A 55,847-nucleotide genomic window follows, 5' to 3' on the forward strand; every position below is an offset into this window, starting at 1 on the left:
GATGACCTTGGGGTTCACGAAGCCCTTGCGGTTATGAACCTTGCGGATGAAGTGCTTGATCATCTCCTCGGCGACTTCGAAGTCGGCGATGACCCCGTCGCGCATGGGACGGATGGCTTCCATATGGCCCGGGGTGCGGCCCAGCATCTGCTTGGCCTCTATGCCGACGGCGTGGACGATCTTCCGACCACCGACGTTGCGCAGGGCGACCACCGACGGTTCGTTCAGCACGATGCCCTTGCCCTTCATATAGATCAGGGTGTTGGCGGTGCCGAGGTCGATGGCGATGTCGTTGGAGATTGCGCCGAAAATGCTGGAGAACATGGGTCCGGAATACCGTTCGTTCGGGCCTGAATAGGGCGTTCGCTGTCTCGATCCGCTTCGGCGACGCCCCGGCCGCGCTCATCCCCATGAGCGCCGCCTCCTGATCGTTATCGCCTGACCGACCTTATGGCCCGTTTGCCCGTGTGCGGGGGGGAATACAAGCCCCATGAGCCCCCCCGGAGCCTGCCGCCGCCGCTATCTTCGGACTCACGGTTCACGATCCCGTCAGCCAAGCTTTCTAGTCCGGCGACCCGGCCGCGCGCTCACGCCGTTTGACCAGTTCGCGCACGCCCAGCATCAGGCCGAGCCAGACCACCGCCACGCCCGCGAGGATCAGCGAGGTCCAGACGCCGTCGCCGCTGACCGCCGAGACCACCGCCCCGCCGAAGAAGGCCACCAACGCGGTCTTGGGCAGGACCCCGAGGGCGCAGCCGAGCAGATAGGCCGGAAAGGCGGCGCGGGTTGCGCCGAAGGCCATGTTGACGACGATGAACGGCGCCGACGGCACATTGCGGATCATGAAGCTCGCGTAGAAGGCGTTTTTGCCGACGAAGCCCTTGAGCCGGCCCAGGGTCCGTCCGCCATAGCGATCCAGCAGCCGTGCGGTCGGCCCCCGCCCGAGCCAGTAGGTCACCCCGGCCGAGGCGACGGTCGCAGCCCAGCTGTAGAAAAAGCCCAGCGACGGCCCGAAAGCGACCACGCAGGCGGCGATCAGGATGAACTGCGGCGCGCCGATGAAGGCGGCGGCGACGAACAGGACCGCGGTGGCGGCGAAGGCCCACGGACTGCCGGCGTAGCCCTGAAGCCAGGCCTCGAGATTCTCCTCGGCCTCCAGCCCCAGCTGGCTCTTGCCGATCATCAGCAGGGCGACCGTGGCCCCGAGCAGCAGCGCCGTCGCCAGCAGCGCCCGCCAGCGGCGGCCTTCCATGTTGAGGATGAAATCGAGCAGACGGCGCATGACCGGCGATTAGCATTCCGCGGAACCGGCGGCGAGAGCGCCCTCCCCGCGCCGCGGACCGACGTGATCCGGTCGGGCCGCCCGGGCGTATGGGGTGCGACTCAACCGGAGACGACCATGACCCAAGCTCTCGCCTTCGTGACGGTGCTCATCATCTTCGGGGTGATCGACACCCTGTGGCTCGGCTTCATGGGCGACCGGGTCTACCGGCCGTTGATCGGCGAGGTGCTGGCGGACAAGTTCCGGCTCGTCCCCGCTATCGCCTTTTACACTCTGTACGCTGCGGGTTTGACCCTGTTCGCCGTGCTGCCGGGGCTGAAGACGGGAGACTGGAAGACGGCGCTGGTCTGGGGCGCCCTGTTCGGCCTGTTCGCCTACGGCACCTACGACCTGACCAACTACGCCACGCTGAAGACCTGGGGCCTGAAGATCACCTTGCTGGACATGACCTGGGGCGTTGTCGTCAGCGGCGTCTCGTCGGCGGCTGCCTGCGCCGTGGCGCTGCGCCTGATGAAGGCGCTGAACCTGGCGATCTAGCCCCTGGGCGGGCGCGGGAAGAAGACGGGGGTGCGGGCCGCGTAGCGGGCGAACGCTTCAGGCCGGCTGCGCCGCATATGGGCCTCCAGCGGCGGGATGCCCGAAACCCGCGTCAGCAGCCAGTAGATGTAGGCCGGTCCTACCAGCGCCAGCCAGCCCCACGGGCGGTCGCCGCCGAGGTCGACGGCCAGCACCGGCCATGCGCACCAGCCCAGCCATTCGAAGAAGTAGTTGGGGTGCCGCGACCAGGCCCAGAGGCCGCGATCCATCACCTGATCCCGCGTAGTCGAAGGATCGGCGCGAAAGGCGGCCAGCTGGCGGTCGGCGATTCCCGCCCCGACGACGCCGACGACCAGCAGGGCGGCGCCGAGCGCGTCCTGCAGCCCCAGCGGTCCCTGACGATTGTGGGCCGCCAGCAGGATCGGGAGAACCAGAACCGCCGCCGCCCCCGCCTGCAACTGCAGGAAGGCGAACAGCCGCATCTGGAAATTGGCGCCCCACTCCTGCCGCAGCCGGGCGTAACGGGCGTCCTCCGGGCCAGACAGCGAACGGCCGGCGATGTGTGCGCCCAGCCGGACGCCCCACAGGGCCGCCAGCCCCGCCGCCAGCCACTGGCGGGCGTCGGGCGGTCCGTCGACCGGATACAGGGCCGCGCCTGCCCCGGCCGCGCACAGGCCGAACGACCAGAAGACGTCGGCCCAGCCGCCCTGCCCCGTCGCCCGCTGCACGCCCCACGCCACCGCCATGACGGCGCAGAGGAAGAGGGTCGCGAGACCCCAGGGCGCCAGCAGGGCGATCACAGCCGCACGAAGGGCTGCAGCAGTCGGCCGATCCAGCCGTCGAGGCGAATCTGGCCGTCGAGGGCCACGACGCACAGGCACGGCTCGGCCGAGACGGTGCGGGGTCGGTGATGGACTTCGCCGTCCGCCTCCTCGAAATCGCCGGGGCCGAAGCGGGCCTCGTCAGTCTCATAGGCCCCGGAGATGACGCAGGTCAGTTCGACCCCGGCGTGGGTGTGAACCGGGGTGGTGCGGCCCGAGCCGATCCTGAGCAGGATCACCCGGCATTCTCCGTCGCGGGGCGCATGGACCTCACGGACATGCATGTCCGGGCCGATCCAGCGCCACGGCCCGAGCGCGTACCGGCGCAACGGCGCGGGAAGCTCGGTCATGTCGTTGGCGGGTTCAGGCGGAAGCGTATCGTCCGCCGCGGTCAGGCTGGCCAGGGTCCGCGCCAGCAGGTCGTCGGCGACGGCCGCGGGCTCGATGGTCTCCAGAACCTCGCCGCCGACCGCCTGCAGGTTCTCGACCCAGCGCGCGGTTGCGGGGCGCAGGGCGAGATGGGTCGCCACCACCACGGACTCGGGGGGGCTGAGCGTCCCTGCGGCATAGGCCAGCAGGCGTTCCTCGGACGGTTGAAGGCGGGCGGTCATGACTGTTCCCCGACAGGCTGATCGAGCAGATCCCTGAGCTTGATCATCGCGTTGCGTATCCTCGACTTTACGGTTCCGAGAGGCAGCGCCAGCGACTGCGCCACCTCGGCGTGGGTGAGATCCTGAAAGAAGGCCATCTGGATGACCTCGATCTGGTCCGGTTTCAGACTGCGCAGGGCGGCGCGGACGCGGCCCTCGTCCTGACGGGCCTGAAGCAGGTCGTCCGGCCGCTCGGGATCGGGCGAATCCAGACTGATCTCCGGGACCGGCAGGGGCCGGCTCTCCCGCCGCAGGGCGTCGATCCGGCGGTTGCGGGCGATGGTGAAGATCCACGTCGCCGCCCGCGCCCGGGACGGATCGAACTGCTCGGCCTTGCGCCAGACCGTCAGCATGGCGTCCTGGGCGAAGTCGTCGGCCGCCGCCGGCGCCGCGCCCGACCGCATCAGATAGGCTTTCAGCCGCGGCGCGAAGTGATCGAACAGGGCCGCGAAGGCGTCGCGGTCACGGTCCCGCGCCACCGCCTGGATGAGCCGGTCGTACTCAGTGTCGCCGCTCACGGCGCCGGCGCGCGCAAGGCCGATATCCGAAACCATTCCATGCATTGGCCCTCATACGCGGGGAATCCCCGACCGGATCATACCTCATCCAGAACGGGGCGCCCGACGTAACAGCGACCGTCGCCCGTCGAGGGCCGAGCGGAGTTCGCATGAGCCTCACACCAGTTTCGAACGACGGGCCGTCCGGCGGCCCCCGGCTGCGGATCGCGGTCATCGGGTCGGGGATATCCGGCCTGTCCTGCGCCTGGCTGTTGAGCCAACAGCATGAGGTGGTCGTCTACGAGCGCGCCGACCGTCTCGGGGGCCACACCAACACCGTGACGGCCAATACGGCGACGGGGCCGGTCGCGGTGGATACAGGCTTCATCGTCTTCAACGAGGCGACCTATCCCAATCTGATCGCCCTGTTCGACCATCTGGGCGTCGCCAGCCGGGCCACCGACATGTCGTTCTCGGTGTCGCTGGAGGAAGGCGGGTTCGAATACGCCGCTCCGGCCCTGTTCGCCCAGCGCCGCAACGTGCTGCGGCCGCGGTTCTGGTCGATGCTGTCCGAGGTGCTGCGGTTCTACCGCGAGGCGCCGGCGGCGCTGGCGACGCTGGAGGATCCGAACCTGTCGCTGGGGGCTTTCCTGCAGCAGGGTCGGTTCAGCGCGGCCTTCCGCGACGACCATCTGTTGCCGATGGCGGCGGCGATCTGGTCGTCGCCGACCGAGGCCCTGCTCGACTACCCGGCCGCGTCCTTCCTGCGCTTCTGTGACAATCACGGCCTGCTGAAGCTGGCGGGACGGCCGCTGTGGCGCACCGTGATCGATGGCAGCCGCACCTATGTCGAGCGGATGGCCGCGGCGCTGGGCTCAGGCATCCGCCTCGGCCGGGACGTGGTCGAAATCCGTCGTACCGGCGATGGCGTGATCGTGGGGGAACGCAACGGCCGCCGCGAACGCTTCGATCATGTGGTCATCGCGACCCACGCCGATCAGGCCCTGGCCATGCTCGACGCCCCTACCGAAGCCGAACGCCGGACGCTGGGCGCCTTCCGCTACAGCCGCAACCTGGCGGTGCTGCACACCGATCCCGCCCTGATGCCCAAACGCCGCCGCGCCTGGGCGAGCTGGAACTACATCGGTTCGGAGGGCGGGCTGTGCGTCAGCTACTGGATGAACAAGCTTCAGGGCCTGCCGGGGCAGGACCTGTTCGTCACCCTGAATCCGCCGCAACCGCCCCGCCCCGACGCCCTGCTGCGCAGCGAACTGTACGAGCACCCGATCTTCGACGCCGCGGCGCTGCGGGCCCAAGGGGCGCTGTGGGATCTGCAGGGCGAGGGCGGAGTCTGGTTCTGCGGGGCCCATTTCGGCGCGGGGTTCCATGAAGACGGGCTGCAATCCGGCCTGGCCGTGGCCGAACAGCTGGGCGGGGTTCGCCGGCCGTGGGCCGTCGCCGACGAAAGCGGGCGCATCCAGATCGGTGCGGACCGGGACCGGCGCATGGAGACTGCAGCGTGAGCGACGCGTCCGCCCTCTACCTTGGCGGGGTGATGCACCAGCGCCTGCGGCCGCGCCGCCACCGGCTCGAGCGTCGGGTCTTCTGGCTGCTGCTCGACCTGTCCGAACTGGACGGGCTGGACCGGCGATTGCGGCTGTTCTCGCGCAATCGCTGGAACCTGTTCTCCTTCTTCGACCGCGACCACGGGGACGGATCGGGGCGGCCGCTGCGCGCGCAGGTCGAGGCCCGGCTGGCCGCCATCGGCGTGGATCTGGCCGGCGGCGCGGTCCGGCTCCTGACGATGCCGCGGGTGCTGGGCTTCGTGTTCAATCCGATCAGCGTCTACTACTGCCACGCGGCCGACGGTCGACTGGCCGCGCTCAGCTATGAGGTGACCAGCACCTTCGGCGAACGGCACTGCTACGATCTGGCCGTTGCGGACGCCGGGGCGGATGCAGAGCCGTTCCGCCAGAGCTGCGCCAAGGCGCTTTATGTGTCGCCCTTTCTCGATATGGACATGACCTACCGGTTCCGCGGCCGGGCGCCGGGGGAGCGGGTCGGGCTGACCGTGGGCTGCGCCGACGCCAGGGGCCCGCTGCTGACGGCGACGCTGTGGGGCCGGCGTCGCCCGCTCGCCGACCGGGCCCTGGTCGGGGCTGCCCTCGCCTTTCCGCTGATGACGCTGAAGGTCGCCGCCGCCATTCACTGGGAGGCGCTCATTCTGTGGCTGAAGGGCGTGCCCGTGACGCTGGGGCGGCGGCCGGCGCCCGCGATGGCGACGGGAGCGGGCTCGTGACCGCGGTTTCCCCGATCGCGTCACAGGGCGGAAGGATCGCCTGGGGCGCGGGCCTGTTCATGCGGCTGCTGTCCTCCGGCTGGACCATCGGCCGCCTGACCGTGACGCTTCCCGACGGCACGAGGCATCATCTGGAGGGGCGGGAGCCGGGCCGCACCGCCGTTCTGCAGATCAGCGACTGGCGCTGCATCCGCCGCACCATAGCCGGCGGCGATATCGGATTCGCCGAAGGCTATATGGCGGGAGAGTGGGACAGCCCGCACCTCGCTGCCCTGCTCGAGGCGTTCGCGGCCAACTACGATCAGTTGAGCCGGCTGGTCGACGGCAACCCGATCCTCAACGCGGCAAACCGTCTTGGCCACCGGCTGAACCGCAACAGCCGGAGCGGCTCGCGGCGCAACATCCACGCCCACTACGACCTCGGCAACGCTTTCTACGCCAGCTGGCTGGATCCCTCGATGACCTATTCGGCCGCGCGGTTCAGCGGGCCGGATCAGGGTCTGGAGGAAGGGCAGCGGGCCAAATATGCCCGGCTGGCCTCGCTGATGGACCTCCGCCGCGACCATTCGGTGCTGGAAATCGGCTGCGGCTGGGGCGGTTTCGCCGAATACGCCGCCCGTGAGATCGGCGCCCGGGTGACCGCGATCACCATCTCGCGCGAGCAGCACGCCTTTGCGCGCCAGCGAATCCACGAAGCCGGTCTGGACGAGCGGGTCGACATCCGCCTGGTCGACTATCGCGATGTGGAAGGCCGGTTCGACCGGGTCGCCTCGATCGAGATGTTCGAAGCGGTGGGCGAGGAATACTGGGCCGACTATTTCGGAGCCCTGCGGCGCGTGTTGGCGCCGGGCGGACGGGCCGGTCTGCAGATCATCACCATCCGGGACGACCTGTTCGAGGGCTACCGGCGGCGGCCGGATTTCATCCAGAAGTACGTCTTCCCGGGCGGCATGCTGCCGTCCGAGCCGCGGCTGGCCCCGGTCATCAACGCCGCCGGACTGGACTGGGAGACGACCGAGCGGTTTGGCCAGGACTATGCGACCACCCTCGATCTGTGGGGCCGCCGCTTCGACAAGGCCTGGGACGGCATTGCGGCCGCCGGCCGGTTCGACGAACGGTTCCGCAGGCTGTGGCGGTTCTACCTCGCCTATTGCGAGGCCGGTTTCCGCTCGGGACGGACGGATGTCGTCCAGATCGCCCTCACGGCCAGGGACGGTTGAGGCGCGGCGAAGGCAGGGAGGCCGAATCCGCCTTGCCCCGGGCGAACTCCCGCCCCTACTCTCCCGCCCGTCAACAGCAAGGCTGGCCGGAGCATAGAGATTGAGCCTGACGCCCGCGGTGATTCTCGCACTTCTCATCGGCGGGCCGACCGGCCCGCAGACGCCGCCGATCTTCAACCCCGGCGCGCCGGGAGCGCCATCGCGGGTGATCAGCGCGGCCGAGGCGGTGGAGCTGAGCCGGACGGGCTATGTCGAGGCTGATGTGCGCTTCATGCGCCACATGATCGTCCACCACGCCCAGGCCGTGGAGATGGTCGCGCTGCTGCAGAGCCGCGCCGCCTCGCCGACCGTGCGGCGGCTGGGCGACCGGATTGCGCAGAGCCAGACCGCCGAGATGGCGCAGATGGAAGAGTGGCTGGCGGCGCGGGCCCTGGCCACGACGGACCCCGACCTCCACGCCGGCCATCACGGACACGCGGCCGGTGCGGCCGCGTCCGATACGCCGTTGATGCCGGGTATGCTGTCGCCCGCGCAGATGGCGGCGCTGGCCGCGGCGACAGGACCAGAATTCGACCAACTGTTCCTCGAAGGGATGATCCGGCATCACCAGGGGGCGCTGGCCATGGTAGAGGCCCTGCTGGACAATCCCGAGGCGGCCGAGGATCCCACCCTGTCCGACTTCGCCAGTTCCGTCACCGCCGATCAGGCGGCCGAAATCCTGCGCATGCAGACCATTCTGTCCGAGCTCTAGAACCATTCATCCGCAAGGGGCGTCCATGATCATCCGCAGTCTTCTGTTAGGCTCCGCCGCCGCGGCGAGCCTGTTGCTCGGGGCCGCCACGGCCGAGGCCCAGGCCCCGGCTCCCGGCCAGATCCCGCCCGTCGGGACGGATGTCCGCTCGACGCTGACGCCGGGCCTGCACGACGCCGGTCAGGCGATCTCGAACCTGACGCTCGAGCATTCGGTGCAGCCCGCGCCGGGCTTCTTCGATCCGGAGGCCCTGTTCGCGCCGCCGACGCGCGAAGAGGCGCTGGCTGCCCGGGCCCGGGCGGCGGCGGTCGAGGCCGGCACGGCCGAGCCCCTGCCCCGCCCGCGCTACAGCCCGCTGGCCCTCGCCAACAGCGACATGGCCATGTCGAACGGGCGCCTATTCGTCGGCAATTTCAACGGCTTCAACGCCTATGACGTGAGTGGCGAAGGCGCGCCCGAACTGGTGCTGTCGGTGGTCTGCCCCGGCGGTCAGGGCGACGTCTCGGTGCACGGGAACCTGCTGTTCATGTCGGTCGAGCAGAACCGCGCCCGGCTGGACTGCGGAGTCAGGGACGCCGAGGGCGAGGTCAACGCCGAACGCTTCCGCGGCATCCGCATCTTCGACATCAGCGACCTGTCCGCGCCCCGCCAGATCGCGGCGGTGCAAACCTGCCGGGGATCGCACACCCACACCCTGGTCCCGCATCCGACCGATCCGAAGGTCCTCTACATCTACAACTCCGCCACCTCGGGGGTGCGCAAGAGCGAGGAGCTGTCGATCTGCCAGGACGGCCAGCCTGCCGACAATCCCGAGACGGCGCTGTATTCGATCGACGTGATCAAGGTGCCCCTGGACGCGCCGGAGCAGGCCGCCATCGTCAACCGCCCGCGCATCTTCGCCGACCGCGAGACCGGCGCCGTCGCCGGCCTGTGGAAGGGCGGCCGCCTCGGCGTCGCGGGCCAGGAAAGCGGCCCGACCAACCACTGCCACGACATCACCGTCTACCCCGAGATCGGTCTGGCGGCCGGCGCGTGCAGCGGCAACGGCATCCTGCTGGACATCTCGGATCCGGAGAACCCGTCGCGGGTGTCCGAGCTGTTCGATCCGGACATGGCCTACTGGCACTCCGCCACCTTCAACACGACCGGGGACAAGGTGCTGTTCACGGACGAATGGGGCGGCGGCACCTCGGCGCGCTGCCGGGCCGAGGACCCGGCCGCCTGGGGCGCCGACCTGATCGCCGCGATCGAGGACGGCCGCCTCGTCGGCAAGAGCTTCTTCAAGCTGCCGGCCGCCCAGTCCGGGTCTGAGAACTGCGTGGCCCACAACGGCAATCTGGTCCCGGTGCCCGGCCGCGATCTGATGGTCCAGGCCTGGTACCAGGGCGGCGTGTCGATCGTGGACTTCACCGATCCCGCGCGGCCGCAGGAAATCGCCTATTTCGACCGCGGGCCCGTGGATGGAGACCGGCTCTATGTGGGCGGCCACTGGTCGGCCTACTGGCTCAACGGCCGCATCTACGCCAGCGAGATCGCGCGCGGCTTCGATGTGCTGCGCCTGAAGCCCAGCGAACACCTGTCCGCGGCCGAGATTGCGGTCGCCGAGCGGGTGATGGCGGAGACGATCAATCCGCAGACCCAGACCCGCCCGGTCTGGGAGGATCACCCGGATGTGGCGACCGCCTATCTGGACCAGCTGGCGCGGTCACAGGGTCTTGAGGCCGGCCTTGCCGGGAAGGCGCGGGCGGCGGTCGAACAATGGCGCGGCGGAGGCGTCGACCGGGCGCAGGCGTCGGCGCTGTCCCGGGAGATCGCCATCGTTCCGGAGAATATGCCCGCGGCCGATGCGGCGCGGCGCAAGGCGCTGTCGGAGCTGTTCGGCCGGCTCGGCGCGCGGTCCTGAAAGGGGAATCCTGATGCGCCTTTCACTCTTCGCCGCCGCGCTGGCGCTGACGTTCGCCGGCCCGGCCGCCGCCCAGACCCCCGCTCCGGCTCCGGCGCCGGCGACACAGGCCGCGGCCGCCCTCCCCGCCGACGTGGCCTCGCCGGAGGCCATCGTCACGGCGCTGTATGACGTCATCTCTGGCGATGCAGGGGTCGAGCGGGACTGGGATCGATTCCGGTCGCTGTTCCACCCGACCGCGCGGCTGATGCCTTCGGGCGTCAATGCCCAGGGGGTGGGCGTGGCCCGCTCGATCACGCCGGAAGACTATATCGAGCGGAGCGGCCCGGTCCTGACCCGCGACGGTTTCCACGAGCGTGAGATCGCCCGGCGGGCCGAGCGGTTCGGCCACATGGTCCATGTCTGGTCGACCTACGACAGCGTGCGCAGCCTCTCCGACCCGGCGCCGTTCATGCGCGGGATCAACAGCATCCAGCTGTTCCATGACGGCTCGCGCTGGTGGGTGATGAGCGTCTACTGGCTGGCGGAGAGCCCGGACACGCCCATTCCACCCGAATATCTGCCCGCGCCATGACCGACGGCGGTCCGCCGCCATTTGATCGCTGTTTCGCAACTGCGTAAGGAATGGGCGCCGTTCCCCGGGAGTCGCCATGTCCAGCCTGCAGTCCGCCGCCCTCTCCCGCGTCAAGCCGTCGGCCACCCTGGCGGTCACCGCTCGCGCGCGCGAGCTGAAGCGCGAGGGGCGCGACGTCATCGGTCTCGGCGCCGGCGAGCCCGACTTCGATACGCCCGAGAACATCAAGGAAGCCGCCATCGCGGCCATCCGGCGCGGCGAGACCAAATACACCGACGTCGACGGCCTGCCCGAGCTGAAGGCGGCCGTGGCGGCCAAGTTCGCCCGCGAGAATGGCCTCACCTATGCGACGAACCAGATCCACGTCGCCCCGGGCGGCAAGACGGTGATTTACAACGCCCTCGTCGCCACCCTGTCGCCCGGCGACGAAGTGATCGTGCCGGCGCCCTACTGGGTGTCCTACCCTGACATGGTCCTTCTGGCCGGCGGCGAGCCGGTGTCGGTGGTCGGGCACGAGGCCGACGGCTTCAAGCTGAAGCCCGAGGCCCTGGAGGCCGCGATCACCCCGCGGACCAAATGGCTGATCCTCAACTCGCCGTCGAACCCCACCGGCGCCGCCTACACCGGCGAGGAGCTGGAGGCGCTGGCGGCCGTGCTGCGCCGCCACCCGCAGGTCTGGGTGATGACCGACGACATGTACGAGCACCTGATCTACGGCGACTTCGACTACCGGACGATCGCCCAGGTCGCGCCGGACCTGTACGAGCGGACCCTGACGGTGAACGGGGTCAGCAAGGCCTACGCCATGACCGGCTGGCGCATCGGCTACGCCGGCGGCCCCAAGCCGCTGATCGACCTGATGCGCAAGGTCGCCGGCCAGACCACCTCCAACCCGTCCTCGATCAGCCAGTGGGCGGCGGTCGAGGCGCTGAACGGGCCGCAGGACTTCATCGCCGAACGGGCGAAGCATTTCGAGGCGCGCCGCGACCTTGTCGTGTCGATGCTGAATCAGGCGACGGGCATCCGCTGCGCCACGCCGGAAGGGGCCTTCTACGTCTATCCGTCGATCGAGGGGCTGATCGGCAAGACAACCGAGGGCGGGACCGTGATCGACAGCGACGACACGTTCGCGACCGCCCTCCTCGACGCCGAGGGCGTGGCCGTGGTGCAGGGCTCGGCCTTCGGTCTGAGCCCCTATTTCCGCATCAGCTACGCGACCTCGGAGACCGTGCTGGAGGAAGCCTGCCGGCGCATCCAGCGATTCTGCGCCAGTTTGCGCTGAGCCGAATATGAAGCCGAGTTAATCAGGCTGACGTAGCGGTGAAACCTCCGTCGGGCGTATAGGGGAACGTTGTTCTTCTAACCCTGTTGGAACGCCCCATGCTCCGCCTGACCTGCACCACCGCCCTTGTGGCCGTTTTCGCCCTGTCCGCCGGTCAGGCGCCGGCCCAGAGTCAGCGGACCACCGGCCCGGTCGCCACCTACTGGGTCACCGCGCGGACGACTGCCGGACTGCCCACCGGCGGCGCGGGGTTCGATCCGATGGCCATGATGTCCGGCGGCGGCGTTCAGAAATCCCTCTCCCTGCAGCTGCAGGCCGACCGCACGGCTCCCGCGCCCGAGGCCCGGCATCAGCCGCCCGCGGGCCTGAATACGGGCGACCTGCCGCTGGTTACGCCCGTGCGCCAGCCGGCTTCGCCGACCCCGGATTTCATGCCGCAAGCCCGGGGCGAAGGCGGTCGCATGCGGATGTTGATCTATCACGGCTGCGGAGAGCCGACCGGTTCGGGCCAGCCGCTGGTGATCGAGATCTCCACCGACGACCCGGCCCGCGGCGCCAGCCAGATGACCGCCCTGATGGAGGCTGTGCGAGTCTCGCCGGAGACGCCGCCCTCGCCGGGATCGGGCCGCACCTATGGCGAATGGCCGAACGACCGGTCGAGCCAGCGGATACCGGCGAACGGCTCGCTGGTGGGCGATCACCTGGTTGACGGCAACTACACCCCCGACATCCGCTTCAGCCTCGGCGCCGATCAGGACTTCATGGAGCCGGTCCAGCTGACCGGCGTGGCGGACGGCGGATCGCTGGGCTGGAACGCCGTCGGCGGCGCCCGCGGCTACTTCGCCATGACCATGGGAGCCAATGAGGCCGGGGATATGGTGGCCTGGACCTCCAGCAACATTCCGATCTCGTTCGGCCAGATCCCGGACATCCTTTCGCCCGCCGACCTGGAGCGGCTGATCCGCCAGGGCGTGGTCCTGCCGGCGTCGACCACCGGCTGCCCGATCCCGAGCGCCGTGCAGATGGCGGCGCCCCAGTCGATGGTCCGGGTGATCGCGTTCGGCGGCGAAGCCAATTTCAGCTATCCGGCCAGGCCGGCCAACCCCCGCGAGACCTGGAACATCGAGCATGTGGTCAAGGTCCGCTACACCTCCAGCGCCTCGACCGTCCTCGGCATGGACATGAGCGACCTCGGCGGTGACGAGGGTCGCGAAGGGCCCGATTCGCGCCAACCGGCCCCCAATCCGGCCGACGCCCTCCGGGGCCTTGTCGGGGGCCTCCTCCGCCGGCGTTAAGCGGCCCGGCTGACGGCGAAATCCGCCAGTTGCTCGAGCGCCGACCGCCATTCGCCCTGGGGCAACGGCTTCAGCGCGTCCTGGGCCGCGGCGGCGTAGTCCCAGGCGGTGTCCAGGGTGGCGGCGAGGGCGCCGGCGCCGGCGATCAGGTCGCGGGCGCGGAGGAAGTCGTCCTCGGTGCGCTGGCCCTGGTTTATAGTGCGCTCCCAGAAGGCGTCCTCGCGGCCGCGCGTGCGGGCCACGGCGAGCAGCAGGGGCAAGGTCACCTTGCCCTCGTGGAAATCGTCGCCGGCGTTCTTGCCGAGGGTCGCGGACGCGCCGCCGTAGTCGAGGGCGTCGTCAGCCAGCTGGAAGGCGATCCCGAGATTGAGGCCGTAGGCGCGCAGGGCCTGGACCGCCTCTTCATCGGCCCCTGCCCCGACCGCCCCGGCCTCGGCGGCGGCGGCGAAAAGCTCCGCCGTCTTGGCCGAGATGATGCGCAGATAGGTGTCCTGGTCGAGGTTCAGATCGTGGGCGCGGGTCAGCTGCAGCACCTCGCCTTCGGAGATGACGCTGGACGCGGTGGCCAGGATCCCGAGTGCGCGCATCTGGCCGGTCTCAACCATCAGCTCGAAGGCGCGGGCGAACAGGAAGTCGCCGACCAGCACGCTGGACGGCGCGCCCCAGATCAGGTGGGCGGCGGTCTTGCCGCGGCGCAGGTTGGAGCCGTCGACGACATCGTCGTGCAGCAGGGTGGCGGTGTGGATGAACTCGACCGCGGCGGCCAGCTTGCGAGAGGCGTCGATGTCGTCGGCTGCACCGGACGCGCGGGCAGCAGCCACGGTCAGCAGCGGACGCAGCCGCTTGCCGCCCGCCGAGACGAGATGCTCGGCCAGCAGGGGAATCACCGGCACCTGGGACTGCATCCGCTCGACGATCAGGGCGTCGACGGCGGCCATGTCGCCCTTCGCCAGCCGAACCAGCGGTTCAACGTCTCCCTTGGGGCGGGACTCGGCGACGGTGACAGCGTCCAAGGGAGAACTCATGGGCACGGCGCGGAAGGGAGGATCACGCCTGAAAATCCAGCCGCCGCTTGCAGGGCGGCGATGCGGCGCACAATGGTGATCGGGCCATGAAGGGTCAAGCCGCGTGACCGTCGCATCATTCGTTCCGCAAGGCGGAGACATCGTCGAGAACGCCCTGCTGGGCGGGCGCGTCCGGCTGCGCCAGCCGGCGAAGGGCTATCGCGCCGGCATGGATGCGGCCCTGCTCGCGGCGGCGACCGGCGCGGAGCCTGGGGAGCGGGTGATCGAGGCGGGCTGCGGCGCGGGGGCGGTGCTGATGCAGATGGCCGCCCGGGCGCCGGGCGTCTCGATGACGGGGGTCGAGCGCGACCCGGCCATGGCGGCGCTGGCGCGGGAGAATGCGGCGCTGAATGGAGCGGACGCGACAATCCTGGAGGGCGACGTCGCCGCCGGGTTCCGCACTTTGGGGCTGGAGCCGTTCGACCGGGCGGTCAGCAATCCCCCCTTCTTCGATGATCCGGGGGCGCTGCGGACGCCGGCCCCGGGCAAGCAGGGCGCCTGGATGGCCGACAACGGGCTGGCGGCGTGGACGCGATTCCTGCTGAAGGCGGTGCGCGAGGGCGGGCGGATCGTGGTGATCCACCGCGCCGACCGGCTGGCCGATCTGCTGGCCCTGCTGGGCGAGACGGCGGGCTCGTTCTCGGTGCGGCCGGTGCACCCCTACGCCGACGAGCCGGCCAAGCGGGTGCTGGTGCAGGCGATCAAAACCGGCAAGGCGCCGCTGCGGCTGTTGCCGCCGCTGGTGCTGCACGACCGGTCAGGCGGCAAGCATACGGCCGAGGCCGAGGCGGTGTTGCGGGGCGAGGCCGCCCTGCCCTTCTGATCGTCCCCGCCTTGCGCTAGAGAGCCGCCATGTCCCTGCGCCCGCTGTTCGTCACCCAGGTTTATCAGGCGTCGCTGGCGACAGCGCCCGGCTTTCCCGCCTTCAACGCGGCGCTGGCCGAGGCCTGCCGGATGCTGGCGACGGAGGACGAAGCCGGGCGGATGTGGTGCCGCGAGCACGGCTATCGCGGCTACACCTCCTACGGTTCGCTGAACGACCTGCCGCAGCGACTGCCGGAATTCGCGGACCTGAAGCGGCATCTCGACAGGCATGCGCAAGCCTATGCCAAGGCGCTGAATTTCGACCTCGCCCGCCGGCCCCGGCTCGACAATCTGTGGGTCAATATCCTCAAGCCCGGCGGCGGTCATACGGGGCATATCCACCCGCACGCCTTCCTCAGCGGCACCATCTACGTCGAGGTCCCCGACGGCGCCTCGGCGCTGAAGCTGGAAGATCCCCGGCTGCCGATGATGATGGCCCGCCCGGCGGTGCATGCCGATGCGCCGGAGGCCGAGCGGCCGTTCGTCTACCTCGCCCCTCAGCCCGGCACGGTGCTGATGTGGGAAAGCTGGCTGCGCCACGAGGTGCCGGTGAATGCAGCGAAGAGCGAGCGCATCTCGGTGAGCTTCAACTACGCCTGACGCGGCCGCCGCGCGCCCGATCAGCGCTCGGCGCGGTCCAGCAGCTGGATGATCTCGGCCGCCTTGCGCCGCTGCTCCTCAATGTCGCCGGAGACAATGGCGTCTTCGATGCAGTGGTTCAGGTGGCCCTTCAGCATCTCGCTCTCGAAACGGCCCAGGGCGGCGCGGATGGCGCGCACCTGGGTCAGGACGTCGATGCAGTAGCGCCCCTCCTCGACCATCCGGCCGACGCCCCTCACCTGCCCCTCGATCCGGTTCAGACGGTTCCGCAGTTTCGGCTTGTCGTGATGATCCATTGACCCGCTCCTGACTGCCCACAGATACCCGGCTGGGGTAATTTGCACAATACCCTGCCCGGGTATAGGTGAGGATGCAGGACGGAGATCACGCCATGTCGAACAGCTGCTGTTCCGGCCACGCGGCCGCTCACGAGCCGGGCAAGGCGAGCGATCCGGTCTGCGGCATGACCGTCGATCCGGCCGCCACGGTGCATCACGCGACGCACGCGGGCGAGACCTTTCACTTCTGCTCGGCCGGCTGCCGGAGGAAGTTCCTCGACCGGCCGGACCGCTATCTGGACGCCGGCGTGCGTGAGCCGGAGGCCGCGATCCCCGGCGTCGTCTACACCTGTCCCATGCACCCCGAGGTCCGGCAGATCGGCCCGGGGACCTGTCCCAAATGCGGCATGGCGCTGGAGCCGGAAGACACGACGGCCGACGCCGGACCGAACCCCGAGATCGCCGACTTCACCCGCCGCCTGTGGGTCGCCGCCGCCCTGACCCTGCCGCTGTTCATCATCGAGATGGGGGCGCACCTGCCGGGTCTGCACCTGCCGATCCCGCACGGCTGGAACCGCTGGATCCAGTTCGCCCTGGCGACGCCGGTGGTGTTGTGGTCGGGATGGCCGTTCATCGCGCGGGGTTGGGCCTCGGTCCGGACCTGGAACCTGAACATGTTCACCCTGATCGGCCTCGGCACGGTCGTGGCCTGGGCCTTCAGCGCCGTGGCCGTGATCGCGCCGGGGCTGATCCCGGATGCGTTCCGCAGCGCGCACGGCGAGCCGCCGCTGTATTTTGAGGCGGCGGCGGTGATCGTCACCCTGGTGCTGGTCGGCCAACTGCTGGAGCTGCGCGCACGCGAACGAACCTCGGGCGCCATTCGCGCCCTGCTGGACCTGACGCCGAAGCAGGCGCTGCGCGTGCGGGCCGACGGGACCGACGAGGAGATCCCCGTCGAGCACATCGCCGTCGGCGACCGGTTGCGGGTCCGGCCCGGCGAGAAGATCCCCGTCGACGGCGTGCTGGTCGACGGTCGGGCGGCGGTGGACGAGGCGCTGGTGACCGGTGAGTCCATGCCGGTCACCAAACAGGCTGGCGACGCCGTGGTGGCGGGCAGTCTGAACGCCACCGGCTCCTTCGTGATGCGCGCCGAAAAGGTCGGGGCCGACACCCTGCTGGCCCAGATCGTCCAGCTGGTGGCGAAGGCACAGCGCAGCCGGGCGCCGATCCAGCGGCTGGCCGACCGCGTGGCCGGATGGTTCGTGCCGGGGGTCGTCGCGATCGCCGTGATCGCCTTCATCGCCTGGTCTGTAGCCGGACCCGAGCCCCGACTGGCCTATGCCTTTGTGGCCGCTGTCAGCGTGCTGATCATCGCCTGTCCCTGCGCCCTCGGCCTCGCCACCCCCATCTCGATCATGGTCGGGGTCGGTCGCGGCGCCCAGGGCGGGGTGCTGATCCGCGACGCCGAGGCGCTGGAACGGTTCGGCAAGATCGACACCCTTGTGGTCGACAAGACCGGCACCCTGACCGAGGGCCGGCCGGCCTTGACCGCCATCCACGCCGCGGATGGCTACGCCGACGAGGATCTGCTGCGTCTGGCCGCCGGACTGGAGCGGTCCAGCGAGCACCCGCTGGCCCGGGCCCTCGTGCAGGCGGCGGAGGCGCGCAGTCTCGCCCTGTCGACGGCCGAGGAATTCGACAGCCCGGTCGGGCGCGGCGTCGTCGGGACGATCGAGGGCCGCAGGGTGCTGATCGGCTCCTCGGGCTATCTGAAGGACAACGCCATCGACGCCGCGCCTCTGGCGCAGGCTGCGGACGCCTTGCGCCGCGACGGGGCGACGGTGATCTTCATCGCCGTGGACGGTGTCCTGGCCGGCGCCTTCGCCATCGCCGATCCGATCAAGCCGACCAGCCGCGCAGCGGTGGACGCCCTGCACGCCGAAGGCCTGAAGCTGGTCATGCTGACCGGCGACAATGCGGTCACTGCCCGCGCCGTGGCGGCGCAGCTCGGCATCGACTCGGTCGAGGCCGACGTCTCGCCGGCCGACAAGGCCGCCGTGGTCGAGAGGCTGCGCGCCGGGGGCCGGGTCGTGGCCATGGCCGGAGACGGGGTCAACGACGCCCCGGCCCTCGCGGCCGCCGACGTCGGGGTGGCCATGGGCGCGGGCGCCGACGTGGCCATCGAAAGTGCGGGGGTGACCCTGCTGTCCGGCGACCTGAACGGCATCGTCCGGGCGCTGAAGCTGTCGAAGGCCACGGTCCGCAACATCCGGCAAAATCTGTGGTTCGCGTTCGGCTACAACGCTCTCGGCGTGCCGCTGGCGGCGGGGGTGCTGTATCCGGCCTTCGGCCTGCTGCTGTCGCCGATGATCGCGGCCTTGGCCATGTCGCTGTCGTCAGTGAGCGTCATCTCCAACGCGCTCAGACTCAGGGCGGTGAAGCTCTAGCCCGCCATCAATCCGCCCCGCCCCGCCGCTAGGGATTTGCCCAACGGCGGCGCGGCGGCTACACCCCGCGCCAACCTCCCCCGCACTCCAGACGACAGGGCGCGACGCACCTCATGGCGCAGCAATATATTTTCCAGATGCAGGGTCTCACCAAGACCTTCCCCGGCGGCAAGAAGATCTTCGAGAACATCTGGTTGAGCTTCTACAACGACGCCAAGATCGGCGTGGTCGGGGTCAACGGCTCGGGTAAATCCACCCTGCTGAAGATCATGGCCGGGCTGGACACGGAGTTCACTGGCGAGGCCAAGGCCGCCGACGGCGTCAAGCGCGGCTATCTGGAGCAGGAGCCGCAGCTCGATCCGGCCCTGAACGTGCGCGAGAACGTCGAGGCCTGGTGCGAGGAGAAGCAGTGGGTCAGCCGCTTCAACGCCATCGCCATGGAGATGGCCGAGAACTATTCGGACGAGCTGATGGAGGAGATGACCGCCCTCCAGGAGAAGATCGACGCCGGCGACGTCTGGGACATCGACAGCCGTATCGAAATGGCCATGGACGCCCTGCGCTGCCCGCCGGATGACTGGGAGGTCACCAACCTGTCGGGCGGCGAGAAGCGCCGCGTGGCGCTGGCGCGGCTGCTGCTCAGCAAGCCCGACATGCTCCTGCTCGACGAACCGACCAACCACCTCGACGCCGAGTCGGTGGCCTGGCTGCAGCACCACCTCGAGAATTTCCCGGGCTGCGTCATCCTGGTGACCCACGACCGCTACTTCCTCGACCTCGTCACCAAGTGGACGCTGGAGCTGGACCGCGGCAAGGGTCACCCGCACGAGGGCAACTACTCCAGCTGGCTGGAGGCCAAGACCAAGCGGGTGGTGCAGGAGCAGTCGGAATCCGAAGCCCGCCAGCGCGCCCTGACCCGGGAACTGGAATGGGTCCGCTCGGGCGCCAAGGCCCGTCAGGCCAAGTCCAAGGCCCGTCTGGCCGCCTATGAGCGGATGGTCGACGAGCAGGAGTCCATGCGCGGCGCCCAGACCCACGCCGTCATCCAGATCCCGCCCGGCCCGCGCCTCGGCAATGTCGTGCTGGAATGCGACGGGCTGGAGAAGTCCTACGGCGACAAGCTGCTGTTCAAGGACCTGACCTTCAAACTGCCGCCCAACGGCATCGTCGGCGTCATCGGCCCGAACGGCGCCGGCAAGTCGACCCTGTTCCGCCTGATCACCGGCCAGGAACAGCCCGACGCCGGCACGATCCGCGTCGGCGAGACGGTCAAGCTGGCCTATGTCGACCAGAGCCGCGACGACCTGAAGCCGGAGGAGACCATCTGGCAGGCCATTTCGGGCGGCACCGACGTGATGATGGTCGGCAAGCGCGAGATCAACACGCGCGCCTATGTCGGCAGCTTCAACTTCAAGGGCGGCGACCAGCAGAAGAAGGTCGGCCAGCTATCCGGGGGTGAGCGCAACCGCGTGCACCTGGCCAAGACCCTGGCCACCGGCGGCAATCTGATCCTGCTCGACGAACCGACCAACGACCTCGACATCGAGACCCTGCAGAACCTCGAGGAGGCGCTGGAGGGCTTCGCGGGCTGCGCCGTGGTCATCTCCCACGACCGCTGGTTCCTCGACCGCCTGGCGACTCACATCCTGGCCTTCGAAGGCGACAGCCATGTCGAGTGGTTCGAGGGCAATTTCGAGGCCTATGAGGAAGACAAGAAGCGTCGCCTCGGCGTCGAGAGCCTGATCCCCCACCGGATCAAGTTCCAGAAGTTCGGTCGGTAACAGTCGGATAGCGGGCGCAACCCGTACTTGTGAGACAGCAGCGCTTGCGCTTCGACATTGTGCGCCCGATGATCGACCCTGTCCGGAAAGAACGGCATGGTGATCGATCATATGGGCCGACGAGCACCCGCATCCGGTGATGCCTTGATCGCGCGTCGGGAGACCCATCGCGCAATCGACCCCACCCTCTTGCTCGCCCCTGTCACCGGGGACCCCCAGGCTGTGTCATTCACCGGGACTGAGGGCGATGACTCCTGGAACGGAACGTCCGACGCCGACGTCGCGAACGGGCTGGGCGGCAACGACTTCCTGAATGGCGAAGCGGGGAATGACACCCTCGACGGTGGTGACGGTGACGACACCCTTGTCGGGTTTAGCGGCAACGATGTGCTCCTCGGCGGCGCTGGCGCGGACACACTCTACGGAGGGGGGGACCAGGACGAGCTACGTGGCGGCGACGGGAATGACGTCCTCGACGGCGGCGCCGAGCGCGACACGCTCTATGGCGGTGACGGCGATGACCGTCTGATCTCCAACAACAGCGGTTATCCCATATTCGGGGACACCCTTTACGGCGAGGGCGGCAACGATCGGCTGGAAGGCTCCAGCAGCGGCGAAACGATGAGCGGCGGCGACGGCGACGATGTCATCCTCGGGGAGGCCGGCGCCGACACGCTTCTGGGCGGCTCCGGAGCCGACCAGATCACGGCAGGCGACGGCGACGACCGGGTTGTCGGCGGGACCGGAAACGACACCCTGGACGGCGGCGCCGGGCACGACACGCTCGATTATTCGGCCGCCGCCAGCGGCGTAACGGTGAACATGACCACCGGAACGGCCTCCGGCGCCGATGACGTCGACACCCTTTCCAACTTTGAAGTGCTGCTGGGGTCAGCGCACGACGACTGGCTGACCGGCGGCCTCGGCGACGACGAGATTCGGGGCGGCGGCGGCTTCGACCGGCTGGACGGCGGCGACGGGAACGACCGGCTATTCGTGAGCGGGGACGCCGGCTCGCTGATGTTCGGGGGCCTTGGGATCGACGAACTTCGCGGCGCCGCGGGCGCAGACGAATTGGACGGCGAGCAAGGCAACGACCGGATCATTGGCGCGGGCGGGAACGACATCCTGTACGGCGCCGACGGAAATGACGAGCTGCGTGGCGGAGCGGGCGCGGATCAGCTTTACGGCGGCGCCGGCGACGACCTGCTGCATGAAGACTACGAGAACCTTCAGAACGCCGGTGCGGATATTTACCGCGGCGGCGCAGGCAACGACACGATCCGCGTCTACGTTCTGTCCGCAGGCGAGATTTACGATGGCGGGGATGGCGTCGATCATCTGCTGATCGATCGCTACGATCTGGCGCTGCTTCCGACCTACGCCTGCGACATTGATCTGGAGGCGGGCTCCTTCACCAGTCAGGGCGGAGCTTCGACGATCTCCGGGGTGGAGAACATCACCCTGCTCTATACAGGCGCCCATACGGTGCGGGGCGATGGCCTGGCCAATGTCATCACCACCAGTAGCGGAAACGACACCCTGGACGGCCGGGGCGGCGACGATGTTCTCGACGGCGGAGCCGGGAACGACACGCTGACGGGCGGCGACGGCGACGATGTGATCCGGGGCGGCGCCGGAACGGATACGATCGACGGCGGCGTCGGCGAGAATGTGATCGACGGCGGCGCGGGCGAAGACACCCTTGTAGTGAACGGGACCCGGGACGAGGTCGCCATCCAGATGGTAGCGGGCGGCTATGTCGTCTATCCGGCGGGCGGCGAGCACCATCTCACCGCGGTCGAGTTCGTTCGCTTCACCGACGGAACGACGATCGATCTCCGCAACGCGTTCACGGTGGTCGATGGCACGGCCAGCGACGATACCCTGACCGGCACGGGCGGCGCGGACGTGATCCGGGGTCTGGACGGCGATGATCGACTTGAGGGGCTCGGCGGGAGCGATCAGCTGGAGGGCGGCGCGGGCGACGACACCCTCCTCGGCGAGGCCAGTCGCGACATCCTTCTCGGCGGGCTCGGCAACGACCTGATCGACGGCGGCGACGGCGACGATTTCATCACCGGCGGCGGCGGGCACGACACCATCATCGGCGGCGCGGGGACCGACGTGCTGATCGTTTCCGGAAACGCCTCCGACTATCGCCTGCTCATCGACGGCGACGACTTCATCCTCAAGGGACCGGACGGGCGAGACCACCTGACCGGCGTAGAGACGATCCGGTTCGGCGATGGGAAAGTGCTGGAGTTGAATCGGATGTACGGGCCTGGCGGCATTGGCGGCGCCTTGGGCGACGGGCGGATTCCGGAAGCCCTGCTTTTGGGCGGATCGACAGACGGAATGGACCATGGTTCGTCGCCCCCCGGCCGAGACGATCCGTTCGACGCGAACGGCAAGGGCCTCCATGAACCGCTGGTTCTCCCGAACTCGGCCGGGCCGGAGTTGTTCTCAGACCGCGTCGCCCCGGCTTCGCCGGACGGCTCCTGGATGTTGACATCGGACGAACAGGGCGGCCTGCTCGATCTCCGCCGCCTCCACGACGACTGGATGTAGGCGCGTCTTGGCGCGGCGGCCCGGGACTGGTCTAATCCGGCCATGACCGACCGCCCCGCCCTGCTGATCATGCAGCGCCATCTGGCGCCCCTGACGGCGTTTCTGGAAAGCCAGTGGACCGTCTACCGCTTCTGGGAGGGACCGCCGGTCGAGGCGCAGGCGGAGATCCGGGCTCTGGTGGTGGCCGGCGAATTCCCGCTCGACAAACATCTGATCGAAAGCCTGCCGAGCCTGCAACTGATCGCCTGTTTCACCTCCGGCTATGACCGGATCGACGTGGCGTGGTGTCGGGCGCGGGGTCTGGCGGTGACGCACGCGCCCGGGGTCAATCACGAGGACGTGGCCGACCACGCCATCGGCCTGATCCTGGCGGCGCGACGGCAGATCGCAGCCGGGGATCGGGGGCTCCGCGCTGGCGAATGGACCGTGGACTCGAAAATGATCACGCCGTCGCTGAAAGGTCAGCGGGTCGGCGTCGTCGGTCTGGGCGCGATCGGCGAGGCCGTGGCCCGCCGCGCCGAGGCCCTGCGCATGACGGTGAAATGGTGGGGCCCGCGTGAGAAGGCCGCCGCCTGGCCTCGCGCGGCGAGCCTCGTCGAGCTGGCCCGGGACAGCGACATCCTGGTAGTGGCCTGCAAGGCCGACGACGGCAATATCGGCCTGATCTCGCGCGAAGTGATCGAGGCGCTCGGGCCTCAGGGGCTGCTGGTCAATGTGGCGCGGGGGCAGCTGGTCGACGAGGACGCCCTGATCGCGGCCCTGAACGACGGGCGGCTGGGCCAGGCGGCGCTGGACGTGTTCGAGGACGAGCCGACCGCCGCGACCCGCTGGGCCGACGTGCCCAACACCGTGCTGACGCCGCACACGGCCGGGGCCACCACCGAGGCGGTGCAGGGCATGCTGATGCTGCTGATGCAGAACCTGCAGGCGGCCTTCGCCGGCGAGCCGCTGAAGACGCCGGTTCCGGAGGACTGATCAGCTTCGAAGAGTGGCGCGGCCGCCGGGCCGTGGCATAGTCGCGCTCACCCGGACGTTGCGAGATCCAACTTGACCGAAGCCCCCGAGCCCGCCCCTCGCCTCGAATGTTTCCCGACCAGTCCGACGCCGCCGGAACTGGTTCCGGGCCGACCCGACCGCGACTGGATGGACGCCTTCGCGGCCCGCCACCCCTACCGCTGCCTGCCCCTGAGCATGGCCAACACCACAGGGTGGGAGCTGCTGTGCCCGTTCGGCTTTGAGGCGGAGTGGGACGGCGGCCTCGCGGCGGAGGCGATCCGTTTCACCCCCGACGCCGACGCCGTCCATTTCGAGCATTTCGCAGCCTCGCACTTCACCCACGGCATCATCACCTTCCACACGGGATGGCTGTTCCGCACCCCGCCCGGGTGGGCGCTGCGGGCTTCGGGCAGTCCCAATCGGTTCAAGCATGGCCTCGCCCCGCTGGAAGGCCTGGTCGAGACGGACTGGCTGCCCTACCCCTTCACGATGAACTGGGCCTTCACCGCGCCGGGCAAGGTCCGGTTCGAGAAGGGCGAGCCCTTCTGTTTCATCCAGCCGGTCGAGCATCGCCGCATCGAGGCGTTCGAGCCAGTGCGGGCCTCGCTGGAGGGCGACGCCGATCTGGGTCGACAGTACGAGGCGTGGAAGGAGGCCCGGACCCTGTTCAACAACAGCATGGCCGACGGCGATCCGGAGGCGATCAAACAGGCCTGGCAGCGCTACTATTTCCGCGGCGAGTATCCCGACCGCGCCGAGCGGCCGGAAGGTCATGTCAACAAGCGGCGGCTGACCGCCCTGCCCGAGGCCCCTGCGCCCGTCGCGGCCCCGGAGCCCGGCCCGCGCGTCGATTTCAGGGCCTGGTCGGCCGTCGGCGCGCTCGGAACGAAATCCCCGGCCGAAGACTGATCAGCCCGGCATATCCGGGAACGGCATCGGTTCCGGCGCGGGCGTCGGTATGGCCGGCGCGCGCGGCGGCGCGGGCGGCCGGGGCCGTTCGTCCTCGGACAGGACGCCGTCGCCGTTCGTATCCATGCGGGTGAACATCCGCTCGGCGCCGGCGACCATCTCCTCCCGCGAGATGCGGCCGTCGTTGCTGGCGTCGGACTGGGCGATCATCCGGCGCATGCGCCCGCCGCCCATGGCTCCGGCCGGACCGCTGCTGAGAACCGCCAGTTCGTCCCCGGTGACGCCGCCATCCTGATTGGCGTCGAGCCGCTCAAACATCCGGCCCGCCCAGGCCGGCACGTCGGCCAAGGCGGGTGGCGGTCCCATCCCGGCGCCGGGCCCGCCGCCCATGCCGCCGCCGGGCGGAGGCGTCTGCGCCAGGGCGGGCGTGGACAGGAGCAGCAGGGCGCCGATGGAGGCCGCCAAGGTTTTCGGAGGAAGGGTCATCGCTCAGATCCCGGGACTGTTTCGCGGCCCCGACACAGTGTTCCCGAACCCGGGCCTTTGCCAGAGGATTCCGCTTGCATAATCATATAAGGATATCTTTATATGATGCGATGACCTTGACCGCAGACCAGACCGTCGAAGCCCTGCGCGCCGCAGGAGAGCCCACCCGCCTGCGCGTGCTGTCCCTGCTCGCCGGCGAAGAGCTGTCGGTGATGGAGCTGTCGCGGATTCTCGACCAGAGCCAGCCGCGCGTCTCGCGTCACCTCAAGCTGATGACCGACGCCGGGCTGATCGAGCGCTTCCCGGATGGGGCGCGGGTGTTCTACCGGCTGACCTCGGACGCCCTGGCGCGGCGACTGATCGACACGGTCCTCGACGTGGTCGACTCCGGCGCCGGCGAGGCCGACGACCGCCGGCTCGAGGAGGTGCGGCGCGACCGCGAGGCGGCGGCAGACGCCTATTTCGAGCGCATCGCCCCGCAGTGGGACCGGATTCGCTCGCTCTACGTCTGCGAAACGGCCGTGGAGTCCGCGATCCAGAAGGCGGCGGGCGATGGACCGTTCGAACGGGTCGTCGACCTCGGCACCGGCTCGGGTCGGATGCTGACCCTGCTCGGCAAGAAGGCCAAGATGTCGCTGGGCCTCGACCTCAGCCACAACATGCTCAACATCGCCCGCGCCAATGTGACGAAGGCGGGCCTCGACAAGGTAGAACTGCGCCACGGCGACATCTTCGCCACCCGCCTGCCGCAGCAGAGCGCCGATCTGGTGCTGGTGCATCAGGTGCTGCACTATCTGGCCGATCCGGCCGCGGCGGTGGCCGAGGCGGCGCGACTGGTCATGCCGGGCGGCCTTCTGCTGATCGTCGACTTCGCTCCGCACGCGCTGGAGCACCTGCGCGAGGAGCATCAGCACCGTCGTCTGGGCTTCTCCGACGAAGAGATGAAGCGCTGGCTGGCCGAGGCCGGGCTGACGCCGTCGGCCCCGATCGCCCTGCCGCCGGATACGGACGGCCTGACCGTTGTCATCTGGTCCGCCCGGCGCGTCGCCGAAGCGAAGGCGCGGGTGGCGTGACAACCTCCGCCTTCAGCCTCGCTGAAGCTCGCGCCCTGCTGCTGTCGCCGCTGGGGCCGGTCGCCCGCGCCGGCCGGGATGCGTCGCGCCCTCGTGTGTCGTTCGAATTCTTCCCACCGAAATCCGACGAGGCCGAGGCCAGTCTGTGGAAGGCCGTGACCCGGCTGGCGCCGCTCTCGCCGGACTTCGTCTCGGTCACCTACGGCGCTGGCGGCTCGACCCGTCAGCGCACCCACCGGACGGTGCAGCGCATTCTCGGCGAGACCAGCCTGACCCCGGCGGCGCACCTGACCTGCGTCGAGGCCAGTCGCGACGAGGTCGATGCGGTGATCGACGGCTACCACGCCGCCGGGGTCCGCCATATTGTAGCCCTGCGCGGCGACCCTCCGGGCGGGGCAGGCATTGGCGGGCCCTATGCTCCGCATGCGGACGGCTACGCCAACGCCACCGAATTGACGGCGGCCGTAGCCCGGCGTGGAGGCTTCGAAATCAGTGTCGGCTGCTATCCCGAGGGTCATCCCGAGAGTCCCTCCATCGCCCACGATATCGAGGTACTGAAGGCCAAGGTGGACGCCGGAGCGACCCGGGCGATCAGCCAGTTCTTCTTCGACATCGACGCCTTCCTGCGCTTCCGTGACCGGGTGCGGGCGGCAGGCGTGACCATACCGATCATCCCGGGCGTGATGCCTGTGACCAATTTCACCGGGCTGAAGCGGATGTCGGCGGGCTGCGGCGCCACGGTGCCGGACTGGCTCGCGGCCCATTTCGACGGACTGGATGACGACCCCGAAACGCGCAAGCTGATCGCCGCTTCGGTGGCGGCCGAGACCTGCGCCCGGCTGCAGGAGGAAGGTTTCGCCGACTTCCATTTCTACACCCTGAACCGCGCCGATCTGGTCTACGCCATCTGCCGGGTCCTGGGTGTGCGCGAGGTGGAGGCCCGCACAGTATGAGTTCTCCCCTTCCCCGCAGCGAACGCATCGCCGCCCTGCACCGGGCCGCGAAGGAGCGCATCCTCGTTCTGGACGGCGCCTGGGGCGTGATGATCCAGCGCAGCGACCTGTCGGAAGAGCAATTCCGCGGCGAGCGCTTCGCCGGGCACGAGGTTCAGTTGAAGGGCGACAACGACATCCTGTGCCTGACCCGGCCCGACATCATTTCGGACCTGCATGACCAGTATTTCGCCGCCGGGGCCGACATCTCCGAAACCAACACCTTCTCGGCCACCACCATCGCCCAGGATGACTACGCGCTCGACGCCCAGGCCGTGTGGGACATCAATCTGGAGGGGGCGAAACTGGCCCGCGCCGCCGCCGACCGCTGGACGGAGAAGGACCCGCACAAGCCGCGTTTCGTGGCCGGCTCGATCGGGCCGCTGAACAAGATGCTGTCGATGTCGTCGGACGTAAACGACCCCGGCGCGCGGCAGGTGACCTTCGACCAGGTCTATGGCGCCTATCGCCATCAGGCGCGGGCCCTGTACGCAGGCGGGGTCGACATGTTCCTGATCGAGACCATCACCGACACCCTGAACTGCAAGGCGGCGATCAAGGCCATCCTCGATCTCGCAGACGAGGGGCTGGAGCCGCTGCCGATCTGGATATCGGGCACTATCGTCGACCGCTCGGGGCGGACGTTGAGCGGCCAAACGGCCGAGGCCTTCTGGAACAGCGTGCGCCACGCCAAACCCTTCGCCGTCGGCTTCAACTGCGCGCTCGGCGGCGAGCTGATGCGGCCTTTCATCGCCGAACTGAGCCGGGTCGCGGATACGCTGGTGGCGGCCTATCCCAACGCCGGCCTGCCCAACGCCATGGGCGAGTATGACGAGCAGCCGCACGAGACGGCGCATTTCATTGAGGAGTGGGCGCGCTCGGGTCTGGTCAACATCGTCGGCGGCTGCTGCGGGACGACGCCGGAGCATATCCGCCACGTGGCGGATGAGGTGGCGGGGCTGCCGCCGCGCGTGATCCCGGAACGGCCGACCGCCATGCGGCTGGCGGGGCTGGAACCGTTCGAATTGGCCGTCTGATGCGCCCCACCTTCATCAACGTCGGCGAGCGGACCAACGTCACCGGCTCTGCCAAATTCAAGAAGCTGATCATCGACGGCGACTACGCCGCCGCCCTGTCGGTGGCGCGGCAGCAGGTCGAGGCCGGGGCCTCGGTCATCGACATCAATATGGACGAGGGGCTGCTGGACGGCGTCGTCGCCATGCGCACCTTCCTCAACCTGATCGCGGCCGAGCCCGACATCGCCCGCGTGCCTGTGATGATCGACAGCTCCAAATGGGAGGTGATCGAGGCGGGCCTGAAATGCGTCCAGGGCAAGCCGATCGTCAATTCGATCTCGATGAAGGCCGGCGAGGCCGAATTCCGGGAACAGGCCGTCAAATGCTTGCGCTACGGGGCCGCCGTGGTGGTCATGGCCTTCGACGAACAAGGCCAGGCCGACACCGCCGCGCGCAAGATTGAGATTTGCACGCGGGCGTATCGTCTCCTTGTGGACGAGGTCGGCTTTCCGCCCGAGGACATCATCTTCGACCCCAACATCTTCGCCGTGGCGACGGGGATCGAGGAGCACGACAACTACGCCGTCGACTTCATCGAGGCGACACGGGCGATCAAGGCGACCCTGCCCTTCGCCCGCGTCTCCGGCGGGGTGTCGAACGTCTCGTTCAGCTTCCGCGGCAACGAGCCGGTGCGGCGGGCGATCCACAGCGTCTTCCTGTTTCACGCCATCCAGGCGGGCCTCGACATGGGCATCGTCAACGCCGGCGACCTGCCGGTCTATGACGACATCGACCCGGTGCTGCGGGAGGCGGTCGAGGACGTGATCCTGAACCGGCCGCGGCGAACCAATGTCTCGAACACCGAGCGGCTGGTCGACCTCGCCCCGACCTACAAGGGCGACAAGGGCGCGGCCAGGGTGGTCGACCTGAAATGGCGCGAGGCTCCGGTCGGCAAACGGATCGAGCACGCCCTGGTCAACGGCATAACCGACTGGATCGAGGCCGACACGGAAGAGGCCAGGCTGGCGTCGCAGCGGCCGCTACATGTCATCGAAGGTCCGCTGATGGACGGGATGAACGTGGTCGGCGACCTGTTCGGCGCCGGCAAGATGTTCCTGCCCCAGGTGGTCAAGTCGGCCCGGGTGATGAAACAGGCGGTGGCGTATCTCGAGCCCTTCATGGAGGCGGAGAAGACCGGCAAGCCGCGCCAGCAGGCCGGACGGATCCTGATGGCCACGGTCAAGGGCGACGTCCACGACATCGGCAAGAACATCGTCGGCGTTGTTCTCCAGTGCAACAACTACGAGGTCATCGACCTGGGCGTCATGGTCCCGGCCGACCGCATCCTCGACGCCGCCGTCGAGCACAAGGTCGACATCATCGGTCTGTCGGGCCTGATCACCCCCTCGCTGGACGAGATGGTGTTCGTGGCGCGCGAGATGGAGCGGCGCGGTTTCGACATCCCCTTGCTGATCGGCGGGGCGACCACCAGCCGGACTCATACGGCAGTCAAGGTCGAGCCGGCCTATCGCCGCGGTTCGACTACCTATGTCGTCGACGCCAGTCGGGCCGTGGGCGTGGTTTCCGGCCTGCTTTCCCCCACCGGGAAGGCCAGGAACGAGGCGGCGACGCGCGACGAATACATCCGCATCCGCGAGCAGTTCGCGCGGGGCCAGACGGCCAAGTCGCGGGCGGCCCTGCCGGCGGCGCGGGCCAACCGGTTCCGGCCGCAGGCGGCGACTCCCCTGCCCCCTAAGCCATCGTTCCTCGGCGTGCGGGCCTTCGACAGCTGGGACCTCGCCGACCTGGCGGCCCATATCGACTGGACGCCCTTTTTCGCCGGCTGGGGGCTGATCGGCCGCTATCCGCTGATCCTTGAGGACGAAATCGTCGGCGAGGCGGCACGAGACCTGTTCCGCGACGCCCGGGCGATGCTGAAGCGGATCATCGACGAGAAATGGTACACCGCCCGCGGCGTCATCGGTTTCTGGCCGGCCAACGCGCAGGGCGACGACATCGTGGTCTGGGCCGACGAAAGCCGGACGACCGAGCTGGCGCGCTTCCACGGCCTGCGCCAGCAGATCGCCAAGACCAGCGGCAAGCCCAACCTGTGCCTGTCCGACTTCGTGGCCGAAGACGGCGACGATTGGCTGGGGGCCTTCGCGGTCACGGCCGGCCACGGCGAGCTGGAGAAGGCGCGGGCGTTCAAGGCCGCGGGCGACGACTATTCCGCCATCCTCGCCACCTCCCTGGCCGACCGCCTCGCCGAAGCCTTCGCCGAGGCCCTGCACAAGAAAGTCCGCACCGAACTGTGGGGCCATGCGCCGGACGAGCAGACCACGGTCGAAGACCTTATAGCCGAGAGTTATCAGGGCATCCGTCCCGCGCCCGGCTACCCCGCCCAACCCGACCACACGGAAAAGGCGACGCTGTTCAAGCTTTTGCAGGCAGAAGCCAATGCCGGAATGCAACTGACCGAGAGCTTCGCCATGAGCCCGCCCGCGTCGGTCTCAGGCCTCTATTTCGGCCATGCCGAAAGCCACTACTTCGGCGTCGGCAAGATCGACCGCGACCAGGTCGAGGACTACGCCCGCCGCAAGGGCTGGGACCTGGAGACCGCCGAACGCTGGCTGGGGCCGATCCTCAACTACGAGCCGGGAGCCCCGGCCCGCAGCGACGCGGCCTGACAAGCGCCCGGATCTATCCCCGTCATCACCGCATTCGCCGACGCCGATCCCCGAACTCCCCGTAAATCCGTCGCCGAACTCCCCTACTCCAGCCCCACCTCCGACGGGGTCGCCGGAGCGGTGGTGACGTTGTCGCGCAGGCGTCGCGCCGCATGCTCGCAGCGACCCGGCAGGCCGAAGAACAGGCCGAAAGCCTGGCTGCGCACCGCCTCGTCCTGACCGTTCAGAGGAGCCCATTTGGCCTTGGCCTCGGCGGCGGCGGCCTCGGCGGCGGCGCGGCTGCGCGCCGACTGGCGCGGCGTCGCGGCGTCGAGGGCGGACCGGAAGTCGGCGGCCTCGAGCCGGCCGAGGCGGATGATGTCGCGATCCAGCGGATCGGCATCGGTCAGGGTTTCGCCCAGGGCGACATGGCCGTTCACCAGCGCCTCGCACCACGCCACCAGCGGATAGTCCTCTTCCGGCGCGCCGCGCGGCAGGGGGTTGGCGTAGGCCACGGCCTCGCGGAGCCGCAGGGCGTCGGCGCTCTCGCCCGAGGCGGGCCCGGCCGTGACGATGGGCCCGTCCTGCCCGGCGGCAGGCGCGGCATGGACGACGAGGGCGGCGGCGAAGGCGAGGCTGGCGATCATGGAGGCTCCGGATTTCTGCACTTCGGACAGTGTCCGGATGCCGCAACGCATCAGAGGCCGCAATGGTTTTTACGGGGCGGCCGTTTCCGTCGGTTGGCCCAAAGAAAAAGGCGGCGGACCCGAAGGTCCGCCGCCCGGTAGTCTGTATCTCCGACCGCTTTAGAAGCGGTAGGCCAGGCTGAAGCGCAGCTGGCGCGGAGCCTGATAGGCGGTGACCCGGCCGTAGTTCGGATCCGGATCGGTCGGGCTGGTCAGATCGCCGAACTCGTTGAAGTCCTGCTCCGACTTGAAGTTGAAGACGTTGAACACGTCCGCGCGGAGCACGAGGCTGTCGCCCGGGATTTCAAAGACTTCCGCCAGATCGTAGGCGAAGGTCAGGTCGACAACCTTGAGCCAGTCGCTTTCGAACGACTCGCCGCGGGGGGTGGCCACGCCGCCGCAGAACCACGACGCCGCGCCGTAGAGCGAGGCGAAGAAGTCCGTCGGGTGCACGCCCTGGCAGCCGAACTTGCGCGGCGACTGGATCAGGATGTTGGCGCCGATGTTCAGGGCGGGGGTCGCCTGCCAGTTGCCGAACGCCTTGAAGGTGTGCTCGCGGTGGTTCGGAAGGAAGCCGTAAGCGTTATCCGTCAGGCCGGGCTGGTCGAAGTCCTGCGACAGACCGGGGTCGGTCTGGCCATTGTCCGACTTCAGGGCGCCTTCGTAGTTGCCCTTGTTTTCCGACCAGACGTAGCTGAAGCGACCGCCCCAGACGCCATCGAACGGCTTCTCGAGCGAGACCTCGACCGCCTTGTAGGTACGATCGGGGACCGGATAGTTCAGCTGGTCGGCGGTGAGGGTGATCTCACGGTCGGCGAACGTCCGGCCGAGACCGCCCGGACCCGCGTCGGCGCGGGTCAGGTCGGCGCCCGACAGGGTGATGACCATGTCCTCGCCCGGGTTGGTCAGCACGTACTGGTGGAAGCCGTACCACACATTGTAGCAGATCGAGCTGTTCAGGTCAGTGGTGGTATCGCAGTAGGCCAGAACCGCGGCGTCGATGGCGACGTCATCGATGGCCGTACCCAGTTCGCGGTACGTGCCCTTGACGCCCAAGGTCCAGTCACCGAACACGCGCTGCTCGTAGCCGAGGATGAACTCGTCCACAAACATCGGGTCGATCTCGGCGTCGACCGAGGTCGAGGTGTCCTTGATCGTACCGTCGGCCAGGTTGGTGCCGCTGACGAAGGTGCCGAGGATCGGCTCGTCCGTCACGTCGTTGATGCCGTCCTGGTTGGCGTCGTTGACCAAGTCGCCGTTATTGACGTTCAGATTCCAGGTGTCCTGGATGAAGAACTCCGCCCCGGCCAGACGCTGGTTGGTGTTGACCGCGACCGGCAGGAAGTAGCGACCCCAGAAGCCGAACAGCTTGGCTTCACCGTCGCCGAAGACGTCGTAGGTCGCGCCGAGACGCGGAGCCCACTGGTTCTGCAGGTCGATGAAGGCAACGCCGGCGCCGTTCTCGTTCTCGAAGCCCTCGTTGCGGAGGCCGAGATTGAGGATCAGCTGGTCGGTGACCTCCCAGGAGTCCTGGATGTAGAAGGCGTTCTGGGTCGAGGTCCAGGCGCCGTCGTTGTCATAGGCGCGAATGCGGACGCGACGCGGCTGCCCGATCAGGTCGGGACGGCCCACGGCGGCCGCCGTCGTGGCGGTGAACAGCGTCTGGTAGCGGTACCAGAGGCCGCCCGTGACTTCACCCGTGCAGGCGATGTCCGGGGTGATGCCGCCGGGGCGGCAGTAGCTGTAGCCGGCGCCCGAGTAGTCCAAGGTCTGGCTGGATTCCAGGGTCTCGTTGTCGAGGCCCAGACGGAAGTGGTGCGAGCCCATGAAATCGGCGTAGATGTCGACGTCGGCCCGGAGCACGGTCCGCTCGTCCTCATTCGACGACGGCTGGCCCACACCCCAGATGCCGCGACGCGGGAAGCCCGGCAGCTGGTCGGTGATCAGCGCACCGGCGTCGCCGGGCGACGTGTTGTACTCGTTGTACTCGTTGACGCCGTAGGCGATCGAGGTCGTCAGCCAGTCGGTCCACACGCCGGTGTAGCGCGCGATCCAGTTCTCGCCGCCGAACTTGAAGGTCGACGGAGTGAAGCTCCCGATCTGGTCGCCGTCAGCGTTGACGTAGATGTTCTCAGTCAGCTGCTCCTGCTCGTCGGAGAAGTAGGTAAACTCCAGACGGTGGTCGTCGGTGATCAGGAAGTCGACCTTGGCGCCGTAGAACGGATCGTCCGAGGTGACCCGGGTGCCGTTCGCACCCGCGCCGAAGGCGGGGTCGACGGTCGGGGTGCCGATGTTGACGGCTTCGCGATCGCGCCAGTTGTACAGGCCGAAGACGAACAGACGGTCCTGGATGATCGGGCCGCCGAAGTCGAAGATGACGTCCGAGGACTCGTTCTCGTCGAACTTGTTCTGCGCCAGGTAGGTGTCCGGCGAGTCATCACGCAGGCTGTCCGGCTGCCAGTAGGCGGTGATGCCGAATTCCCACTCGTTGCCGCCCGACTTGGTCGTGCCGTTCAGCACGCCGCCGGTGCCACGGCCGAACTCCGAGGAGTAGCCGCCGGTCTTGGTCTCGAGGGTCTGGTAGAATTCGAACGGAACGGTCGACGAACCGGTGAAGTCCCGGAATTTCGTGATGTTCAGGCCGTTGATGAAGTAGGTGTTCTCGCCGGCCGAAGCGCCGCCGATGGTCGGGATGGAGCCGAAGGCGCCGTCCGAGGCGGTCACGCCCGGAGCCAGCAGAGCCACGGCGCCCGCGTCGCGGGCGATCGGAACGTTCTTCGACAGTTCCTCGACGTTGACCGTCAGGCCGGTCGTGGTGGCGTCGAATTCCGAGACCGCGCGGCGCACGCCGACGACGACGACTTCGTCGATCTGCGTGGCGTTGTCGGCCGCAGCGCCGAGGGTCAGGGTCAGCGAGGCGGTGCCGCCCGAACCGACCGAAACGGTGTCGGTCAGCGAGTTGTAGCCCGACGCGTTGACGACGACTTCGTACTGGCCTTGCGGCAGGGCCACGGCGCGGAAGCCGCCCGAGGCGTCAGTGGTGAAGCTGCGCGTGAAGCCCTGGCTCACCGAGCGGAGCGTCACGGTGGCGCCCGCGACCGGGGCGCCGGCCTGGTTGGCCACGGTGCCCGAGACGGCGCCCTGGGTCAGGTTCTGCGCGATGGCGACCGACGGCGTCATCAGGGTGACAGCCGGAGCCGCCACCAGCGCCATAAGCGCCGTTCCGCCGATCATGGTCGAGTGCAGCAACCGCTGCTTGATGGTTTGGGTCTTCAAAGGTGGTCCTCCTGAGACCGCCGGGCGCTTCCAGGAGGAGGCGAACAACGACGGCAACCAAACTCCGCGCACCCCAATGCACGCAGATTGCCCTGACCTTAGTCCTGGCAATGGCCAGGCGCAGCATAATTACACTCCGGTAATCCAATCGTGGCGAAGCTGTCGCAATCCCGCCACACACACCACAAGGTCGTTGGAAAGACTGACTAAATGGCCACCACATTGGTTTCATTGCAGCCTCTTTCGCCGCGGGTCTGGGTTATGGGACAGGTTCGTCCCGACCAGGTCGCGGCCCTGCGGGACGCCGGTTTCACCTGTATGGTGAATCACCGGCCCGACGACGAAGAGCCCGGCCAGCCTTCCGCATCCGACATCGCCCACGCCGCCGCCGAGGTCGGTCTCGCAGTCATCCACGCGCCCGTACGCGGCCTGCCCGATGCGGCGTCGGTGGCGGCCACCCGCGCGGCGCTCGACGGGCTCGGCGCGGACGGCAAGGCGGTGTTCTTCTGCCGGTCCGGGATGCGGTCTGCCGCCGCCTGGGCGATGGCGGAGCGGTCGATCGGCGCGGAGCCCCAGGCCTTGCGGGATGCGGCGCTTGCGGCAGGCTACGACCTCAGCCGCGTTCCGCTATAGGATTGCCTCCAGGCGCTCAGCGGGCCACGCCGACGCGAACGGCATAGGGCGCAGGCTCGGGCGTGCAGGAGGCCACGACGAGTTGCGTCGTCATGAGACACAGGAAGGCGAGCGCAATGGTCTGGAGCCGATTTGAAACAGCCAGGGCGATGGAAACGGCCATGTCGGGCACTCCGCGGAAGGTTTACGAAGTGTTGACGCAAGGGTCAGGCCGCCGCGCATGATCCCGTTCGTGCGCGAGATCGACGTCGCCTACGGCCGCGTCGACCAGGTGTCGCCGCTGATCCGGCGGGTGATCGCCGCCAATCCCGGTCCGTTCACCTACACCGGCACGGGGACCTACATCGTGGGGCGGGCGGAGGCCGGCGCGGGCGTGGCCGTGGTCGACCCCGGCCCCCCGGACGACGGCCATCTTGCCGCCCTGCTGGCCGCCGTCGAGGGCCAGAGGGTCAGCCATGTGCTGGTCACCCACACCCACCGGGACCACTCTCCCCTCGCCCGCCCGTTCGCCGCCGCTGTCGACGCCCCCGTGCTGGCGGCCCGGCCTCCGGCGCACATCGTCCACGCCTCGGGCGCTCTCGACGAGGAAGACGACGAGACCTTCACGCCCGACGTGATCCTGACCGGCGGCGAGATCCTGGCCGGCGACGGATGGACGATCGAGGCGATGGCCACGCCCGGCCACGCCTCCAACCACATGGCCTTCGTGCTGCGCGAGGAGGACGCCCTGTTCAGCGGCGACCACATCATGGGCTGGTCGACCACGGTGGTGGCCCCGCCCGACGGCGACATGGCCGCCTATATGGCCAGCCTCGACGCGGTGATCGCGCGCGGCTTTACGACAATCTGGCCCACCCATGGCGCGCCGATCACCGGACCGGCGTCGTTCCTGGAGGCCTATCGCGCCCACCGGCTGGAGCGGGAGGCCCAGATCCTCGGCGAACTGGCGGCAAGCCCCCGGCGGATCATGGATATGGTCCCGGCCCTCTATGCGGCGGTGGATTCGCGCCTGTGGCCGGCGGCGGGGTTGTCGGTCTGGGCCCACCTGATCGCGCTGGAGCGCGCCGGACGGGTGAGGGCCAGCCCGGATCCGGACTTCGACGCTGTCTGGCGTGTGGCCTGAGCCCTAGTCCTCTCCGCGCAGCAGCTGGCTGATCCGCGTCGCCAGACGACAGGCCTCGCCGCCGTGGGGTCGGCCGTCGCGGGCGGCGACGCGGACGTCGGTCCGGCCCGGACGAATGCGGATGACGGCGTCGTGGACCGTGCCGAACCAGAAGCCGCGATGCGTCCCCGCCGCGCGGCTGACGCTGACGCCGCCCTGCAGGCTGAAGCCGGCTTCCTGCAGCGCCCAGGCCGCCGATTCGGGCGCGATCTGGGTCATGGCGGGGATGGCCCCGGGGCAGGACTCCACGCCCGCGACTTCGGTCGGGCCCGCGCCGCCGCGGCGGGCGTCGAGGGCGCCGAAGCCCGGAATACCGGCCATGTCGGTGCTGATGTCGTCCGGCGGGCCGGACAGGATGCGCGAGACCTGCCAGGCGTAGGCGCCGATGGTCGCCGCCGAGACGACGATGGCGACGGCCGCAAGCCACAGAGGCGCGCGTCCCCGCAGGGCCTGGATCAACAACAAGAGTGCAGCAACAGCAGCGAAGGCGGCCAGCGCCACCCCGACTCGCATCGCCAGCAGATCGTAGCCGAGCTCGGGGCTCCACAATCCGGTCCGGGTCCCGAGGGCGGCGATAAGAACGAACATCGGCGCCAGGGCGACCACCGCCATGAGGCGCTGGCCGCCTCCGCTCCGTGCGCCCCTGCGCCCCGTCATCGTCTCAACCCGCCGCGGTAGGGAGGCGGTAATTCTTCATCTGCTCGCGGACCAGCTTCTTGTCGATCTTGCCGGTGGCGCCCAGCGGGATGTCATCGACGAAGACCACGTCGTCGGGCATCCACCATTTGGCGATCTTGCCCTGCAGGAAGTCGAGATGCTCCTGCTTGTTCTGGTCCTGGCCCGGCTTGAGCTTGATCACCAGCACCGGGCGCTCGTCCCATTTCGGATGGGCCGCCCCGATCACGGCGGCCAGTTCGACCTTCGGATGGCCGACGGCGATGTTCTCGATCTCGATCGAGCTGATCCACTCGCCGCCGGACTTGATCACGTCCTTGGCGCGGTCGGTGATCTGCATGAAGCCGTGCTCGTCGATGGTGGCGACGTCGCCGGTATCGAAGAAGCCTTCGTGATCGAGGATGTCGCCGCCCTCGCCCTTGAAATAGGCCCCCGCGATGGTCGGCCCCTTGATCATCAGCCGTCCGTAGGTGTGCCCGTCGTGGGGCATTTCCTGACCGGCGACGTTCTTGAGCTTGAGCTCGACGCCCAGCGGCGGCGTGCCCTGTTTGATCCGCCACTTCATCTGCTCGTCGTACGGCAGGGCCTTCAGTTCGGGCGGCAGGTTGGACAGGGTGCCGATCGGGGAGGTCTCGGTCATGCCCCAGCCCTGCAGCACCTCGATGTCGAACTCCTCCTGGAAGGCCCTGATCAGGCTTTCCGGCACGGCCGAGCCGCCGATGAGCACGCGCTTGACCGTGGGAATCTTCAGCTTGTTCTCACGCAGATGGGTCAGCAGCCCCTGCCAGACCGTGGGCACCGCGGCCGAGAAGGTGACGCCCTCGCTCTCGATCAGCTCGTAGATGGCGGCCCCATCCATGCGCGCGCCCGGCATGACCAGTTTGGAGCCGGCCGCCGGCCCGCCGAAGGCGATGCCCCAGGCGTTGGCGTGGAACATCGGCACCACGGGCAGAATGACCTCGCTCGGCGTCGCGCCCAGCACTGTGGTCTGCAGGCCCAGCAGGGTGTGGATGAAGTTCGAGCGGTGCGAATACAGCACCCCCTTCGGATTACCGGTCGTGCCCGAGGTGTAGCAGAGGCCGCAGGCGGTCTGTTCGTCGAAGCCGCCCCAGGCCAGGTCTTCCGAGGCCGTCGCCAGCAACGCCTCATAGCACTCGGCGCCCGGCAGCTTGGTCGCCGGCATGTGCAATTCGTCGGTCAGGACCACGACCCGTTGCACCGAGGGGCAATGCGGCAGCACCGCCTCCAGCAGGGGGATGAAGGTCAGATCGACGAAGATGATTTTGTCTTCGGCGTGGTTGATGATGTAGGCCAGCTGTTCCGGGAACAGCCGCGGATTCAGGGTGTGGCAGACGGCGCCGATGCCCATGATGCCGTACCAGGCCTCGATGTGGCGGCCGCTATTCCAGGCGAGGGTGGCGACGCGGTCGCCGACTTTTACGTCCCAGTCCTTCAACACGCTCGACACACGTTTGGCGCGGGCGTGGATCTCGGCATAGGTGGTGCGGACGATCGGCCCCTCGACCGACCGGGTCACGACCTCGCGGTGGCCGTGCCAGTTCCTGGCGTGGTCGATGATCTTGTCGACCGTCAGCGGCCAGTCCTGCATCAATCCGAGCATCGATTTCCCTCACTTGCGCCCGCTGTCCGGGGCGCTTGAGGTCACGCTATCGGCTCAGTTCGCCCCAGGCAACGTGACGCTAGGTCACCTATGCGCGGGCTCCGACGGCTTGGCGGCGGGCCCCCTCTGGCCCTAGAAGGCCGCATGCCAATCCTGATCGCCATCACCGGAGGTTCCGGCTCCGGCAAGAGCACGCTGGCGGAGACGCTCGTCGCCGCCCTGCCCGAGGGCGCCGCTGTGCTGGTGCGCGAGGATTCCTATTATCGCGACGCGGCCAGTCTGCCGGGCTTCGACGCGGCGACCTTCGACTTCGACGACGTGGCCGCCCGCGATCACGAACTGATGATCGCCGATCTCGCCGCCCTGAAGGCCGGACGCGACGTCACCGCCCCGGTCTATTCCTTCATCCATCACGGCCGCGAGCCGGAGGGCGAACCGGTACGCGCCGCCGAGGTGGTGATCGTCGAGGGCACCCACGTGCTGTGCACGCCCGGCCTGGTCGAACTGTTCGACATCCGGGTGTTCGTCGACACCCCCGCCGACATCCGCTTCATCCGCCGCCTGCTGCGTGACCAGGCCGAGCGGGGCCGCACCGCCGACTCCGTGATCCAGCAGTATCTCGCCACCGTCCGGCCCGGGCATGAACGGCTGACGGAGCCCTCGCGGCTCAACGCCGATTTCATCGTCGCTGACGCCACCGCCGCCGTGCGCCTCGAGGATCCCCAGGCCGTGGTCCGGCTGGCGGCCCCGGTTCTGGCCCACCCCTTGCTGTCCGGTCTGTTCACCCGCTGACCGCCGGCCATGTTCCGTCCTCTTGACCCCGGCGCCTGCCGGGCGTCTGCTGATCTTTCCTGCAGGCGATTACAGATGCACGGCACCGTTCCCGCCCCGGCCGCCCATTGCGAGGCCAAACGCCAGCTCATCGTGCGTCATGCGCGGGCGCATTTCGTTCGCGAGGGGTACTGTTCCACCCGGATCGAGCCGATCGCGCGCGAGGCGGGCGTGTCGACCGCCACCCTCTACACCCTGTTCCAGGGCAAGGCGGCACTGTTCGCAGCGGTGATCGATGACGCCGCGGAGGAATTCGCCCGCCAGATGGCCCATGTCCGCGCCGCCGAGGGCGACGCCCGAACCACCCTGACCAGCATCGCGGAGGCCTACGCCACCTTCATGGGCGATCCGTTCGTGCGCTCCGTCTTCCGACTGGTCGTGGCCGAGCGTCCGCGGTTCCAGGCTGTCGCCCGACGCTTCTTCGAAAAGGGCCGGACGGAATTCGGGGGAACCCTGATCGGCGCGATCGTCCGACTCTCCGAGGCGGGCGCCCTTCGGCCGATCGAACATCCATCGTGGGCCGCCGGCCACCTGATGGGCATGGTCGAACATCCGGTCTTCTTCGTGCCCCTGGTCACCGGGGAGGAGGTGCGGGTCCGCCGCTCCAACGCCGAGATCGTAGCCGGGGCCGTCGACACCTTTCTCGCCCGCTACGGGGCCTGACCGCCGCCTAGGGCCAGAGCCGCGTCCTGGTCCAGTCCGCGCCCGCCCGCTCGAACCGCAGGCGGTCGTGCAGACGGAAGGGCCGGTCGCGCCAGAATTCGACGCTGTCCGGAATGACCCGCCAGCCGCTCCAGCGTTCGGGCCGCGGCACGTCCGTCTCGGCGAACCGGGCGGTCTCGCGCGCCACCGCGGCCTCGAGGGCTCCCCGGCTGTCCAGCGGTCGCGACTGTTCCGAGGCCCACGCCCCGATCCGGCTCTCGCGGGCGCGGCTGGCGAAGTAGGCGTCCGCCTCGGCCGCGCTGACCGGCTCGACCGTCCCGCGCACCCGCACCTGCCGCCGCAGCGACTTCCAGTGGAACAGCAGGGCGGCTGATGGATGGGCCGCCAGAGCCTCGCCCTTGGCGCTCTCGCGGTTCGAATAGAAGCTCAGGCCGCGCTCATCGATGTCCTTGAGCAGCACGATCCGCGCGTCCGGCAGACCCGCCGCATCGACCGTCGCCAGGGTCATGGCGTTGGGATCGTTCGGCTCCGTCGCCCTGGCGTCGGCCAGCCAGTCCAGAAACAGGCCTATCGGCTCCGGCCGGTCGAAGATGGTCTCGTCCCCGTTGGCGGCCAGGGCGGCGGCGTACTGCTCCGCATATTCCTCGCGGGTGGGGCTGGGCGGGATCACGGGCGCGTTCATGCGGCACAGATAGACGTTCAGGAGCCCGCTGGGGAGAGGCGTCACGGTTAACCCGACCTTGACCATAATGGCGGCCTTATGGGCGGATGCGCGCCCGATCGCACTCCGAGGTCGCCTCTCGCGGCGAGGCCTATGCCCTGCTCGGCCTCACAGGCCCGGCGGAGGGGCCCGTCCTGACCGCGGCTTTCCGGCAGGCGGTGAAGGCGGCGCACCCCGCGGCGCCGGGCGGCGACGCCGATCGCTTCCGCCGCGTCATCGCCGCCTGGCGGCTGATCCAGACGGAACAGGCCCGCCCGCCCGCGCTGGCGGCGCCCGCGGCACGGCCGCCCTCCCCCCGCGTCGTTTCCATCAGCCCCCTCGACGCGCTCAAAGGCGGCCGGGTGGCGGTCCAGCTGGAGGGACGCACGCTGAATATCCGCCTGCCAAAGGGCCTGCGCAGCGGCGAACACCTGCGTCTCAAAGCCGCGGGCGACGATGGCGCGGACCTCTATCTGCCGGTGCTGATCCGCGCCGCGGACGGGCTCAGCGCCCTCGGCGACGACCTGTTCATGGACTGCCCCGTGCCGACCCGGCTGATGGAGGACGGCGGGCGGCTGGAGATCGACACCCACGCCGGCGCGCGTTCGGCCTGGATCGTCGCCGGCCAGGCGCCGCTGCGCCTCCGCCTGCAGGGACTGGGCCTGCCTGAGCGCGGCGGCCGCCCCCAAGGCCACCTGTTCGTCAATCTGAGACCCTCGAACGACGCCCCCTCGGCCGCCGAGGATCTGCTGGTCCGCTTCACCCGCGTCTGGACGCCGGACCGGCTCGCGGCCTAAGCCTGACGGGTCATGTCCCACAACACCTTCGGCCATCTGTTTCGCGTGACCACCTGGGGCGAGAGCCATGGGCCCGCCATCGGCTGCGTCATCGACGGCTGCCCGCCGCTGATCCCGCTGACCGAGGCCGATCTCCAGCCGTGGCTGGACCGGCGCAAACCCGGCGGCAGCCGCTTCGTCACCCAGCGGCGCGAGAGCGACACGGCCCGCATCCTGTCCGGGGTATTCGACGACGGAAACGGCCCGGTCACCACCGGCACGCCGATCGCCATCCAGATCGACAATGAGGACGCCCGCTCGAAGGACTATGGCGACATCGCCCGCGCCTTCCGTCCGGGTCACGCCGACTTCACCTACCAGGCCAAATACGGCGTCCGCGATCCCCGCGGCGGCGGCCGCTCCTCGGCCCGCGAGACCGCCCTGCGGGTGGCGGCGGGCGCCGTGGCGCGGAAGGTTCTGGGCGAGGCCGTGCGTATCCGCGCAGGAGTCGTCCAGTTGGGGCCACACCGGATCGCGCCGGAGGCGGTGGATTTCGACGCCGTCTACGACAACCCCCTGTTCGCGGCCTCGGCGGGGGTTGTCCCGGCTTGGGAGGCGTATCTGGACGGCGTGCGCAAGGCGGGCTCGTCGATCGGCGCCGTGGTGGCGCTGGAGGCGACCGGCCTTCCCCCCGGCTGGGGGGCGCCGGTCTACGGCAAGCTGGACGCCGAACTGGCCGCGGCCCTGATGTCGATCAACGCGGTCAAGGGCGTGGAGATCGGGGCAGGCTTCGGCGCAGCCGAGCTGTCGGGCGAGGACAACGCCGACGCCATGCGGCTGGGCGAGGACGGGCGGCCGGTCTTCCTGACCAATCACGCCGGCGGGGTGCTGGGGGGCATCTCGACCGGCCAGCCCTTGACCGCCCGCGTGGCCTTCAAGCCCACTTCCTCCATCCTGACGCCGGGCCGGACCATCACCCGCGACGGGACCGAAACCGACGTGAGCACCAAAGGCCGCCACGACCCGTGCGTCGCCCTGCGCGGCGTGCCGGTCGTCGAGGCCATGGCGGCCTGCGTGCTGGCCGACGCCATGCTGCGGCACCGGGCCCAGGTGGGGTGACCCCCTTTCCGCCACTGACACTGTTACCTATATAGCCTCCGACCGGCGCGCCGTATGACGCGCGCCTCCAATCGGGAGACCCCTCATGATCGACGTCCGCCCCTTCTCCAGCCTCGGCGGCGCTGACCACGGCTGGCTGAACGCCAAACACCATTTCTCTTTCGCCAACTACTACGACCCGAGCCGCATGAGCTGGGGCCGGCTGCGCGTCTGGAACGACGACGAGATCGCCGCCAAATCCGGCTTTCCGCCCCACCCGCACGCCGACATGGAGATCATCACCTACGTCCGCACCGGGGCCATCACCCATGAGGATTCGATGGGCAACAAGGGCCGCACCGGCGCCGGCGACGTGCAGGTGATGAGCGCCGGCACGGGCGTGCGCCATTCGGAGTTCAACCTCGAGGACGAAACCACCACCCTGTTCCAGATCTGGATCGAGACCGACAAGCCGGGCGCCAAGCCGGGCTGGGGTGCCAAGGCCTTCCCCAAGGCCGACCGCACGGGACGGTTCTCGGTTCTGGCCTCTGGCGACGCCTCGGACGACGCCCTGACCATCAACGCCGATGCGAAGGTGCTCGGCGCCACGCTGAACGCCGGCGAGAGCCTGACCTACTCGCTGGCCGAGGGCCGCCGCGCCTATCTGGTCCCCGCCGTCGGCGCGGTCGAAGTCAACGGCGTGGCCCTGAACGCCCGTGACGGCGCCGCGATCAAGGACGAAACCGAGATCGTCATCACGGCCACGGCCGACGCCGAACTGGTGATGGTCGACAGCCGCTGACGGCTGTCTCTGCGACGGCGCCGGGTGTAGCCTCCCGGCGCCGTCGTCCGGAGAACCGCCATGACCGCCCGCTTCACCCAGACCTGCCACGTCCTCGCCGTGCCCGACGTCGAGGCGTCGGCGCGCCACTACATTGAGGCACTCGGTTTCGAGCCGCTGGACATCCCGGCGCCGGGCTGGCGCTTCGTCCAGCGGGGGCCGGTACGGTTCGATCTCGGCGAATGCCGGGACGCCCTGCCCGCCCGCGAACTGGGCGACCATTCCTGGGTGGCGCGCATCTTCGTCGAGGGGATCGACGCCTATCACGATGAGATCGCGCCCCGGGGCGCCCGGATCACCTCCCGGCCGACCACCAAACCATGGGGCCTGCGCGAGATGAGCGTCGCCACGCCCGATGGACACCGGCTGATGTTCTGCGAGGCGGTCCAGCGGTAGGATGTCGTCGATATCCGCGCTCGATTGCAACGGGTGTCTTGCCCGGAATGTACCGTGGGTCCGGACTATCCGGGATAGAAAAACCCCGCCCGGATCGCTCCGGGCGGGGTTCTTTTTCAGTGCGTCGCCGGGACCGTGCCGGGATCCTGGATCGGCGGGGCCGCCGGCAGGGGTTCGGTGGCTTCGTCCCATTCGACCGGCGTCAGCACGCCCGTCAGGGCCCACTTCAGCGCCTCGTCAGCGGTCTTGATCGGGACGATCTCCAGCGCGCCCTTCACATTGTCGGGCACGTCGGCGAGGTCCTTCTCGTTCTCCTCCGGAATCAGCACCGTCTTGATGCCCGAGCGGAGCGCTGCGAGCAGCTTCTCCTTCAGGCCGCCGATGGCGGTGACGCGACCGCGCAGGGTGATCTCGCCGGTCATGGCGATGTCCTTGCGGATCGGGATGCCGGTCAGGACCGAGACCATGGCGACCGTCATGGCCACGCCGGCCGACGGACCGTCCTTGGGCGTCGCGCCGTCCGGCACGTGCACGTGGATGTCGGTCTTCTCGAACACCGGCGGCTTGACGCCGATGGCCAGCGAACGGGCCCGGACGTAGGAGGCGGCGGCGGAGATCGACTCCTTCATCACCTCCTTCAGGTTGCCGGTCACGGTCATGCGACCGCGGCCCGGCATCTTGATCGCCTCGATGGTCAGGATGTCGCCACCGAACTCGGTCCAGGCCAGGCCGGTGACGATGCCGACCTGATCCTCCTCGTCCGTCTCGCCGTAGCGATACTTCCGCACCCCCGCGTATTCGGCCAGCTTGGCCGCGTCGACGGTGATCGACAGGGTCTTTTCCCGGGCCATCTCGCGCACGGCCTTGCGGGCCAGCCCGCCCAGCGCCCGCTCCAGCGAGCGCACGCCGGCTTCCCGGGTGTAGTAGCGGATCAGATCGCGGATGGTGTCATCGGGCACCACGAACTCGGCCGGCTTCAGGCCGTTGTCGGCCGTCACCTTGGGCAGGACATGACGCTTGGCGATCTCGACCTTCTCGTCCTCGGTGTAGCCCGACACCCGGATGATCTCCATCCGGTCCATCAGCGGCTGCGGCATGTTCAGGCTGTTGGCCGTAGTCACGAACATGACGTTTGAAAGGTCGTAGTCGACCTCGAGGTAGTGGTCCCCGAACGCATTGTTCTGGGCCGGGTCCAGCACCTCGAGCAGGGCCGAAGAGGGATCCCCGCGCCAGTCGGCGCCCAGCTTGTCGATCTCGTCCAGCAGCACGAAGGCGTTGGTCGTCTTGGCCTTCTTCATCGACTGGATGATCTTGCCCGGCATCGAGCCGATGTAGGTCCGGCGGTGGCCGCGGATCTCGGCCTCATCCCGCACCCCGCCCAGCGACATGCGCACATATTCGCGCCCGGTCGCCTTGGCGATCGACTTGGCCAGCGAGGTCTTGCCGACGCCCGGAGGGCCGACGAGGCACAGGATCGGGCCCTTCAGGCTGTTGGTGCGCGCCTGGACGGCCAGATACTCGATGATCCGTTCCTTGACCTTTTCGAGCCCGTAGTGGTCCTCCTCGAGGATGGCCTCGGCCTTCTCCAGGTCGATCGGCTTGGTCTTGGCCTTGCCCCACGGGATCGACAGCAGCCAGTCGAGGTAGTTCCGCACCACCGTCGACTCGGCCGACATCGGGCTCATGTTGCGCAGCTTCTTGACCTCGGCCTCGGCCTTGATCCGGGCTTCCTTGGACAGGCGCGTCTTACGGATGCGCTTCTCCAGCTCCATGATCTCGTCACGGCTGTCGTCGGTCTCCCCCAGCTCGCGCTGGATCGCCTTCATCTGCTCGTTGAGATAATATTCGCGCTGGGTCTTCTCCATCTGGCGCTTCACGCGCGAACGGATCTTCTTCTCGACCTGCAGGACCGAGATTTCACCCTCCATCAGGCCGTAGACCTTCTCCAGCCGCGACGGCACGGAGATGGTCTCCAGCAGGCCCTGCTTGTCGGCGATCTTGACCGACAGATGGGCGGCGACGGAGTCCGACAGCTTGGACGGGTCGGTGATCTGGGGGATGGAGCTGAGGGCCTCGGGCGGCACCTTCTTGTTCAGCTTCACATAGTTCTCGAACTGTTCGATCACGGCGCGCAGCAGGGCTTCCGACTGCGACGGCTCGCCCGGATCGTCGGCGATCTCGACCGCCTCGGCCTCGAAATAGTCGGTGCGGTCGGTGAACCGGGTCAGGCGCGCGCGGCTCTTGCCCTCGACCAGCACCTTGACGGTGCCGTCGGGCAGCTTGAGCAGCTGCAGGACGGTGGCGAGCACGCCGATCGGATAGATGGCGTCGGCCTGCGGGTCGTCGTCGACGCTGTTCTTCTGGGTGGCGAGCAGGATCTGCTTCTCGCCCTTCATGATCTCGTCGAGCGCCTTGACGGACTTCTCGCGCCCCACGAACAGCGGCACGACCATGTGCGGAAAGACGACGATATCCCTCAGCGGCAGGACGGGCAGGGTTTTGGTCTCGGTCATGATGCTACTCCGGGGCCCTTGTTGATCTCGGACCCGCCGCGCCGGCGTTCGGGGCGCCTGTGCCCCGCCGTATCGACTCGGCCCGCCGTTTGGCGGCCTTCGGAAGAGTATGTGGTTCGGATGACGCGGCGTTCAAGCGTGACCGTCTGCGGGTCGCCCGTTCCATCCACAGACCGTCCCGCTGCAACGACCGGCCCCGGTGTCGGCCGGGACCGCATCAGCCATGCGACGGCGATCTCCCCTCGGCACGACGTCGCCGCGCGCCGATGTGGCCTTCCGGCATCAGGGAGGCCACGGAAAAGGGCGGCCCCGTCGCCGGAGCCGCCCCTCATGTCCTTCAGTCGTCGACCTCAGGCCGCGCCGTCGGCCGTCTTCTTCTTGGTCTCGGCATAGATCAGCAGCGGCTGGGCCTTGCCTTCGATGACCTCCGCATTGACCACGACCTCCTCGACGCCCTCGAAGGTGGGCAGCTCGAACATGGTCTCCAGCAGGATGCCCTCGAGGATCGAGCGCAGGCCGCGGGCGCCGGTCTTGCGGGTGATGGCCTTCTTGGCGACCGCGATCAGGGCGTCGTCGGTGAACGTCAGATCGACGTTCTCCATCTCGAACAGCCGCTTGTACTGCTTGACCAGGGCGTTCTTCGGCTCGGTCAGGATGGTGACCAGGGCCTCCTCGTCGAGGTCTTCCAGCGTCGCCAGCACCGGCAGACGGCCGATGAACTCCGGGATCAGGCCGAAGCGCATCAGATCGTCCGGCTCGACGCCCTTGAGGATGTCGCCCGTGCGGCGCTCGTCGATCTCCTTGACCTTGGCCCCGAAGCCGATCGAGGCCCCGTCGCCGCGGGCCGAGATCACCTTCTCCAGGCCGGCGAAAGCGCCGCCGACGATGAACAGGATGTTGGCCGTGTCGACCTGCAGGAACTCCTGCTGCGGATGTTTCCGGCCGCCCTGCGGGGGCACGGAGGCGACGGTGCCTTCCATGATCTTGAGCAGGGCCTGCTGCACGCCCTCGCCCGAGACGTCCCGGGTGATCGACGGATTGTCCGACTTGCGGGAAATCTTGTCGATCTCGTCGATGTAGACGATGCCGCGCTGGGCGCGCTCGACGTTGTAGTCGGAGGCCTGGAGCAGCTTGAGGATGATGTTCTCGACGTCCTCGCCCACATAACCGGCTTCGGTCAGGGTGGTGGCGTCGGCCATGGTGAAGGGCACGTCGATGATGCGCGCCAGCGTCTGGGCCAGCAGCGTCTTGCCCGAGCCGGTTGGCCCGATCAGCATGATGTTCGACTTGGCCAGCTCGACGTCGTTGTTCTTCGTCGCGTGGTTCAGGCGCTTGTAGTGGTTGTGGACGGCGACGCTCAGCACCTTCTTGGCGTGGCTCTGACCGATCACATAGTCGTCAAGGACCTCCCGGATCTCCTTCGGCGACGGCACGCCGTCCTTGGCCTTGGAGAACGAGATCTTGTGCTCTTCACGGATGATATCCATGCAGAGCTCGACGCATTCATCGCAGATGAACACGGTCGGCCCGGCGATGAGCTTGCGCACCTCGTGCTGGCTCTTTCCGCAGAACGAGCAGTAGAGGGTACTTTTGGCGTCTGTGCCGGCGGCTTTGGTCATCGACCCTTCTCACTCCCGCGATGGCCCCGATATGAGGCCATACACGCTTCCCTCGCGTTTGATTCCCGAACAGTGGGCGCAAAGGTCTTCAAAAAATGACAATCACCCATCACAGCGCCCGCCACAACCCCGCGAAAGCGGAGCAGGAGGCGGAAGCGGACGGTTCACTGTTGATGGCGATCACGGCGAATGTCTGACATGGGAAGCGATGCTCCGTTTCGCCAGCGTCCCCGCAAGGATCAGGCCATCGTCGCCTTCGACTTCGACGGCACCCTGACGATCCGCGACAGTTTCACCGAATTCCTGCGCTGGCGGGCCGGGCCGGGCGGCTGGGCCCTCGGGCTGGTCAGGATGGCGCCGGCCGTGGCCACCTACGCCCGCGACCGCGACCGGGGCCGGATCAAGGCCGCTTCGGTGCGCGAATTCCTGGGCGGCGTGGACCGGGCGGCGCTGGAGGCCGACGCCGAGCGCTTCGCCGACCGGATCTGGGACAGGTTCATGCGCCCCGACGCCCTCGCCTGCTGGAACGCCTGGGGCGACAAGGGCGCGCACCGCGTCATCGTCACCGCCAGCCCCGAGACCACCGTCGCCCCCTTCGCCCGCCGGCTCGGCGCCGAGGCCCTGCTGGGCACCCCCCTGGTGTTCGACGGAGAGAATCGGGTCACCGGCGCCTTCGCCAGTCCCAACTGTCGCGGCGAGGAAAAGGTCCGGCGGCTGCGGGCCGAATACGGAGAGAGCATCCGGTTGACGGCCGCCTATGGCGACACCTCGGGCGACACGGAGATGCTTCAGATCGCGGACGAAAAGGGCTTCCGGGTGTTCACCGGGCGGCGCTGAAGGTCAGCGGCCGTCTGCGTCCACGTCGAACACCACGGCCTTGCCGCGCGAGGTCGGGTTCCAGCCGGCCTCGATCGCCGAGGCCACTGCATTGCGCACGGCGTCGATGTTGACGCGCTGCTTCTCCATGTCGGGACGCCCGTTCGGCCGCATCGGCATGGGAAACTGGACGACGGCCTCGCGCTTGAAGTCCTTCAGGCGCAGCGACAGGGCCATGCCGTCCCATTTGCCGCCGGCCTTCGGCTGGGGCTGACGGCGGATTTCCCACTCATAGATTTCGCCATCGACCTCGACGGTCCCGCTCGTTTCACGCGTGTGCTGCATGGCGGCCTGATAGCACAAAAGATAAGGGGCGCGCCGTTTCGGACGCGCCCCGCTTGTCTCGTCCGGAAATCAGGCTCCGGGCGTTTTCACGCCGTCGTCCTCGGCCTGCTCGCGTTTGTCGTAGACGTGGTCGACGATGCCCCAGGCCTTGGATTCCTCGGCGCTCATGAAATGGTCGCGATCGAGGGTCTTCTCGACCTCCTCATAGGTCCGGCCGGTGTGGTGGACGTAGATCTCGTTCAGCCGCCGCTTGGTGTAACGGATGTCCTCGGCGTGACGCTCGATGTCCGAGGCCTGGCCGCGGAAGCCGCCCGAGGGCTGGTGCACCATGATGCGGGCGTTCGGCAGGGCCACGCGCTGGCCGGCGGCGCCCGCGGTCAGGATCAGCGAGCCGGCCGATGCGGCCATGCCCATGCACACGGTCGAAACCGGCGAGCGGATGTATTGCATGGTGTCGTAGATCGCCAGCGCCGAGGACACCTGTCCGCCCGGGCTGTTGATGTACATGCTGATTTCCTTCTTCGGGTTCTCCGACTCCAGGAACAGCAGCTGGGCGCAGATCAGCGAGGCCATGCCGTCCTCGAAGGGCCCGGTGAGGAAGATGATCCGCTCGCGCAGCAGGCGCGAGAAGATGTCGAAGGCCCGTTCGCCCCGGCTGGACTGCTCCACCACCATGGGGACGAGGTTCATGTTCATCAGTTCGATCGGATCGCGCATTCAGGCCTTCTCGGGATGCTGTGGCCGCGACTCACCGGTCGCTCGCCCATTGAACACGATATCGCGTCGCCGGGCTCCCGACGCAAGGCGCTGCGATGCGCGCCCCGCAATCCGTTAGTCAGCCGCCGTCATGGGCGGGGCGACCCGCGGTCCCGCTCGCGGCGCTGACGCGAGACGGTGCGTACGATCGAGGCGGCCTGATCGTTGTCATCGATGCGCTCGGTCGGGGCCCGGTAGAGGGCGCGCAGGTAGGTCCGGTCCCAGGCCGTCAAACCCTCCACGCCTGCCGGGTCGGCAAACACATTGAGGATGGTGTCGAGCCCCTGCGTTGGGCCCTCGGGGTCCACCTGGGCCAGGGCGACCAGGGACAGATAGTCGCTCAACTGCGCGAGGTTCGCGCCCCCCAGCCTGTCGGTGTCGACAATGACGATGACCTTGTTCAGCTCATCGCTGATCGGCCGCCCCTTGTTCACCAGCCCCTCCCCGGGGACGAAGATCGGTCCGATGTCTCCCGGCAACCGTATGGCGCGAGCATGGGTGCCGCCGATGACCGGCATGCTGACGTGCCACCACCGAACCGGGGCTGCCGAGGTCTGGAACGCCTCGAGAGCGCGCCCTCCGCGGTCCAGTCCGCCTACGCCCAGATGGAAGGCCCGCCGGTCAGCCGCGACCAGGGCCGAAGCCATGGTCGGGGCGTCCGCCGTGAAGACGATCACGACGTTCGGGGTGCAGCCCGGATCGCCGATCCTGAGATCGTTCTCCAGCGCCACCCGAGAAATATGGTCGATGACGGCCTGCGACAGATCAGGGCGCAGATTGACGACCCCGATGCAGACCCGCCCGCCCCAGCGGGCCAGTCCCCGCCCCGTCGCCGGAGCCGCGACGGCGTCGACGAAGGCCTCCGCCTCGCTTCGCAGGCGACGCCCCTCGACGACGACCTCCCCAAGGTCGGTCGGGGACAAATCCTGCGCCGGGGTGGACGGCGTCGGACCCGGCGCAACGGCAGGGGGAAGTTGCGGAGCAGAACCGGCCAGGACGAAAGCGGCAGCCAGGGCGGCGATCATGACGGTCTCCATCAGGTCCGGACGAACCTAACAGTGTTCCGGCGATCACGCCATGGTTACGCCCGGGCCGTCAGCGGCCATAGGCGGCGACGGCGGTCCCTCCCGCATGTCCCCTGGGTCAGGGCCCCGGGGCAAGGACGCGTCAGAGGTCGTCGTCTTCCTTGAGCAGGTCTTCCTTGGTGATCTTGCTGTCGGTCACCTTGGCCTGGTCGAAGATCAGGTCGCAGACCTTCTCCTCATAGATCGGGGCGCGCATCTGGGCGGCGGCGTTGGGGTTCTGGCGATAGAAGTCCAGCACCTGACGCTCCTGACCCGGATAGTTGCGGGCCTCGTTCATGATGGCGTTGTTCAGCTCCTGGTCGGTGACCTGGACGTTGTTGGCGCGGCCGATTTCGGCCAGCACCAGACCCAGGCGCACGCGGCGCTCTGCGATCTTGCGGTACTCGTCCTTGAGCTTCTTCTCGGACTTCTTGGCGTCCTCTTCCGGCAGGCGGCCGGCTTCCTTGTCGGCCTGCACCTGGCCCCAGATGCCGTCGAACTCGGCCTCGACCATCTTGGGCGGCAGCGGGAAGTCATGGGCCTTGTCCAGCTCGTCGAGCAGGGCGCGCTTCAGCTTGAAGCGGGCGGCGCCCTTGTACTGCTGGTTCAGGTTGTCGCGCAGCAACTCCTTGAGCTTGTCCAGCGACTCAAGGCCGATCCGCTTGGCGAAGTCCTCGTCGACCACGGCGGGGGCCTCGGCCTTGATGGCCTTGACGGTGACGTCGAAGGTCACGGCCTTACCGGCCAGATGCTTGGCCTGGTAGTCCTCGGGGAAGGTCACGTTCAGGACCTTCTCCTCGCCGACCTTGGCGCCCTTGAGCTGCTCCTCGAAGCCCGGGATGAAGCGGCCCGAACCGATCACCAGCTGGGCGTCCTGGGCGGCCCCGCCCTCGAACGGCTCGCCGTCCAGCTTGCCGAGGAAGTCGATGGTGACCTCGTCGCCTTCGGCGGCTTTCACGGTCTTGCCCTTCTTGTCCTCGTACGACTTGGCCTGCCCGGCCAGTTCGGTGAGGGCCTCGTCCAGATCGGCGTCGGTCGCCTCATAGGTCGGGCGCTTCAGCTTCAGCGTCTTGATGTCGACCGGGGTGAAGTCCGGCATCACTTCCAGCGACATCTCGTAGGCGAGGTCGTCCTGACCGGCGATGACCTTGTCCATGTCCGAGGTCAGCTTCATCTCGGCCGGGGCGGCCGGACGCACCTTGGCGTCGTCGAGGGCCTTCTGGCTGGAGCTGTTCAGCGCCTCATTGACGATCTCGCCCATCAGGTCGCGGCCGAAGGTCTTCTTGACGTGCGAGGTCGGCACCTTGCCGGGACGGAAGCCCTTGAGCTTCATCTGCGGCGCGACTTCCTTCAGCTTGGCGTCCAGCTTCGCGTTCAGCTCCGCGACGGGAATGGTCACCGCGATCACGCGGCTGAGGCCTTCGTTGGACTTTTCGACGACTTGCATGGTCGGATTCTGACGCTCTGGGGCGGCGCCCAAGGGGCAGGCGCGGCGCGGTGTGGGTAAAGCAATAAGGGCCGCCCTTTCGAGGCGGCGCCTTTGAAGCCCGCCCTTATGTCGAGGACGGCCCGAAAGGTCAACGTGAACCCGCACCCTCCGGGTTTCGGCGGGCGGCGGGAGACGCTATCCAGCCCTGATGGACCAGCCCCCTCCCCCGATCGGCGTCGCCGTCTTCCCGGTCACGCCACTACAGCAGAACTGCACCCTCGTCTGGTGCCGCAAGACTCTGAAGGCGGCGATCATCGATCCCGGAGCCTCGGTGGACGCCCTGCTGGGCGCGGTGGCGAAGCAGGGCCTGACCCTGGACGCGATCTGGATCACCCATGGCCATCTCGACCACGCCGGCGGCGCCGCCGAGATGCAGGAGAAGACCGGGATCGACATCATCGGGCCCCATCCCGACGACCAGTTCTGGATCGACGGCATCCCGGCCCAGGGCCAGATGTACGGCCTGCCCGAAGCGCGCAGCTTCACCCCGACGCGCTGGCTGGCCGACGGCGACATCCTGACGCTCGGCGAAACGACGTGGGAAGTCATTCACTGCCCGGGCCACACCCCTGGCCATGTGGTTTTCTTCAACCGCGAGTCGCGCTTCGCCCAGGTCGGCGACGTCCTGTTCCAGGGTTCCATCGGTCGCACCGACTTCCCCCGCAGCGACCACGGCGCCCTGCTGAACGCCATCACCACAAAGCTCTGGCCCCTCGGCGACGACGTGGCCTTCGTGCCGGGCCACGGTCCGACCTCGACCTTCGGAGCCGAACGGCGGAGCAATCCGTTCGTCTCGGACCAGGCCATGAACCGGGCCCCGATCGCGCGCCCGCCCGTCGGCCCGTCCTGACCGCCCGCCCTAGCGGGCGATCAGCATGCCGATGATCAGCCCGAGTCCCAGGGCGTAGACCGTGGCCTTGACCGGCTCGTCCTCGACGGCCCGCCGCAGCCGCTCCGTGCGCGCCCGGCTCCACTCGCGGGCGGCCAGCGCATCCTCCCGTACGGCCTCATGGATCGGGCGGGGCCCGAAGCTCCGGGCTTCGCCTTCCGCCAGCAGCGCGTCCGCCTCCCGCTCCAGCCGCGCCGACTCGCGATCGATCCCGTCGTCGATGTCCTCCGGTTGGGTCGGGCCGGTGTAGGTCTCGGTCATGGCGGGCTCCTGTGGCTGGGTTCCGCTGTTCAATCCGCGCACGCCTCCGGAGTTCCGGCCCCCCGATCGTGATTGAACGGCCGCTTCCCCGCCGCGTTCAGGACAGGCAGCAGGAGGCCGCCATGACCTATATCGAACCCACCCCGCCCGGGACGCCCCAGCCCGACATACCCCAGCCAGACACGCCCCAGCCGGACGTCGATCCCGCCAGCACGCCCCCCGAGTTGCCCCCGCTCGAACCCGGCGGCGGCGGCGAGGGTGACTCCCGACCCTATGGCTGACGCATGGGCAAACCCCGTGATTCCCTCGCGTTTCTGTGAGACCCGAACCGGAACCGGACGGCGGCGCAGGGGTTCATCCCACAACCTTCGACTGTCGGCGTGAAAGGACATTGCAATGGCTTCAGGTCAGCCCACCCGAGCCTCCGGTGTTTCCAAACGAGGCTTCGCCTCGATGGACCCTGAGCGTCAGCGCGAGATCGCGCGCAAGGGCGGCGCCAGCGTGCCCAGCGAAAAGCGCAGCTTCTCGCAGGACCGCAGCCTGGCCGCCCAGGCGGGGCGCAAGGGCGGCGAGGCCTCGCACGGCTCCCGTACAAAGGAAGCCCGTACCGCAGAATAAGCACGACGGTCCGGACGGGATCGGCAAGGCGGCGCCCTCGGCGCCGCCTTTCGCATGTCAGGCCTCCAGCAACGCCAGCGCGACCGACGGCTCGGGGCCGGCTTCAAAGGCCGCGACGGTCCAGCCCGATGCCGACGCGAGCTCTCGCACCGTGGTCTCGGTGAATTTGCGCGAGTTCTCTGTGTGGATGGTTTCGCCTTCGCGGAAGGCGATGACACGGCCGTCGATCTCGACCTCCATGTCCCGCGTCGCCTGCAGATGCATCTCCATGCGCGAGGCCTCCGCATTCCAGACGGCGCGATGGACGAAGCTGTCGATGTCGAACCCGGCCTTCAGTTCGCGGTTGGCGCGGACCAGGAGGTTGCGGTTGAAGGCCGCCGTCACCCCGGCGGAGTCGTCATAGGCGGCAGTCAGCACCTCAGGCGCCTTGACGAGATCGACGCCGAGAATGAACAGCGCGCCCCTTCCGAGCTGACGCCGGGCCGCCGTCAGAAAGGCTTCGGCTTCGGCCGGCTCAAGGTTGCCGATGGTCGAGCCCGGGAAGAAGCCGACCCGCCGTCCATGGCCGATGCCCTCCGGCAGCGCGGCCATATGCAGGAAGTCGCCGACCAGCGGCGCGACCTTCAAACCCGGATAGCTTGCGTCGATGCGCCGGGCGGCGGCGTTCAGCGCGTCGGCGCTGATGTCTATGGGGACATAGGCCGCCAGGTCCGGCGCCGCATCCAGGACGATCCGGGTCTTCTCGCTGGCGCCCGAACCGAATTCGACCAGCACCGCGCCGGCCCCGAAGCGGGAAGCCCAGTCCGGGGCGACACGGCGCAGCAACGCGGCTTCCTGCCGGGTCGGATAGTATTCCGGCAGGCGTGTGATCGACTCGAACAGCTCCGAGCCCTCGGCGTCGTAGAACCATTTCGGCGAGGCGGTCTTCGGGGAGCGGGTCAGGCCGGCGAGCAGGTCGCGGCGGAACCGGGCGGTCTCGCCGTCCTTGCTCGCGCGGGCGGGCGGGGCCGGAAGATCGCTGGCCAGTCGTAGTCCCATGAACGCCCACCTCTGATGCGGATAGAAGAAGTTCCGGTAGCTGGCTCGTCCATGCCCCTCCGGCGTCGCCCAGGAGGATCCCCGCAGCACCATCTGGTTGGCCATGAACTTGCCGTTGTACTCAGACGCGGTCCCTTCGGTCGGCCTGAACCCCCGATATGGGGCGTATCCGCTCGAGGTCCACTGCCAGACCTCGCCAAAAGCGTTCGAAAACACCTCGGGCCGGC

54 protein-coding genes (1 of these 54 running past the window's edge) are annotated in these 55,847 nt (G+C 68.6%); 32 read left to right on the top strand and 22 right to left on the bottom strand.

Annotated features, from left to right (window positions below; translation table 11 throughout):
- On the bottom strand, window positions 1-324 hold a 324-nt coding region (locus V6M45_RS12405), incomplete at its 3' end, for a rod shape-determining protein (RefSeq protein WP_332656847.1).
- A 238-nt stretch (window positions 325-562) separates the two neighbouring features.
- Window positions 563-1,282, bottom strand: a complete 720-nt coding sequence (locus V6M45_RS12410; RefSeq protein ID WP_332656848.1) for a TVP38/TMEM64 family protein — start codon at window positions 1,280-1,282, stop codon at window positions 563-565.
- 117 nt (window positions 1,283-1,399) lie between these two features.
- Here V6M45_RS12410 and V6M45_RS12415 point away from each other — a divergent pair, with 117 nt between their 5' ends.
- A complete protein-coding gene (locus tag V6M45_RS12415) occupies window positions 1,400-1,819 on the top strand; it encodes a DUF2177 family protein (protein ID WP_332656849.1) in 420 nt (139 codons plus the stop codon).
- Here V6M45_RS12415 and V6M45_RS12420 read toward each other — a convergent pair.
- The 3 genes from V6M45_RS12420 to V6M45_RS12430 are packed head-to-tail and all read right to left on the bottom strand — an operon-like array spanning window position 1,816 to window position 3,808.
- Window positions 1,816-2,619: a DUF1295 domain-containing protein gene (locus tag V6M45_RS12420; RefSeq protein WP_332656850.1), complete on the bottom strand. Its 804-nt coding sequence runs from the start codon at window positions 2,617-2,619 to the stop codon at window positions 1,816-1,818. The genes V6M45_RS12415 and V6M45_RS12420 overlap by 4 nt on opposite strands.
- On the bottom strand, window positions 2,616-3,251 hold the full coding sequence (gene chrR / locus V6M45_RS12425) for a cadmium/peroxide/UV radiation responsive anti-sigma factor ChrR (RefSeq protein WP_332656851.1): 636 nt from the start codon (window positions 3,249-3,251) through the stop codon (window positions 2,616-2,618). Before chrR ends, V6M45_RS12420 begins: the two co-directional genes overlap by 4 nt.
- The gene (locus V6M45_RS12430) at window positions 3,248-3,808 is read right to left on the bottom strand and encodes a sigma-70 family RNA polymerase sigma factor (RefSeq protein ID WP_332656852.1); all 561 of its coding nucleotides are present in this window, start codon (window positions 3,806-3,808) and stop codon (window positions 3,248-3,250) included. The genes chrR and V6M45_RS12430 overlap by 4 nt, the downstream gene beginning before the upstream one ends.
- 149 nt (window positions 3,809-3,957) lie before the next feature.
- Between V6M45_RS12430 and V6M45_RS12435 the strand changes: the two genes are divergently transcribed.
- From V6M45_RS12435 to V6M45_RS12470, 8 genes are all read left to right on the top strand, one after another.
- Window positions 3,958-5,310, top strand: coding sequence for an NAD(P)/FAD-dependent oxidoreductase (locus tag V6M45_RS12435; protein ID WP_332656853.1), 1,353 nt, complete (start codon window positions 3,958-3,960; stop codon window positions 5,308-5,310).
- Complete coding sequence (locus V6M45_RS12440) at window positions 5,307-6,086, top strand: DUF1365 domain-containing protein (RefSeq protein ID WP_332656854.1); 780 nt, start codon at window positions 5,307-5,309, stop codon at window positions 6,084-6,086. Before V6M45_RS12435 ends, V6M45_RS12440 begins: the two co-directional genes overlap by 4 nt.
- 59 nt (window positions 6,087-6,145) lie before the next feature.
- The gene (locus V6M45_RS12445; protein WP_442880590.1) at window positions 6,146-7,306 is read left to right on the top strand and encodes a class I SAM-dependent methyltransferase; all 1,161 of its coding nucleotides are present in this window, start codon (window positions 6,146-6,148) and stop codon (window positions 7,304-7,306) included.
- 100 nt (window positions 7,307-7,406) lie between these two features.
- Entirely contained in the window at window positions 7,407-8,057 is a 651-nt protein-coding gene (locus tag V6M45_RS12450; RefSeq protein WP_332656856.1) for a DUF305 domain-containing protein, read from the top strand.
- A 25-nt stretch (window positions 8,058-8,082) separates the two neighbouring features.
- Window positions 8,083-9,960: an LVIVD repeat-containing protein gene (locus V6M45_RS12455; protein ID WP_332656857.1), complete on the top strand. Its 1,878-nt coding sequence runs from the start codon at window positions 8,083-8,085 to the stop codon at window positions 9,958-9,960.
- Window positions 9,961-9,973: 13 nt separating this feature from the next.
- Complete coding sequence (locus V6M45_RS12460; RefSeq protein ID WP_332656858.1) at window positions 9,974-10,534, top strand: hypothetical protein; 561 nt, start codon at window positions 9,974-9,976, stop codon at window positions 10,532-10,534.
- A 76-nt stretch (window positions 10,535-10,610) separates the two neighbouring features.
- Window positions 10,611-11,816, top strand: a complete 1,206-nt coding sequence (locus tag V6M45_RS12465) for a pyridoxal phosphate-dependent aminotransferase (protein WP_332656859.1) — start codon at window positions 10,611-10,613, stop codon at window positions 11,814-11,816.
- Window positions 11,817-11,914: 98 nt separating this feature from the next.
- Window positions 11,915-13,111 carry a hypothetical protein gene (locus tag V6M45_RS12470; protein ID WP_332656860.1) on the top strand — a complete coding sequence of 399 codons (1,197 nt, stop codon included), beginning with the start codon at window positions 11,915-11,917 and terminating at the stop codon, window positions 13,109-13,111.
- Here V6M45_RS12470 and V6M45_RS12475 read toward each other — a convergent pair.
- The gene (locus V6M45_RS12475; RefSeq protein ID WP_442880587.1) at window positions 13,108-14,124 is read right to left on the bottom strand and encodes a polyprenyl synthetase family protein; all 1,017 of its coding nucleotides are present in this window, start codon (window positions 14,122-14,124) and stop codon (window positions 13,108-13,110) included. The genes V6M45_RS12470 and V6M45_RS12475 overlap by 4 nt on opposite strands.
- A gap of 115 nt (window positions 14,125-14,239) precedes the next feature.
- Here V6M45_RS12475 and V6M45_RS12480 point away from each other — a divergent pair, with 115 nt between their 5' ends.
- Both V6M45_RS12480 and V6M45_RS12485 read left to right on the top strand, forming a co-directional pair.
- Window positions 14,240-14,998 carry a tRNA1(Val) (adenine(37)-N6)-methyltransferase gene (locus V6M45_RS12480; protein ID WP_332656862.1) on the top strand — a complete coding sequence of 253 codons (759 nt, stop codon included), beginning with the start codon at window positions 14,240-14,242 and terminating at the stop codon, window positions 14,996-14,998.
- Between the two features lie 29 nt (window positions 14,999-15,027).
- A complete protein-coding gene (locus tag V6M45_RS12485) occupies window positions 15,028-15,639 on the top strand; it encodes a TIGR02466 family protein (protein WP_332656864.1) in 612 nt (203 codons plus the stop codon).
- Window positions 15,640-15,659: 20 nt separating this feature from the next.
- Here V6M45_RS12485 and V6M45_RS12490 read toward each other — a convergent pair whose 3' ends face one another.
- Window positions 15,660-15,935 carry a metal-sensitive transcriptional regulator gene (locus tag V6M45_RS12490; protein WP_332656865.1) on the bottom strand — a complete coding sequence of 92 codons (276 nt, stop codon included), beginning with the start codon at window positions 15,933-15,935 and terminating at the stop codon, window positions 15,660-15,662.
- Window positions 15,936-16,030: 95 nt separating this feature from the next.
- On the opposite strand from V6M45_RS12490, the gene V6M45_RS12495 reads away from it, so the two are divergent.
- The 5 genes from V6M45_RS12495 (at window position 16,031) to V6M45_RS12515 (ending at window position 24,621) form a co-directional block, all read left to right on the top strand.
- Window positions 16,031-18,364: a heavy metal translocating P-type ATPase gene (locus tag V6M45_RS12495; RefSeq protein WP_332656866.1), complete on the top strand. Its 2,334-nt coding sequence runs from the start codon at window positions 16,031-16,033 to the stop codon at window positions 18,362-18,364.
- A gap of 113 nt (window positions 18,365-18,477) precedes the next feature.
- Window positions 18,478-20,145, top strand: coding sequence for an energy-dependent translational throttle protein EttA (gene ettA / locus V6M45_RS12500; protein ID WP_332656867.1), 1,668 nt, complete (start codon window positions 18,478-18,480; stop codon window positions 20,143-20,145).
- A gap of 96 nt (window positions 20,146-20,241) precedes the next feature.
- Complete coding sequence (locus V6M45_RS12505; RefSeq protein WP_332656868.1) at window positions 20,242-22,716, top strand: calcium-binding protein; 2,475 nt, start codon at window positions 20,242-20,244, stop codon at window positions 22,714-22,716.
- Between the two features lie 42 nt (window positions 22,717-22,758).
- Window positions 22,759-23,691 carry a 2-hydroxyacid dehydrogenase gene (locus V6M45_RS12510; RefSeq protein WP_332656869.1) on the top strand — a complete coding sequence of 311 codons (933 nt, stop codon included), beginning with the start codon at window positions 22,759-22,761 and terminating at the stop codon, window positions 23,689-23,691.
- 72 nt (window positions 23,692-23,763) lie between these two features.
- Window positions 23,764-24,621 (top strand): DUF6065 family protein, encoded by an 858-nt coding sequence (locus V6M45_RS12515; protein ID WP_332656870.1) that lies wholly within the window; start codon window positions 23,764-23,766, stop codon window positions 24,619-24,621.
- Here the strand turns inward: V6M45_RS12515 and V6M45_RS12520 are convergent, their stop codons facing one another.
- Complete coding sequence (locus V6M45_RS12520) at window positions 24,622-25,107, bottom strand: EF-hand domain-containing protein (RefSeq protein ID WP_332656871.1); 486 nt, start codon at window positions 25,105-25,107, stop codon at window positions 24,622-24,624.
- 110 nt (window positions 25,108-25,217) lie between these two features.
- Here V6M45_RS12520 and V6M45_RS12525 point away from each other — a divergent pair, with 110 nt between their 5' ends.
- The 4 genes from V6M45_RS12525 to metH are packed head-to-tail and all read left to right on the top strand — an operon-like array spanning window position 25,218 to window position 30,875.
- The gene (locus V6M45_RS12525) at window positions 25,218-26,180 is read left to right on the top strand and encodes an ArsR/SmtB family transcription factor (RefSeq protein WP_332656872.1); all 963 of its coding nucleotides are present in this window, start codon (window positions 25,218-25,220) and stop codon (window positions 26,178-26,180) included.
- Window positions 26,177-27,133: a methylenetetrahydrofolate reductase [NAD(P)H] gene (gene metF / locus V6M45_RS12530; protein ID WP_332656873.1), complete on the top strand. Its 957-nt coding sequence runs from the start codon at window positions 26,177-26,179 to the stop codon at window positions 27,131-27,133. The genes V6M45_RS12525 and metF overlap by 4 nt, the downstream gene beginning before the upstream one ends.
- A complete protein-coding gene (locus V6M45_RS12535; protein ID WP_332656874.1) occupies window positions 27,130-28,209 on the top strand; it encodes a homocysteine S-methyltransferase family protein in 1,080 nt (359 codons plus the stop codon). The genes metF and V6M45_RS12535 overlap by 4 nt, the downstream gene beginning before the upstream one ends.
- The gene (gene metH / locus V6M45_RS12540) at window positions 28,209-30,875 is read left to right on the top strand and encodes a methionine synthase (RefSeq protein WP_442880588.1); all 2,667 of its coding nucleotides are present in this window, start codon (window positions 28,209-28,211) and stop codon (window positions 30,873-30,875) included. Before V6M45_RS12535 ends, metH begins: the two co-directional genes overlap by 1 nt.
- A gap of 83 nt (window positions 30,876-30,958) precedes the next feature.
- Here metH and V6M45_RS12545 read toward each other — a convergent pair whose 3' ends face one another.
- Window positions 30,959-31,501, bottom strand: a complete 543-nt coding sequence (locus tag V6M45_RS12545; protein WP_332656875.1) for a hypothetical protein — start codon at window positions 31,499-31,501, stop codon at window positions 30,959-30,961.
- A 159-nt stretch (window positions 31,502-31,660) separates the two neighbouring features.
- Complete coding sequence (locus tag V6M45_RS12550) at window positions 31,661-34,816, bottom strand: TonB-dependent receptor (RefSeq protein ID WP_332656876.1); 3,156 nt, start codon at window positions 34,814-34,816, stop codon at window positions 31,661-31,663.
- Between the two features lie 210 nt (window positions 34,817-35,026).
- Between V6M45_RS12550 and V6M45_RS12555 the strand changes: the two genes are divergently transcribed.
- Window positions 35,027-35,449 carry a beta-lactamase hydrolase domain-containing protein gene (locus V6M45_RS12555; RefSeq protein WP_332656877.1) on the top strand — a complete coding sequence of 141 codons (423 nt, stop codon included), beginning with the start codon at window positions 35,027-35,029 and terminating at the stop codon, window positions 35,447-35,449.
- Window positions 35,450-35,465: 16 nt separating this feature from the next.
- Here V6M45_RS12555 and V6M45_RS12560 read toward each other — a convergent pair whose 3' ends face one another.
- A complete protein-coding gene (locus tag V6M45_RS12560; protein ID WP_332656878.1) occupies window positions 35,466-35,612 on the bottom strand; it encodes a hypothetical protein in 147 nt (48 codons plus the stop codon).
- Between the two features lie 57 nt (window positions 35,613-35,669).
- On the opposite strand from V6M45_RS12560, the gene V6M45_RS12565 reads away from it, so the two are divergent.
- Window positions 35,670-36,572, top strand: a complete 903-nt coding sequence (locus V6M45_RS12565) for an MBL fold metallo-hydrolase (RefSeq protein ID WP_332656879.1) — start codon at window positions 35,670-35,672, stop codon at window positions 36,570-36,572.
- A 3-nt stretch (window positions 36,573-36,575) separates the two neighbouring features.
- Here the strand turns inward: V6M45_RS12565 and V6M45_RS12570 are convergent, their stop codons facing one another.
- Together V6M45_RS12570 and V6M45_RS12575 are read right to left on the bottom strand one after the other, a co-directional pair.
- The gene (locus V6M45_RS12570) at window positions 36,576-37,223 is read right to left on the bottom strand and encodes a DUF1499 domain-containing protein (RefSeq protein ID WP_332656880.1); all 648 of its coding nucleotides are present in this window, start codon (window positions 37,221-37,223) and stop codon (window positions 36,576-36,578) included.
- A gap of 49 nt (window positions 37,224-37,272) precedes the next feature.
- The gene (locus tag V6M45_RS12575; RefSeq protein ID WP_332656881.1) at window positions 37,273-38,907 is read right to left on the bottom strand and encodes a long-chain-fatty-acid--CoA ligase; all 1,635 of its coding nucleotides are present in this window, start codon (window positions 38,905-38,907) and stop codon (window positions 37,273-37,275) included.
- 144 nt (window positions 38,908-39,051) lie between these two features.
- On the opposite strand from V6M45_RS12575, the gene udk reads away from it, so the two are divergent.
- Window positions 39,052-39,699 carry a uridine kinase gene (udk, locus tag V6M45_RS12580; RefSeq protein WP_332656882.1) on the top strand — a complete coding sequence of 216 codons (648 nt, stop codon included), beginning with the start codon at window positions 39,052-39,054 and terminating at the stop codon, window positions 39,697-39,699.
- 75 nt (window positions 39,700-39,774) lie between these two features.
- Window positions 39,775-40,401 carry a TetR/AcrR family transcriptional regulator gene (locus tag V6M45_RS12585; protein ID WP_332656883.1) on the top strand — a complete coding sequence of 209 codons (627 nt, stop codon included), beginning with the start codon at window positions 39,775-39,777 and terminating at the stop codon, window positions 40,399-40,401.
- 7 nt (window positions 40,402-40,408) lie between these two features.
- Here V6M45_RS12585 and pdxH read toward each other — a convergent pair whose 3' ends face one another.
- The gene (gene pdxH / locus V6M45_RS12590; protein ID WP_332656926.1) at window positions 40,409-41,083 is read right to left on the bottom strand and encodes a pyridoxamine 5'-phosphate oxidase; all 675 of its coding nucleotides are present in this window, start codon (window positions 41,081-41,083) and stop codon (window positions 40,409-40,411) included.
- Window positions 41,084-41,169: 86 nt separating this feature from the next.
- On the opposite strand from pdxH, the gene V6M45_RS12595 reads away from it, so the two are divergent.
- From V6M45_RS12595 to V6M45_RS12610, 4 genes are all read left to right on the top strand, one after another.
- Entirely contained in the window at window positions 41,170-41,898 is a 729-nt protein-coding gene (locus V6M45_RS12595) for a DnaJ C-terminal domain-containing protein (RefSeq protein ID WP_332656884.1), read from the top strand.
- A gap of 12 nt (window positions 41,899-41,910) precedes the next feature.
- Window positions 41,911-42,996, top strand: coding sequence for a chorismate synthase (gene aroC / locus V6M45_RS12600; protein WP_332656885.1), 1,086 nt, complete (start codon window positions 41,911-41,913; stop codon window positions 42,994-42,996).
- Between the two features lie 85 nt (window positions 42,997-43,081).
- Window positions 43,082-43,777, top strand: coding sequence for a pirin family protein (locus tag V6M45_RS12605; protein ID WP_332656886.1), 696 nt, complete (start codon window positions 43,082-43,084; stop codon window positions 43,775-43,777).
- Between the two features lie 60 nt (window positions 43,778-43,837).
- Window positions 43,838-44,212: a VOC family protein gene (locus V6M45_RS12610; protein WP_332656887.1), complete on the top strand. Its 375-nt coding sequence runs from the start codon at window positions 43,838-43,840 to the stop codon at window positions 44,210-44,212.
- Window positions 44,213-44,328: 116 nt separating this feature from the next.
- Here V6M45_RS12610 and lon read toward each other — a convergent pair whose 3' ends face one another.
- On the bottom strand, window positions 44,329-46,725 hold the full coding sequence (gene lon, locus V6M45_RS12615) for an endopeptidase La (protein WP_332656888.1): 2,397 nt from the start codon (window positions 46,723-46,725) through the stop codon (window positions 44,329-44,331).
- Window positions 46,726-47,075: 350 nt separating this feature from the next.
- The gene (clpX, locus tag V6M45_RS12620; RefSeq protein ID WP_332656889.1) at window positions 47,076-48,344 is read right to left on the bottom strand and encodes an ATP-dependent Clp protease ATP-binding subunit ClpX; all 1,269 of its coding nucleotides are present in this window, start codon (window positions 48,342-48,344) and stop codon (window positions 47,076-47,078) included.
- 189 nt (window positions 48,345-48,533) lie between these two features.
- On the opposite strand from clpX, the gene V6M45_RS12625 reads away from it, so the two are divergent.
- Window positions 48,534-49,181, top strand: a complete 648-nt coding sequence (locus V6M45_RS12625; RefSeq protein ID WP_442880589.1) for an HAD-IB family hydrolase — start codon at window positions 48,534-48,536, stop codon at window positions 49,179-49,181.
- Between the two features lie 3 nt (window positions 49,182-49,184).
- Here V6M45_RS12625 and V6M45_RS12630 read toward each other — a convergent pair whose 3' ends face one another.
- The 4 genes from V6M45_RS12630 to tig all read right to left on the bottom strand — a co-directional run bounded on the left by V6M45_RS12630 (window position 49,185) and on the right by tig (window position 52,772).
- Window positions 49,185-49,505 carry a hypothetical protein gene (locus V6M45_RS12630; RefSeq protein WP_332656891.1) on the bottom strand — a complete coding sequence of 107 codons (321 nt, stop codon included), beginning with the start codon at window positions 49,503-49,505 and terminating at the stop codon, window positions 49,185-49,187.
- 69 nt (window positions 49,506-49,574) lie between these two features.
- Window positions 49,575-50,222 (bottom strand): ATP-dependent Clp protease proteolytic subunit, encoded by a 648-nt coding sequence (locus V6M45_RS12635; protein WP_332656892.1) that lies wholly within the window; start codon window positions 50,220-50,222, stop codon window positions 49,575-49,577.
- Between the two features lie 128 nt (window positions 50,223-50,350).
- Window positions 50,351-51,286 carry a hypothetical protein gene (locus V6M45_RS12640; RefSeq protein ID WP_332656893.1) on the bottom strand — a complete coding sequence of 312 codons (936 nt, stop codon included), beginning with the start codon at window positions 51,284-51,286 and terminating at the stop codon, window positions 50,351-50,353.
- Between the two features lie 142 nt (window positions 51,287-51,428).
- Window positions 51,429-52,772 (bottom strand): trigger factor, encoded by a 1,344-nt coding sequence (gene tig / locus V6M45_RS12645; RefSeq protein WP_332656894.1) that lies wholly within the window; start codon window positions 52,770-52,772, stop codon window positions 51,429-51,431.
- Between the two features lie 190 nt (window positions 52,773-52,962).
- On the opposite strand from tig, the gene V6M45_RS12650 reads away from it, so the two are divergent.
- Window positions 52,963-53,664 carry an MBL fold metallo-hydrolase gene (locus V6M45_RS12650; RefSeq protein WP_332656895.1) on the top strand — a complete coding sequence of 234 codons (702 nt, stop codon included), beginning with the start codon at window positions 52,963-52,965 and terminating at the stop codon, window positions 53,662-53,664.
- A 9-nt stretch (window positions 53,665-53,673) separates the two neighbouring features.
- On the opposite strand, the gene V6M45_RS12655 is transcribed toward V6M45_RS12650, so the two are convergent.
- Window positions 53,674-53,964, bottom strand: coding sequence for a hypothetical protein (locus V6M45_RS12655; RefSeq protein ID WP_332656896.1), 291 nt, complete (start codon window positions 53,962-53,964; stop codon window positions 53,674-53,676).
- Window positions 53,965-54,086: 122 nt separating this feature from the next.
- Between V6M45_RS12655 and V6M45_RS12660 the strand changes: the two genes are divergently transcribed.
- Both V6M45_RS12660 and V6M45_RS12665 read left to right on the top strand, forming a co-directional pair.
- Entirely contained in the window at window positions 54,087-54,245 is a 159-nt protein-coding gene (locus tag V6M45_RS12660; RefSeq protein WP_332656897.1) for a hypothetical protein, read from the top strand.
- A 115-nt stretch (window positions 54,246-54,360) separates the two neighbouring features.
- A complete protein-coding gene (locus V6M45_RS12665; protein WP_332656898.1) occupies window positions 54,361-54,582 on the top strand; it encodes a general stress protein in 222 nt (73 codons plus the stop codon).
- Between the two features lie 57 nt (window positions 54,583-54,639).
- Here the strand turns inward: V6M45_RS12665 and egtB are convergent, their stop codons facing one another.
- Window positions 54,640-55,847, bottom strand: the 3' portion of a protein-coding gene (gene egtB, locus V6M45_RS12670) for an ergothioneine biosynthesis protein EgtB (protein WP_332656899.1). It continues 949 nt past the right edge of the window; only the last 1,208 of its 2,157 coding nucleotides appear in the window; its start codon lies beyond the right edge, outside the window — the gene reads right to left on this strand; the stop codon is at window positions 54,640-54,642.

The sequence above is a fragment of the Brevundimonas sp. genome (genome assembly GCF_036676055.1).
In the GTDB taxonomy this organism is placed as follows: domain Bacteria; phylum Pseudomonadota; class Alphaproteobacteria; order Caulobacterales; family Caulobacteraceae; genus Brevundimonas.

Excerpts from the sequence above, each read along its gene's own strand:
- V6M45_RS12410 (WP_332656848.1), bottom strand. The coding sequence starts at position 1,282 with ATGCGCCGTCTGCTCGATTTCATCCTCAACATGGAAGGCCGCCGCTGG.
- V6M45_RS12415 (WP_332656849.1), top strand. The coding sequence starts at position 1,400 with ATGACCCAAGCTCTCGCCTTCGTGACGGTGCTCATCATCTTCGGGGTG.
- chrR (WP_332656851.1), bottom strand. The coding sequence starts at position 3,251 with ATGACCGCCCGCCTTCAACCGTCCGAGGAACGCCTGCTGGCCTATGCC.
- V6M45_RS12435 (WP_332656853.1), top strand. The coding sequence starts at position 3,958 with ATGAGCCTCACACCAGTTTCGAACGACGGGCCGTCCGGCGGCCCCCGG.
- V6M45_RS12445 (WP_442880590.1), top strand. The coding sequence starts at position 6,146 with ATGCGGCTGCTGTCCTCCGGCTGGACCATCGGCCGCCTGACCGTGACG.
- V6M45_RS12455 (WP_332656857.1), top strand. The coding sequence starts at position 8,083 with ATGATCATCCGCAGTCTTCTGTTAGGCTCCGCCGCCGCGGCGAGCCTG.
- V6M45_RS12460 (WP_332656858.1), top strand. The coding sequence starts at position 9,974 with ATGCGCCTTTCACTCTTCGCCGCCGCGCTGGCGCTGACGTTCGCCGGC.
- V6M45_RS12465 (WP_332656859.1), top strand. The coding sequence starts at position 10,611 with ATGTCCAGCCTGCAGTCCGCCGCCCTCTCCCGCGTCAAGCCGTCGGCC.
- V6M45_RS12470 (WP_332656860.1), top strand. The coding sequence starts at position 11,915 with ATGCTCCGCCTGACCTGCACCACCGCCCTTGTGGCCGTTTTCGCCCTG.
- V6M45_RS12485 (WP_332656864.1), top strand. The coding sequence starts at position 15,028 with ATGTCCCTGCGCCCGCTGTTCGTCACCCAGGTTTATCAGGCGTCGCTG.
- V6M45_RS12490 (WP_332656865.1), bottom strand. The coding sequence starts at position 15,935 with ATGGATCATCACGACAAGCCGAAACTGCGGAACCGTCTGAACCGGATC.
- V6M45_RS12495 (WP_332656866.1), top strand. The coding sequence starts at position 16,031 with ATGTCGAACAGCTGCTGTTCCGGCCACGCGGCCGCTCACGAGCCGGGC.
- ettA (WP_332656867.1), top strand. The coding sequence starts at position 18,478 with ATGGCGCAGCAATATATTTTCCAGATGCAGGGTCTCACCAAGACCTTC.
- V6M45_RS12505 (WP_332656868.1), top strand. The coding sequence starts at position 20,242 with ATGGTGATCGATCATATGGGCCGACGAGCACCCGCATCCGGTGATGCC.
- V6M45_RS12510 (WP_332656869.1), top strand. The coding sequence starts at position 22,759 with ATGACCGACCGCCCCGCCCTGCTGATCATGCAGCGCCATCTGGCGCCC.
- V6M45_RS12520 (WP_332656871.1), bottom strand. The coding sequence starts at position 25,107 with ATGACCCTTCCTCCGAAAACCTTGGCGGCCTCCATCGGCGCCCTGCTG.
- V6M45_RS12525 (WP_332656872.1), top strand. The coding sequence starts at position 25,218 with ATGACCTTGACCGCAGACCAGACCGTCGAAGCCCTGCGCGCCGCAGGA.
- V6M45_RS12535 (WP_332656874.1), top strand. The coding sequence starts at position 27,130 with ATGAGTTCTCCCCTTCCCCGCAGCGAACGCATCGCCGCCCTGCACCGG.
- metH (WP_442880588.1), top strand. The coding sequence starts at position 28,209 with ATGCGCCCCACCTTCATCAACGTCGGCGAGCGGACCAACGTCACCGGC.
- V6M45_RS12545 (WP_332656875.1), bottom strand. The coding sequence starts at position 31,501 with ATGATCGCCAGCCTCGCCTTCGCCGCCGCCCTCGTCGTCCATGCCGCG.
- V6M45_RS12555 (WP_332656877.1), top strand. The coding sequence starts at position 35,027 with ATGGCCACCACATTGGTTTCATTGCAGCCTCTTTCGCCGCGGGTCTGG.
- V6M45_RS12560 (WP_332656878.1), bottom strand. The coding sequence starts at position 35,612 with ATGGCCGTTTCCATCGCCCTGGCTGTTTCAAATCGGCTCCAGACCATT.
- V6M45_RS12565 (WP_332656879.1), top strand. The coding sequence starts at position 35,670 with ATGATCCCGTTCGTGCGCGAGATCGACGTCGCCTACGGCCGCGTCGAC.
- V6M45_RS12570 (WP_332656880.1), bottom strand. The coding sequence starts at position 37,223 with ATGGCGGTGGTCGCCCTGGCGCCGATGTTCGTTCTTATCGCCGCCCTC.
- V6M45_RS12575 (WP_332656881.1), bottom strand. The coding sequence starts at position 38,907 with ATGCTCGGATTGATGCAGGACTGGCCGCTGACGGTCGACAAGATCATC.
- udk (WP_332656882.1), top strand. The coding sequence starts at position 39,052 with ATGCCAATCCTGATCGCCATCACCGGAGGTTCCGGCTCCGGCAAGAGC.
- V6M45_RS12585 (WP_332656883.1), top strand. The coding sequence starts at position 39,775 with ATGCACGGCACCGTTCCCGCCCCGGCCGCCCATTGCGAGGCCAAACGC.
- pdxH (WP_332656926.1), bottom strand. The coding sequence starts at position 41,083 with ATGAACGCGCCCGTGATCCCGCCCAGCCCCACCCGCGAGGAATATGCG.
- V6M45_RS12595 (WP_332656884.1), top strand. The coding sequence starts at position 41,170 with ATGCGCGCCCGATCGCACTCCGAGGTCGCCTCTCGCGGCGAGGCCTAT.
- aroC (WP_332656885.1), top strand. The coding sequence starts at position 41,911 with ATGTCCCACAACACCTTCGGCCATCTGTTTCGCGTGACCACCTGGGGC.
- V6M45_RS12605 (WP_332656886.1), top strand. The coding sequence starts at position 43,082 with ATGATCGACGTCCGCCCCTTCTCCAGCCTCGGCGGCGCTGACCACGGC.
- V6M45_RS12610 (WP_332656887.1), top strand. The coding sequence starts at position 43,838 with ATGACCGCCCGCTTCACCCAGACCTGCCACGTCCTCGCCGTGCCCGAC.
- lon (WP_332656888.1), bottom strand. The coding sequence starts at position 46,725 with ATGACCGAGACCAAAACCCTGCCCGTCCTGCCGCTGAGGGATATCGTC.
- clpX (WP_332656889.1), bottom strand. The coding sequence starts at position 48,344 with ATGACCAAAGCCGCCGGCACAGACGCCAAAAGTACCCTCTACTGCTCG.
- V6M45_RS12625 (WP_442880589.1), top strand. The coding sequence starts at position 48,534 with ATGTCTGACATGGGAAGCGATGCTCCGTTTCGCCAGCGTCCCCGCAAG.
- V6M45_RS12630 (WP_332656891.1), bottom strand. The coding sequence starts at position 49,505 with ATGCAGCACACGCGTGAAACGAGCGGGACCGTCGAGGTCGATGGCGAA.
- V6M45_RS12635 (WP_332656892.1), bottom strand. The coding sequence starts at position 50,222 with ATGCGCGATCCGATCGAACTGATGAACATGAACCTCGTCCCCATGGTG.
- V6M45_RS12640 (WP_332656893.1), bottom strand. The coding sequence starts at position 51,286 with ATGATCGCCGCCCTGGCTGCCGCTTTCGTCCTGGCCGGTTCTGCTCCG.
- tig (WP_332656894.1), bottom strand. The coding sequence starts at position 52,772 with ATGCAAGTCGTCGAAAAGTCCAACGAAGGCCTCAGCCGCGTGATCGCG.
- V6M45_RS12650 (WP_332656895.1), top strand. The coding sequence starts at position 52,963 with ATGGACCAGCCCCCTCCCCCGATCGGCGTCGCCGTCTTCCCGGTCACG.
- V6M45_RS12655 (WP_332656896.1), bottom strand. The coding sequence starts at position 53,964 with ATGACCGAGACCTACACCGGCCCGACCCAACCGGAGGACATCGACGAC.
- V6M45_RS12660 (WP_332656897.1), top strand. The coding sequence starts at position 54,087 with ATGACCTATATCGAACCCACCCCGCCCGGGACGCCCCAGCCCGACATA.
- V6M45_RS12665 (WP_332656898.1), top strand. The coding sequence starts at position 54,361 with ATGGCTTCAGGTCAGCCCACCCGAGCCTCCGGTGTTTCCAAACGAGGC.